This window comes from Pseudomonas sp. CFBP 8772 (genome assembly GCF_014841665.1).
GTDB classification, from domain to species: domain Bacteria; phylum Pseudomonadota; class Gammaproteobacteria; order Pseudomonadales; family Pseudomonadaceae; genus Aquipseudomonas; species Aquipseudomonas graminis_B.
Genome location: NZ_JACYUI010000007.1, coordinates 225,981 through 283,651 on the forward strand (window position 1 = coordinate 225,981; position 57,671 = coordinate 283,651).

A 57,671-nucleotide genomic window follows, 5' to 3' on the forward strand; every position below is an offset into this window, starting at 1 on the left:
GCTGATGCCCGGCACGTCCTTGAGCACTTCAATGACGTGGTTCAGACCGGATTTCGTGCCCTTGGGCAAGTCGATCTGGGTCACGTCACCGGTGATCACGGCCGTGGAGCCGAAGCCGATACGGGTCAGGAACATTTTCATCTGCTCGACGGTGGTGTTCTGACTCTCGTCGAGAATGATGAAGCTGTTATTAAGGGTACGACCGCGCATGTACGCCAGCGGCGCGACTTCGATCACCTGCTTCTCGATCAGCTTGGCGACGTATTCGAAGCCGAGCATTTCGTACAGCGCGTCATACAGCGGGCGCAGGTACGGGTCGATTTTCTGGGACAGATCGCCGGGCAGGAAGCCGAGCTTTTCGCCCGCTTCTACGGCAGGACGCACCAGCAGAATGCGGCGGATGGTCTCGCGCTCAAGCGCATCCACCGCAGCGGCCACCGCCAGATAGGTCTTGCCGGTACCGGCCGGGCCGATGCCGAAGTTGATGTCGTTGGCGAGGATTTCCTTCACGTACCGCTGCTGATTCAAGCCACGGGGGCGAATCATGCCTTTCTTGGTACGCAAAGCGACGCCGACCTCGGCAGCAGGGTGGTTGTCCAGCTCTTCGACGCCGGATTCCTGCAGAAACAGATGGACCATGTCCGGTGACAGCTCGGTCGCTTTCGTTTCCCGATACAGCCGGCGCAGCAGGTTCTCTGCCGAGGTGGTTTGTTTGCGTTCGCCGATCATCTCGAACTGGCCTCCGCGATTGCGGATCTCGATGTCCAGGCGCTGTTCGATCAAGCGCAGATGCTCGTCGAATTGCCCGCACAGATTGGCGAAGCGGTGAGCCTCGATAGGTTCGAGGCTGAAGCGATGTGGTTCGATAGGTGCGTTCAAAGTGGTTTTGGGCCGCCCGACGGCAATGTGAAGTGACGTGAAGGATAACCCCTGCAGGCAGTGTCCGGAAGGGTTCGCGCACTAATGGGTAAATGAGGTCAGCAGACGCCCGGCAGGATGCCCTTTGGCAGACAGCCCGCCGGATCCGTGCGCCGAATCGCGGGCCGGTGCAGCCGACGTATGGCGGCTGTCCGGCACCTGATTCAACGCTTGGGCCTGCACGAAAAAATAGACGTGACGATTACATTGGGGCGCTTTTGGCTTATTGCAACAACGACCCGCGGAGCGAGTGGGGTTGGGCGCTGTCGATGTACACGTCGGTGAACTGGCCGATCAGCCGGGGGTTGTCGCAGCGGAAATTGACGATCCGGTTGTTCTCGGTACGGCCCTGCAATTCGCCCGGGTCCTTCTTCGAATAGTCGGTGACCAGAATGCGCTGCACGGTGCCGGCCATCTTGCGGCTGATGTCCAGGCCCTGACGGTTGATCAGGTCCTGCAGCTGCTTGAGGCGTTCTTTCTTCACTTCTTCCGACGTGTCATCGGCCAGATCAGCCGCGGGCGTGCCGGGGCGCGCGCTGTAAACGAAGGAGTAGGAGAAATCCATGCCGACGTCTTCAACCAGCTTCATGGTTTGCAGGTGATCCTTCTCGGTTTCGCCCGGGAAGCCGACGATGAAGTCGGAGCTGATGCAGATGTCCGGTACCGCCGCGCGCAGCTTGCGCAGGCGTGACTTGTATTCGAGCACGGTGTGATTGCGTTTCATCGCTGCAAGAATCCGGTCAGAACCTGATTGCACGGGCAAATGCAGATGCTTCACCAGTTCCGGCACTTCGGCGTGGGCTTGAATCAGGCTGTCGGAGAATTCCAGCGGGTGCGAGGTGGTGTAGCGAATGCGGTCGATGCCGTCGATGGCTGCAACCACGCGGATCAATTCGGCCAGATCAGCGAGGCGCCCGTCGTGGGTCGTGCCGCGATAGCCGTTGACGTTCTGGCCCAGCAGGGTCACTTCACGCACGCCGTTCTCGGCCAGATGAAGCACCTCGTTAATGACGTCGTCGAACGGCCGGCTGACTTCTTCGCCACGGGTGTAAGGCACCACGCAGAACGTGCAGTATTTGCTGCAGCCTTCCATGACCGACACATAAGCGCTCGGGCCATCGACACGGGGCTCGGGCAGGTGATCGAATTTTTCGATTTCGGGAAACGAGACGTCAACCTGGGGCAGGCGCGTGATGCGCGCCGCGTCGATCATTTCCGGCAGGCGGTGCAGGGTCTGCGGGCCGAAGACCACGTCGACGTACGGTGCGCGGTCGCGGATGGCCGCGCCTTCCTGACTCGCCACGCAGCCACCGACGGCGATGACCATTTCCGGGTTCGCCAGCTTCAGTTCACGCCAGCGGCCAAGCTGGGAGTACACCCGATCCTGCGCCCGCTCGCGGATTGAACAGGTGTTGAGCAGGATGACGTCGGCGTCTTCCGCCCGTGCGGTGACTTCCAGTGCTTGATGTTCGCCCAGCAGATCGACCATGCGCGAGCTGTCGTACTCGTTCATCTGGCAGCCGTGGGTTTCGATGTAAAGCTTCTTGGCCATGCGCGGGTTCATCAGGTGATTCAAAGAACCGCGCATTATAGGGATGCGGGCCCCGGCTTCCTAGCGTCGTCTAACCAGCGGCATGCTATAGTTCGCGCCCTTTTCAAAACGCTGACCACTGCCTGCCTGTTATGACCAAACGCGAAGCTCCAATCTACAAGGTGATTTTTCTCAACCAGGGACAGGTGTTCGAGATGTACGCCAAACAGATCTATCAGAGCGATCTGTGGGGTTTTCTGGAAGTGGAAGAATTCGTCTTCGGCGAGCGCACCACCGTGGTGGTCGACCCGAGTGAAGAGAAGCTGAAGGCGCAGTTCGATGGTGTTGTACGCAGCTTCGTGCCGATGCACTCGATCGTGCGGATCGATGAAGTCGAGCGGATGGGCACAGCGAAGATCACCGAGGCGCGTCACACCGGCAACGTCATGCCGTTTCCGATGCCCATGCCGGACAAGTAACCGACGGTCTACAAGTAGCCGATACCGGACAGGCGATCGGCAACAACAACGGGATCAGGGCTTGACGCTGTCGGCAGGGAAGGGCGCAAACGGTGTGCGTCCTTCAGCGGTTTGCAGCTCCAGCAGGTATTTGCGGAAGATCTGCCCGAGCACTTGCGTGGCCACTTCGAGATCCTCGCGCTTCATCTGTGCCGACACTTCATCCGCCTGGTCCAGTGCATCTTCCGAACCGTTGACCGCCGCCATCTTCAGCACGATATACGCCTGAATGTTATTGGCCTGCACCCCTTCGCCACGAAAGAACATCAAACCCAGCTGGTACTGCGCCTGGGCATGGCCCTGCAACGAAGCTTTTTCGAAATAGTTGAGTGCCTGGGGCAAGTCACGTGGCGCACTTTTGCCCTCGTAATAGAACTCCCCCAACTCGTATTGCGCCTGCGCATCCCCATCCTGAGCCGCCTGCTGACAAGCGGACAACGCTGCTGGCAGGTTGTCTGGCTGGGTATCGAGGGTGCAACGACCCACCGCCGGGATCAACAACGAGTTGCCACCTGCATTAGCCAGCAGGGGATGAAGAAGCAACAGGCAGCCCAATGCAAGGGTGCGGCCGGTGCGATTCATGGAAGTCGACTTACCTCTGAAAAAGGTGCGGGCATGCCCGTCCAGCGAAACGTGCTGGCTGCGCATTATGAAATAAGCGAGGGCAACCTTACAAAGTCTTTACTGATTTTCTGCTGCGCGGGCTTGATAGACCTGAATTCAGGGCGGTTGACCAGGCCGTAGACACTCGGGCGGCATCCGTTCCGCCCGGTCTGCCGGTCATTTCAGTTGAGCAAACGCCTTTTCTGCCGCGTCCAGCGTCTGCTGCAACTCCGCGTCACCGTGGGCGATGGAGGTGAAGCCGGCCTCGAAGGCGCTTGGCGCCAGGTAAACGCCGCCTTCCAGCATCAGGTGGAAGAATTGCTTGAAGCGATTGGCGTCGCTGGTCATCACGTCCTGGAAGGTGACGATTTCTTTGGCGTCGCTGAAGTACAGGCCGAACATGCCGCCCGCCTGGGTGGTCACGAACGGGATGCCGGCGGCGTCGGCGCGCTGTTGCAGGCCTTCCAGCAGGCGCGTGGTGAAGGCAGTCAGTTCGTCGTGGAAACCCGGGCGGCTGATCAGGCGCAGGGTGGTCAGACCCGCCGCCATCGCCAGCGGGTTACCCGACAGGGTACCGGCCTGATACACCGGGCCCAGCGGCGCGATGTGCGACATGATTTCGCGCTTGCCGCCGAAGCAGCCGACCGGCATGCCGCCGCCGATGATCTTGCCGAAGGTGCTCAGGTCCGGCTTCACGCCGTAGTACGCCTGCGCGCCGCCGAGGGCAACGCGGAAACCGGTCATCACTTCGTCGAAAATCAGCACCACGCCATGTTCGTCGCAGGCCTCGCGCAGGCCTTGCAGGAAACCCGGCGCGGGCGGCACGCAGTTCATGTTGCCCGCCACCGGCTCGACGATGATGCACGCCACTTCCTGGCCAACGTCAGCCAGCATCGTCTTGACCGCGTCGATGTCGTTGAACGGCAGGGTCAGCGTGTGCTTGGCGAACGCCGCCGGTACGCCGGGCGAACTCGGTACGCCCAGGGTCAGTGCCCCCGAACCGGCTTTCACCAGCAGGCTGTCGGAGTGGCCGTGGTAGCAGCCCTCGAATTTGATGATGCTGTCCCGACCGGTAAAACCACGGGCCAGACGGATCGCGCTCATGGTCGCTTCGGTGCCGGAGCTGACCATGCGCACCATTTCCATCGACGGCACGATCGAGCAGACCAGATCGGCCATCTCGGTTTCCATCGCGGTCGGCGCGCCGTACGACAGACCGTGTTCCAGCTGCTTGCGCACGGCGTCCAGCACGTCCGGGTGGCTGTGGCCCAGAATCATCGGGCCCCACGAGCCAACGTAATCGACGTAACGCTTGTCGTCTTCATCGGTGACGTAGGCGCCCACCGCGTGCTTGAAGAACAGCGGCGTGCCACCAACGCTTTTGAAGGCGCGGACCGGCGAGTTGACGCCGCCGGGGATGTGTTTCTGGGCGTTGGCGAACAGGGTTTCAGAACGGGACATGATGAGGTCTCTGTTTGAATCGGGAATGAATGAGTGCGTAACCGGCCTGATTCAGAATCAGGCGGGCTTGAACAAATCGTTGAAGGCGCGGGCGCGACGGGTGACTTCCTGGGTGGTTTCCGCGCCGAACAGCCCGTGCACGACGGCCAGCAAGTCGGCGCCATGGGCCACCAGCGGCGCGGCATTTTCCAGGGTAATCCCACCAATCACCGCGATGGGCAGATTGATGCGCTTGCGCGCCTGGCTGAGCAGGTCGAGGCTGCACGTCGGCGCGCCGGGTTTGGTCTGGGAATTGAAAAAGCGTCCGAAGGCGACATAGGTGGCGCCGTCGGCCTTGGCCTTGTCGGCCAGCTCAAGCTGCGCGTGGCAGGTCGCCCCGACAATGGCTTTGTGACCGAGCAGGGCGCGGGCGTCCGGCAGCGAGCCATCGGTTTGCCCCAGATGCACGCCGACACCCAGCCGCGCGGCCACTTCGGCGTCGTCGTTGATGATCAGGCGGGTCTTGTAGCGCTCGCACAGTTTGAGCAGCGCCGAGGCCTCACGCAGGCGGCGGGTCTCGTCACCGGATTTGTCGCGGTATTGCAGAAGGGTCACACCGCCATCGAGGGCGGCTTCGACGTAAGACAGGAATTTACCGGCCAACAGCTGGCTGTCGGTCACGGCATACAAGCCACGTAATCTCATCAAGGTGCCTCTTTTTCGTGGCGTTACGAGCAGAAATCCAGCGGCAGGCGGCGCGGAACAAATTGTCCCCGGCCCAGCTGTTCGGCATCGCGCAGCGTGCGCCAAGTGTAGTCCAGCGCCATTTGCACAGCGCCGATCAGGTCCTGACCCTGGGCCAGTCTTCCCGCCAGTGCGCTGGCCAGTGTGCAGCCGGAGCCGTGATAGCTGCCCGGCAGACGCTGACAGGTAAAGGTGCGTGACTGACCGCCGCGGATGTACAGGCGGTTGTGAACTTCGTGCTCATCGCCATGACCGCCGGTAATCAACAGGTGCTCACAGAACGGCAGCAGCTTCTCGGCGCACTCATCGGCCGTGCCTTCAGGCAGCTCAGCCAGAATGCGCGCTTCCGGCAGGTTCGGCGTGGCGATAGTCGCCAGAGGCAAAAGACGCTCGCGCATGGCGTAACCCACTTCGTCCTTGCCCAGCCGACCGCCGCCACCGGCACGCAACACCGGATCGCAGACCATGGGCAGGTGCGGATGCGCCGTCAGCAGTTCGACGACGGTGTCGACCATCTCCAGCGAACCCAGCATGCCCAGCTTCACTGCCGCGACGACGGAATCGTTGAGCACGGCATTGGCTTGCGCCAGCACCCACTCACGATCCAGCACGCGAAAGTCAGTGACGTTCACGGTGTCTTGAACAGTGAGGGCGGTGATGGCGGGAGCCGCGTGGCAACCCTGGGCGAGCAGGGCTTCGATATCTGCCTGCAAGCCGGCGCCGCCACTGGGGTCGTGACCGGAGAGACAGAGGACAACAGGGCGGGAGCTATAGATATTCATGGTGCGCGAGCTTACCACTAAAGTTTTTGCCGGTGGGACCGGCTTCAGCCGGGAAGGCGCCAGTACAAACACCATCAATTTTGCGGCAGGACGCATGCTGTTAGTAGGACTGGCTTCAGCCGGGAAAGCGCCAGTGCAAACACCATCAATTTTGCGGTGAGACATCCGACGCCTTCCCGGCTAAAGCCAGTCCTACAAGGGAACGCTGTGTTTCAGTAGGACCGGCTTCAGCCGGGAAGAGGCAGATGCGTTCACCATTGATTTTGCAGCGAGACATCCGACGCCTTCCCGGCTAAAGCCAGTCCTACAAGGGAACGCTGTGTTTCAGTAGGACCGGCTTCAGCCGGGAAGGGGCCGGTGCGTTCACCATTGATTTTGCAGCGAGACATCCGACGCCTTCCCGGCTAAAGCCAGTCCTACGGGGGAACGCGGTGTTTTAGTAGGACCGGCTTCAGCCGGGAAAGCGCCAGTGCAAACACCATCAATTTTGCGGTGAGACATCCGACGCCTTCCCGGCTAAAGCCAGTCCTACAAGGGACGCTGTGTTTCAGTAGGACCGGCTTCAGCCGGGAAGAGGCAGGTGCGTTCACCATTGATTTTGCAGCGAGACATCCGACGCCTTCCCGGCTAAAGCCAGTCCTACAGGGCCGCGCGGTGTTTTAGTAGGACCGGCTTCAGCCGGGAAGGGGCCAGTGTAAACGCCATCAATTTTGCGGTGAGACATCTGACGCCTTCCCGGCTAAAGCGAGTCCTACAAGGGAGCGCGGTGTTTTAGTAGGACCGGCTTCAGCCGGGAAGGGGCCGGTGCGTTCACCATTGATTCTGCAGCGAGACATCCGACGCCTTCCCGGCTAAAGCCGGTCCTACACGGGAACAAACCCGCCCCGCACAATGCGCAGATTTAGATGGTGTCATCGAGCTATCGGTCGCTATCCTGTGGCGCTTCATACATTCCGCCAGAAGAGTGAATGCAAGTGCGTTGCCCGCTGACCTATTCGACCGATACAGCGGTCGCTCGCAGAATTGCGAAGCCGTGCGATTTGCCCACGGCAGCTCGTGGACTCCATCAGTGCCAAGGCGGTGCCCCATGCGCCTGGTGCTGATTGTCCTGCTCTGCCTGTTGCCGATGTTCGCCAGCGCCGTCGATTTTGATGAAAAGACCCGCAGCCTGGCACTGGGGCGCGACACCCAAGTGTTCGAAGACCCCACCGGCGATGCGACCATCCAGCAAGTCTCGTCCCCCGAGGGCGCCTCACGCTTCCAACCGCTTGCCAGTCAGTCGCTCAACGCCGGGTACTCTCGCTCCGCTTTCTGGCTGAAGGTGCGTCTGACGTATCGCCCCGGCAACCCGCTGGCGTCCGCCGACTGGCTGCTGGAAATGGCCTACCCGCCGATGGACCACGTTGATCTCTACCTCGGCGACGGCGACGCGCGACCCCGTCTGGCCTGGCAGACCGGCGACATGCTGCCGTTTGCCAGCCGGCAGATTAAGCAGAACAACTACGTGTTCGATCTCAACCTGAACGCCCACGAAACCAAGACCGTTTACCTGCGAGTCGCCAGCCACGGCTCGGTGCAGGCGCCGCTCAATCTGTGGGCCAGTCACGCCTATATAGAAGAGCAGCCGTCGCGGCTGTACATCCTCGGCATGATTTACGGCGTGCTGGCGGTGATGCTCGTCTACAACCTGTTCATCTACCTCAGCGTGCGCGACACCGCGTACCTGTATTACATCCTCTACATCACCTTTTTCGGCCTGTATCAGGTGTCGGTCAACGGCGCGGCGATTGAGTATTTCTGGCCGGACAACCCGTGGTGGGCCAATACCTCAACCACCTTCCTCATCGCCGCCGCGATTCTGTTTGCCAGCCAGTTCACCCGTAAATTCCTGCAGACGCCGAGCCTCGGTCGCTGGCTGGACGTGCCGTTGCGGGTGATGATGGTCTGCGCCGCGGTGATCATGGCCCTCGCGTTGAGCATGGATTACGGCGTTGCGCTGCGCCTGGTGACCGGGCTGGTGTTGTTGTTCACGCCGGTCGTGCTGTTGATCGGGCTGGCGGCGTGGTTCAAGGGCCGGCGGGTCGCGCGGTACTTCATCATCGGCTGGTCGGCGTTCCTGATCGGCGGGGTGGTCAACGCGACCATGCTGCTGGGGCATCTGCCCAACACCTTCTGGACCATGTACGCCAGCCAGATCGGTTCGGTGATCGAGGTGGCATTGCTGTCGCTGGCGCTGGCCGACCGCATCAATGCCATGCGCGAGCGTGAGGCGCAGATCATGGCGGAATCGAAGCAGGGCCTTGAGACCCTGAATCAGCAATTGGCGGTGAGCAACCGATTGAAAGACGAGTTTCTGGCCACGCTGACCCATGAACTGCGCACGCCCATGAACGGTGTGATCGGCTCGCTGGAATTGATGCAGATGGACGTGGCCGAGAGCGAGATCGAGCTGTATCGCCAGACCGCCGCCGATTCGGCGCAAAACATGATGGGCATCGTCAACGGCATCCTCACGCTGACCGAACTGCAAGCCGGTCGGGTCACTGTGCGCAACGAGCCGTTCAGCCTGCGGCATGTGCTGTTCCAGCTGCGCAGTGGCTTCGAGCCGCTGGCCCGCAGCAAGGCGTTGCCGCTGAGTGTGGAGCTGGACGAAACGCTGCCGGACAGCCTTGAAGGTGACAGCGTCAAGTTGCGCCAGTGCCTGGAGTGCCTGCTGGACAACGCGATCAAGTTCACCAAAACCGGTTCGATCAGAGTCCGCGTCAACGGCCAGCGCCCAGACGCCGAGCACGTGCGGCTGGTGATCGACGTCATCGACACCGGCATCGGCTTCAGTCGACTGGATGAAGAGACGCTGTACGCCAACTTCTTCCAGGTGGATGGATCGACAACGCGGGAATACGGCGGGCTGGGCATCGGCCTGGCGATTTGCCGACAGTTGATTGAATTGCAGGGCGGGCGCCTGAGCCATCAGTCCGAACCGGGCAATGGCAGCCAGTTCCGCTTGAGCCTGGATGTGCAGATCGCACCGCAATCGGTGTAGGAGCGCCACCCCGGTCACTCCTACAGTTGATCTGTGTCTATTCAAGTAGATTTTGGGCGGTTGCAGCGTGTGATGGTCGCAACGCGTTGGGACTGTAAAGGCTGACCCTTGTAGGAGTGAGCTTGCTCGCGATTGCGGTGTGTCAGATGACTTTTCCGTAACAGACCCACCGCGTTCGCGAGCAAGCTCACTCCTACAGTCGATCCGCGTTCACTCAGGCGTAGCTCAGTCCCTACAGGGCTAATACAAGGCAAAACCGCCGTGATTTCGTCTTCTATGGCGCTGTCGCCGGGAAGGGGGGCGTGATTCACTAGTTCAGCAGCACAACCGCCCCGTGCTGCCCGGACCGGAGTCGCCTCATGGACCAGCCCATCAATCTGCATCAGTTCGCCGAGACCCACGAGGTCACCAATCAGCCGCCTTCTCTGGACGGCACCAACCTGTACCGCATCGACCTGCCGCTGCAAGAGTGGTCCCGGCGTTTCGGCGCAGGCTGGGCGCAAGACAGAATCGACGCCTACGGCGCGCTGGCCGGCGGCCCGTTGATGGAAGCGGGTTTTCTCGCCAACCAGAACAAGCCGGTGTTCGCCAGCCATGATCGCTACGGCCATCGCATCGATCTGGTGGAGTTTCATCCTGCGTACCACCAGTTGATGCAAACCGCCGTCGAGCACGGCATCCCGTCGCTGCCGTGGACCGATCCCAGGGAAGGTGCCCACGTCGCCCGCGCGGCGATGAGCTATCTGCACACCCAGGCCGAAGCCGGCAGCGGTTGTCCGCTGACCATGACCTTCGCCAGCGTCCCGGCCCTGCGCCTTCAACCGGACCTGGCCGAAACCTGGCTGCCGAAGGTCCTCGCCACCCACTACGACCCGCGCAATGTCGGCATCGCCCACAAGGCCGGCGCCACCATCGGCATGGCCATGACCGAGAAACAGGGCGGCACCGACGTGCGCGCCAACACCACGCGGGCGCATCCGGTTGGCCAGCCCGGACCCGGTCAGGCGTATGAGCTGGTCGGGCACAAATGGTTTTGTTCAGCGCCCATGTGCGACGCCTTTCTCACCCTGGCGCAGACCGACAAGGGCCTGACCTGTTTCCTGCTGCCGCGCCATCGCCCGGACGACACCCGCAACGCGTTCTACATACAGCGGCTGAAGAACAAACTGGGCAACTGGTCCAACGCCTCCAGCGAAGTGGAATTCCGCGGCGCCCTGGCGTGGATGGTGGGCGAGGAGGGGCGCGGCGTGCCGACCATCATCGAAATGGTGGCGATGACCCGCTTCGATTGCATGACCGGTTCCAGCGCGCTGATGCGTCAGGCCCTGACCCAGGCCGCGCATCATTGCGCCCACCGCAGCGTCAGTGGTCGCTTGCTCAGTGAGCAGCCGCTCATGCAAAACGTGCTCGCCGATCTGGCACTGGAAAGCGAAGCGGCCCTCGCACTGACCCTGCGCATGGGACGCTCGCTGGAGCGTCTGGACGACGGCCACGAAGCCCGTTTCGCACGACTGGTGACGGCGGTGGGCAAGTACTGGATCTGCAAACGCGCGCCGGCGATGATCAACGAAGCGGCGGAATGCATGGGCGGCGCAGGCTATGTGGAGGACACCATTCTGCCGCGCCTTTACCGTGAGGCGCCGGTCAATTCGACGTGGGAAGGTTCCGGCAATGTGCAGTGCCTGGACGTCCTGCGGGCGTTGTCCAAAGAGCCTGGCGTGCTGGATGCGCTGTTCGATGAGCTTGGCGACGGTCATGGCGACACGCGTCTGGCCGCGCATATTCATGGCTTGAAAAAGGCTTTTCAGGACCCCGGCGACATCCAGTACCGCGCCCGGCAACTGACCGAAGACATCGCCGTTGCGTTGCAGGCAAAGCTGCTGCTGGAAGCGGGCAATGCCGTGGTCAGCGACGGGTTTATTGCCGGACGCCTTGAGCGGCCGGGACGCGTCTACGGCGCCTTGCCGCGCGGGGTGGATGTTCAGGCGCTGGTCGCGCGGTCATCGCCGCAGCTATAACGCGTCCATTGCCGCGTCTGCCACAGGCAACTCGTGCCTTCGTCATCTGTTGCAGGCAAGATATGCGCTTGCAAGATAAGAAGGATATGCATCGTGACCGAAGCTTTCATTGTCGTAGAAACTGCCGAACACGCCGTGGACCGGCTCGCTGAGCTGCACGCACGGGCAACCACCGCCTTGAGCCAGGCGCTCAAGCGCTACCTGAAAGACCGCGTCGAACCGACTGCCGCCGAGCGTCTGACGTTTCGCTACCCCGAACTGCGTCTGACCTATCACTGCCAGGGCGAAGTGCCGCTGACCACCCGCGCCTACGCCAAGGTTCAGCTGCCGGGCACCTACAGCGTCACCGTCACCCACCCGGCGGCGTTCCGCAAATATTTGCTCGAACAGCTTGTGCCGTTGATGAACGACTTCACCGTGACGGTGGAAGTGGGCGTCAGCGAACAGAACATTCCGTACCCCTACGTGGTCGAGCAGGGCGATGAGCTGGCCGGTACCGGCGTCACCGCCGCGACCCTTGCGCGTGTCTTCCCGAGCACCGATTTGTCGGCGGCCACCGATGGCATCGCCGACGGTCTGTACGACTGGGCCAACACCGATCCGCTGCCGCTCGCGCTGTTCGACGCCGCCCGGGTGGATTTCTCGCTGCGCCGTCTGGTGCATTACACCGGCAGCGACTGGCGCCATGTTCAGCCGTGGATCCTGCTGACCAACTACCACCGCTACGTCGACCAGTTCATCGTGCATGGCCTGGAAAAACTGCGCGACGACCCGCGCTTCGTGAAGATGGTCCTGCCGGGCAACGTTGTTGTCGACAAGAGCATGGATTACGGCGAAGCCCAGGCCATCGTCTCCGGCGTGGTCTGGCACCGTTACCAGATGCCGGCGTACCACCTGATCGCCGAAGACGGCCATGGCGTGACATTGGTCAACATCGGCGTTGGCCCCTCCAACGCCAAGAACATCACCGATCACCTCGCGGTATTGCGTCCGCATTGCTGGCTGATGATTGGTCACTGCGGCGGCCTGCGTCAGTCGCAGACCATCGGTGACTACGTCCTCGCCCACGCCTACATGCGTCGCGACGGCATTCTTGACCGCGTGCTGCCGCCGAATATCCCGATCCCGGCCCTGGCCGAGGTGCAGTTGGCGTTGCAGGAATCAGCCGCGCAAGTTACCGGCGAACGCGGCGACGATTTGAAGAAGCGTCTGCGCACCGGCACCGTCCTGACTTACGACGATCGCAACTGGGAACTGCGCTGGGCTCAGGAGCGGCCGCTGATCAACCTGTCTCGCGCCGTGGCGGTGGACATGGAAAGCGGCACCATCGCTGCCCAGGGTTATCGCCTGCGGGTGCCTTACGGGACCTTGCTCTGTGTCTCGGACAAACCGCTGCACAGCGAGATCAAGCTGCCGGGTTCGGCCAACGCATTTTACGAGCGTGCGGTCACCCAGCATTTGAAGATCGGCATCGCCGCGCTGGACTTGATGCGCACGCAGCTCAACTCGCTGCATTCGCGCAAGCTGCGCAGCTTCGACGAACCGCCGTTCCGCTAAGGGCTCCGTTAAGGCGTTAGGCGTTCAACGAAAGGGCCACTAAAGTGGCCCTTTCTGTTTAGTGATCTTTTCTGTTCCCGTCATCTTTACCGGTTTCCCATGCCCCGCAATCAACGTCCTGATCCCCGCCGTCCTTCACCCGATCGTCCCGGTGCGCCTCGGCGTGTCGCCAAAGCACCGCCCGCCGAACCTCGGCTGATTCTGTTCAACAAACCCTTCGACGTGCTGACCCAGTTCAGTGATGGCGAAGGCCGGGCGACGCTCAAGGATTTCATCGAGATCCCTGGCATCTACCCGGCCGGTCGCCTGGACCGCGACAGCGAAGGCTTGCTGCTGCTGACCAACGACGGCCAGTTGCAAGCGCGCATCGCCGACCCCAAGCACAAGCTGGCGAAAACCTACTGGGTGCAAGTGGAAGGCGAGCCGACGGAAGAGCAACTGCAAAAGCTACGTGACGGCGTCGAGCTGAACGACGGCCCGACCTTGCCTGCCCAGGCCCGGCAACTGGACGAACCCGAACTGTGGCCGCGCAACCCGCCGGTGCGATTTCGCAAAAGCGTGCCGACGAGTTGGCTGGAGTTGGTGATCAAAGAAGGACGCAACCGCCAGGTGCGCAGGATGACCGCAGCGGTCGGCCTGCCGACGTTGCGACTGGTGCGCGTGCGGATTGGCGACTGGTGCCTTGATGGGCTGGATCAGGGGCAGTGGCGGGAAGTGCCGGCGAAGCTTTGAGTAAAAACGACAGGCCGTCGCGAAGCAAACGCAACCCCTGTGGGAGTCGAGCTTGCTCGCGAAGACTGCGTTACAGCCGCTGAAGACTTAGCGGCTGTACCCGCCTCTTCGCGAGCAAGGTGGATCGCCACCCCGGTCGCTCCCACAAAAACCCTGTACCTGCGCGGACGCGCTTCACCCACGCAAATGCACCAGTGGCAATTCGGTGCTTGCCAGTACCTGATTGAGCACGAAGCTGGAGCGCACGCTGGTCACGCCGTCGATGCGGGTCAGGTGGCCGAGCAGAAATTTCTGGTAGTGATCCATGTCCGGGACGACCACCTTCAACTGGTAGTCGGCGTCGATACCGGTGACCAGGCTGCATTCCAGCACCTGCGGCAGGTTGCGGATGTGGTGCTCGAAATTCTCGAAGCGGTCGGGCGTATGGCGGTCCATGCCGATCAGCACGTAGGCCGTCAGGCTAAGGCCCAGCTTCTTGCGGTCCAGCAGCGCGACCTGCCCCACGATATAACCATCGTCTTCCAGCTGCTTGACGCGACGCGAGCAGGGTGAAGGCGACAGGCCAATGCGCTCGGCCAGCTCCTGATTGGAAATGCGCGCGTCCTTTTGCAGTTCGGCCAAAATACTCAAGTCATACCTATCGAGCTTGCTCACCATAAGCGCCTTTATTGAATGGATTGCGCAGGATTATTAATCTGAAGTGAATTATTGCGCAAGTGGTGTTTTCATTAGCAATATTCGCAATCCTGTGTCGTCCCCCAAAGCCTATTCTTTTAACCAGAATCACTGCCCGGACACAGCGTCCAGCGCGGCCCGCCGAATCAGGCCAGCCGCGGTCTCCAACCCGACAGGGTTGAGCAGGCCACCGGGCTACGCACTGTCCAGAAGACGATGCGAGGTGAGCCGGCGTCAAAAGCGTCGAGCCAGGACGAAGTATTCCAGAGAGGGCCATTGAGCCCTCTTTTTTTGTGCCTGCCTTTTCAGCTCAGGCCGCAGTGGTGCTTCTACAGTTTCATCCGCCACGCTGATAGAGTGCGGCGAACGGCGCACCCGACTAGCAGTCCTATCAACAGGTATCCGCGCCGCAGTGAGGAAAGCATGAACACGCGCATCTGGCGTTTGGCAGGTGTCAGTCTCTTGGCCTTGAGCATCGGTGCTCAGGTGTGGGCCGACGACAATAATCAGCAGCAACAGCAGCAACAGCAACAACAGCAGCAGCAGCGCCAACAGCAACAGCGCGGGTTTGAGATGCAGCGTCAGCAGCAGGAGAAGCAGCGCGGTTTTGCCGAGGATCAGCAGCGTCAGCAGCAACGCCAACAGCAGGCGCAGCAGCAGCAACAACAGCAGCGGCAGCAGGAGCAGCTGCAGCAAAACCGCCAGATTCAGCAGAACCAGCAAGAGCGCGCCAATCAGCAGCGCCAGCAGCAGGAACGCGAGCGCGACCTTCGCGACGATCAACGCCAACAGCAGCAACAGCAACAGCAGCAACAGCGCCAGCAACAGCAGGATCAGCAACGACGCCAGCAAGAGCAGCAGCAACAACAGCGTCAGTTGCAGGATCGCCAAGGCGGCCTGCCGATTCAGGGTCGGCCGGACACAGTGGTTCAGACTCAAGAGCCGCGGCAGGGCTTCTACCGCGACCAGCCCCGAGACAACCGCTGGCGCGACGGCGACCGTCGTCCTGATAACGGTAACTGGCAGCCCGGCCGTCCCGGTGGTCATGGCGATGGTTGGGGTTCGGGCCCGCGCTATCGCCCGGGTTACGAAATTGATCGCATGCCGGGCGGGTATTCCCGCGTGCCGTATCGCGGCGGGGACTACTTCTACTCAGGCGGCTACTGGTATCGCCCACAGGGACCGCGTTATGTGGTCGTCCAGCCCCCACGGGGTGTCCGCGTGCGCTATCTGCCTGACTACGCTCAACAGGTCTGGCTTGGCAGCGCGCTGTTCTTCGTCGCCGCCGGCACCTATTACACCTACGAGCAGAACACCCAGGAATATGTGGTCGCCGAGCCTCCCCAGAATGTCGAACCGGTGTACTCGCCGCAGCAGCCGCAGCCCGTTCAGCAGGCCGCGAATCCCTATGACGTTGTCGCCTATCCCCCCGAAGGCAAGCCGCAACAGGAAATCGAACAGGACCGCTACGACTGCTACCGCTACGCCGTGCAGCAGAGCAATTTCGACCCGGCAGGCGCGGCCTTTCAGCCGGCACCGGAAGTGCTGGGTGTCTACCGTCAGGCGATGGCCAGTTGTTATGCAGGGCGGGGGTATAGCATTCAGCAGTGAGTGCGGGATGTAGCCTGGGATGCACAATGCGCAGCGCACTGTTTTTGTAGGACCGGCTTCAGCCGGGAAGAGGCCGGATTGAGCACCATCAGATTTACAGTGTGACAACCGACGCCTTCCCGGCTAAAGCCAGTCCCACTAAAGTACACACCGATAGTAGGACCGGCTTCAGCCGGGAAGATGCCAGTGCGAGCGCCATCAGATTTGCGGTATGACACCAGACGCCTTCCCGGCTAAAGCCGGTCCTACCACCGTCTCAATTCAAAACCGGTCCATCCTCACGCCCCACCACTTCCTGCGGATCCGCGTGCACCAGCACTTCGGCCTTGGGGAATTCGTGCTGAATTGCCGCTTCCACCCGCTCGCACAAATCGTGCGCCACTGAAAGCGTCAGCGTGCCCGGCAACTCCAGGTGCAGCTGCACAAACCAGTGATTGCCCGAAATCCGCGTGCGCAGGTCGTGGGCACCCAGCACACCCGGCACGCCCTGGGCCAGCTCGAGCATTTTTGCGCTGACATCGACAGGCAGCTCAGCGTCCATCAGCACTGACACCGTTTCCCGGGCAATGGAAATCGCGCTCCACAAAATGTAGAACGCGATGGCCAGACCGAAATAAGCGTCCAGCTGGGAGTAGCCGAAATAGGCCAAGCCCAGCGCCAGCATGATGCTGAAATTGAGCAGCAGGTCAGAGCGATAATGCAGGGAATCGGCGCGGATCGCCGCCGAACCGGTTGCCTTCACCACGCGGTGCTGCAACATCAGCAAGGCAATCGTCAGACCAATCGACAACACCATCACCAGCAAACCCAACCCGGGAGCGCCGAGGGGCTGCGGGTGCTGGATACGGTCCACCGCCTGAAAGCCGATCAAAAACGCACTTACTGCGATGAACAGCGCCTGGGCCATGCCCGACAACGCCTCGGCCTTGCCGTGGCCATAGCGATGATCATCGTCGGCGGGACGCAATGCGTAATGCACGGCCAGCAGATTGAGGAAAGACGCCGCGCCGTCGAGCATCGAGTCCGTAAGGCCGGCCAGCAGACTCACTGAGCCGCTGAGCCACCACGCAACCGCTTTGGCAACGATCAGAATGCTCGCCACGGCAAGCGAGGCGCGGGTTGCCAGACGCAATAAGCGGGCGTGTTCGGGACTGGTGCTCATGGCGCTTCCTTTAAATCACAGACTCAAGCGGACGGTACAAGGCCAAGGGAGGCAAGCTGCTGGGTGCTGCCTTTGTGCTGGATCAGACGAGGATCATCCAGCGGCAGGGTACGGCCGAGCTCTGTTTGAATGATGGCTTGCAGCTTGGCGTTGTCGACGGTGCCGTCAGTGCGCACCGCCGGTTCAAGCTTTTGCGGATCGATCTGAGCGTGAGTGCCGCCTGGCAGATAGATCGCGCCAGTGGCGAAGTCCACGCCGAACGCGATCACGCCGGGAATGATGTAGAACAACAGGCCGATGGCGTCGAGTATCACGATCGCCGGGTCCATTCGCCCACTGCCCTGAATCTGGCCGCGACGATCCGGGTAGAAAATACTGCCGCAGGCAGTCAGTTGAGTCAGCAGGGTGGCGACCAGAACACCGCCAATCAAACGGGATGGAATGCGCATGGGGATCTCCTCAGAAGAAGGCGCAACTATACAAGGCAAATGCCTAATCAATAAGAGTATCCGTGGGGGAAGACAGTTCGTTGAAGGCAGATGAGCGAAAGCTGATTTCGAGCTGGATTCCGCGCCTGTTCAGGATCCATTAAGCAGGTCATGGGCGAGGGCATCGATTTCGAGAATTCGCCGGCGAAGGTTCTGTGATAAATTTGCGTCGCTGCCCTAGCACCTCCACTCCCGGGCTTTTGAAACGGTGATGAGACTAGGTTAAGTTGTGGCCCCGCTTGCGGGGCTTCCTTGTTTCTGGCGTTTGAGAATCGGCAGCACGCTGTTCTCTGGCGCCCTTCGCAAACGCATCCCCACACAGGCTGGGGGCCTGCGATGCTCGTGGGTATACTCCCCGGCTGATCTGGGAGCCACCATGAATTCTTTGCCCATCGATGCCGTTCTCCCTGCCCTGCGCCAGGCCCTTGCCGACCGGGATGAGGCCGTGCTCGAAGCGCCGCCTGGCGCGGGCAAGACCACCCGGGTGCCGCTCGCGCTTTTGCATGAGTCGTGGCTGGGTGGACAAACGATCCTGATGCTTGAGCCCCGGCGTCTGGCTGCTCGTGCTGCTGCTGAAAGACTGGCGAGCGAGCTGGGGGAGGGCGTCGGCGAGACGGTGGGTTATCGGATTCGTCTGGACAGCAAAGTCGGCCCCAATACCCGCATTGAAGTGGTCACCGAAGGCATTCTCACCCGGCGCTTGCAGGAGGACCCTTCGCTGGAAGGTGTCGGCCTCCTTATTTTCGACGAATTTCATGAAAGAAGCCTCGACGCTGATCTCGCGCTCGCCCTGAGCCTCAACGGTCGCGCGCTGTTTCGTGACGAGCAGCCGCTGAAGATTCTGCTGATGTCGGCGACGCTCGAAGGCGCGCGGCTGTCGAGCTTGCTCAACGATGCGCCGGTGATCAGCAGCGAAGGGCGCATGTTCCCGGTGTCGATGCAGTGGGGGCGGCCGTTTCAGCCGGGGGAGTTCATCGAGCCGCGGGTGGTGCAGACCGTGCTCGATGCGCTGGGCAGCGAGTCCGGCAGCGTGCTGGTTTTCCTGCCGGGGCAGGCCGAAATCCGTCGGGTCAATCAGCAGCTGATTGAAGCGGTGGGCGATCGCAGCGACGTGCTGCTGTGTCCGCTGCATGGCGAGCTCGACCTGAGCGCTCAGCGCGCGGCAATCGAACCCGCGCCCAAGGGCAAACGCAAAGTCGTGCTGGCCACCAACATTGCCGAGACCAGCCTGACCATCGATGGCGTGCGGGTGGTCATCGACGCGGGGCTGGCGCGGGTGCCGCGTTTCGATCCCGGCAGCGGCATGACGCGCCTCGACACCCAGCGGATTTCCCGGGCCAGCGCCACTCAGCGGGCGGGTCGGGCAGGGCGGCTTGAGCCGGGCGTCTGTTATCGGCTGTGGTCCGAGGCTCAGCACGATCAATTGGCGGCCTACGGCGCGGCGGAAATCCTTCAGGCCGACCTCGCCGGCCTGGCGTTGCAACTGGCGCGGTGGGGCGTCGAACCGGCGCAGCTGACGTGGCTGGACCTGCCGCCTGCCGGCGCGTACGCCCAGGCGCAAGACCTGCTGGCTCGGCTGGGCGCTCTGACGCGCAAGCCGGGCGAAGACTGGAAACTCGTGCCTCACGGCCAGTCGATGGCGGAGGTGCCCGCGCATCCACGCATCGCCCATTTGCTGCTGCGCGGTCATGAATTGGGCCTGGGCCCGCTGGCGTGCGATGTCGCTGCATTGCTGGGCGAGCGCGACATTCTGCGCGGCGCCGGTGCCGATCTGCACAGTCGGCTCACGTTGCTGGCGGGCGCAGAACGCGCAGCGAAAGGTGCGCAAGGCGGCGTGCAGCGAGCGCGGCAGTTGTCCCGCCAATATCGGGGTTATCTGAGGGGCGCGGCCCGGAAACCGTTCGTCGATCCTGATCACCCGCGCTGGCTCGGCGCGTTGCTGGCGCTCGCCTATCCCGATCGCGTTGCACAGCAACGCCGTGCTGGCGGCGCGGAGTATCGACTCGCCAACGGCCGTGCCGCCTTGTTCGCCGAGCCAGACGCACTGATGAAACAGCCGTGGCTGGTGGTGGCCGACCTGGGCAGCCGCCAGGGCCAGCGCGAGGAGCGTATTTATCTGGCCGCCGAGTTCGATCCCGACCTGTTCAACACAGTGCTCGCCGAACAGGTGACGCAGTTCGATCAACTGGATTGGGACGAGCGCGAGGGCGTATTCCGCGCCGAACGTCAGCGCAAGGCCGGTGAACTGATCATCAGCCGCGAGCCGCTCACCGGGCTGGACGATTCAGCACGGGGGCAGGCGTTGCTGGCGCTGGTGCGGCGCAAAGGGCTGGAGCTGCTGCCATGGACACCGGAGCTGCGCCAGTGGCAGGCGCGAGTCGGTCTGTTGCGTCAGATGGATCTCCAAAAGCTGAGCGAAAGCGAGTGGCCGGACGTGAGCAACGATGGCTTGCTGGCGACGCTGGAGCACTGGTTGCTGCCGTACCTGGGTAAGGTCACGCGGCTGAGCCACTTTGGCAATCTGGACCTGTCATCGATCCTCCACAACCTGCTGCCATGGCCCTTGCCCCAGCGGCTCGACGAACTGGCGCCGCATCACCTGACCGTGCCGTCGGGTTCATCGGTGCGCCTGGATTACAGCGAGTCCCCGCCCATTCTGGCGGTGCGCCTGCAGGAACTCTTCGGCCTGGCCGACACCCCGCGCATCGCCAACGGCCGGCAGATCGTCAAGCTGCACCTGCTGTCCCCCGCACGCCGCCCAGTGCAAGTCACCCAAGACCTCGCCAACTTCTGGCGCAGTACCTATGCCGAGGTGAAGAAGGATTTGAAAGGCCGTTACCCGAAGCACTATTGGCCGGACGATCCATTGATTGCAGAACCGACCGCGCGGGTGAAGCCGAGGAAGTGATCGGCTGTACAAAGGCATGACCCCGAGCGAATGAAAAAAAACTTCATCAGCCATGTGAGGTAAATACGCGTTCAACCCGTGTAATAGTAACGAATCGCATTAGCGTTCTTTTCATTACGGAGTCAGCTCGTGGTCAAGCTCTTTAACCGGACTCATGCATCGGTCCTGCTGTGTTCTGCCCTACCTGGTCTTGCAATGGCCGCTCAGACGGTTGCCGAGCTGGCGCCCAGTGTCATCCAGTCCACACGCGATGCAGCTGACGGCTCGGGGAGCTATACGCTTTCTGAAGGGAGTACGGCCAGCAAGACCTCCACCCAGAATCGGGATGAAGCACAGACCGTCAACACGGTCACTGCGCAAACCCTGGATGACTATCAGGTCAAAGATCTCAACGACGCCATGCGCTTTGTCAGTGGTGTGAGCCAGACGAATACGTTGGGGGGCACGAAGGATGCTGTGATCAAGCGCGGATTTGGCAGCAACGACGACAACTCCATTTTGCGGGACGGGGTGCGCTCGGCGATCGGCCGCAATCTCGGCGCCACCACCGATCACGTAGAAGTGCTGAAAGGCCCGGCATCGCTCATGTACGGCGCGCTGGAGCCGGGCGGGCTGATCAATGTGATCAGCAAGCAGCCGCAATTCACCCAAAGCACGACTCTGACCGGATCTGGTTACAGTGAAGGCGGCGGGACGTTTGGTCTGGACACCACTGGGCCGCTGGGCGATACCAACCTGGCTTATCGGCTGGTTGCCGAGCGCTCCCACGAGGACTACTGGCGTAATTATGGTGTTGATGAGCACACGCTGATTGCGCCCTCGATCGCCTGGGTGGGCGACCGCGCCAGTTTCTCGCTGGCCTACACCTACAACGATTACGCGAGCCCCTTTGACCGCGGCACCGTGTTCGCCAATGGCCACCCGGCCGACATCAGTTACCGCGACCGTCTGGATGAGCGCTGGGCCAAGACCGTCGGCATCAGCCAAAGCACCACCGCGAAGTTCGAGTACCAGCTCAATGACGCCTGGCGAAGCCGGTTGACCTACGGATGGACCGAGGATCGTTACAGCCTGGCGATTGCACAGCCGAGCACCTTGAAAGGCGACACCCTGCGCCGGATTGCCAACGGCGGGCACTATGATTATGAGAGCCGCTATACCGCTCTGGACTTCATAGGCGATCAGCAGTTGTTCGGCCAGAGGCATGAGATCGTCGTCGGGGTGGACAACGAGTCGCTGGATAAATACCGCGGTAAAACCTATCGCAATGCCAGCAGCACCGCCGGCAACCTCAACATCCAAGACCCCACCTACGGCAATCTGGCTGAGCCTTCGACGGTCAGCGCGGCGCAGAGCAACGCCGAAAATAACCTGGTCACCACGTCGGCATACTTCAAGGACAACTGGCACCTCAATGATCGCTGGATTCTGGTATTCGGTGGTCGTCAGGAACACTGGGATCAATACAGCGATCAGGGGCTTGGCAGTTCGTACGCACCGGGCGCCGACTCCAACGGCGACAAGTTTCTCCCTTTTGGCGGGATTGTTTACCAGCCGACCGACAACGTTGCGCTCTACGCCAACTACAGCCGTTCCTTCGTGCCTAACGATGCTGACGATGCAGGCAACAGCTTCAAGCCTACCGAGGGGCGCAGCTACGAAGTCGGCATCAAATACAGCCCGGTCCAGGCGCTCAATGTGAACCTGGCCGTGTATGACATCGTCAAGAAGAACCTTGTGAACAGCGTGCTGCAGAGCAACGGCGACAGCATCGACGAAGCGGTGGGGAAGGCCCGCTCACGAGGGGTTGAGTTGGATGTGACCGGAGAGATAGCGCGTAACTGGAGCATCATCGGCACCTACGCTTATGACCACACGGAAGTGCTGAAAAACCAGGAATCACCCGAGCAGGAAGGCAACCGCTTGCCCAATGCGCCGATGCATACTGCGAGCCTGTACCTCAGCCATCAACTCGCACTGCCTGCCGAAACCGGTAAGTGGCATGTCGGTGCAGGTGCCCGATACGTCGGAGAGCGGCCGGGGGACGACGCCAACAGCTTCTGGCTGGACAGCTACACAACGGCCGATGCCTTTGTGCGCTGGGATTTGCCCACCCATGACTACAAGACCAGCCTGCAGTTGAATATCGACAACCTGTTCAATAAGGAATACTACCCGGCCACCACGGGCAGCAGCACGCTTCAGGTGGAGGAGGGGGCGCTCCGAACCGCGCGGCTGACGGCCAGCGTCACGTTCTGATTGCAGCGACCGGTGCCGGGCAATCCGGCACTGGTCTGTTCAGATCAAGCGCCCCTGCCGTGCACCTGGGAAGCAGGCTTTAGAGGCGCTTTTCTACTCGACCTTCGCTGGTACCCTGAATCGCGCAATCACCGGCATGTGATCAGAGATCAACAGGGTATCCGCCTGCCTCACCCGCGCCTCCACCCGCTTCAGCTTCGGGCTGTAGAACAGAAAGTCCTGCGTCCGGTCCGGGCCGCTGATGCTCGGGTCGTTGGGGAAGCGGGTGTACCACGTGCGACGATCCTCACCGGCTACGTCTTCATTGCTCGGGATCATCGGGAAGCTTTCCCACAAGCTGCGCAGCTCGCTCTCCGCCGAATACGGCGTGCGCTGTCCGGCAGGTAGCCGCTGATATTGCCCCTGTGGCAGTAGATTGAAATCGCCACCACTTATCCACAGCGTGCCGTTTTTCTCGAAGGCGTGTTGCAACCCACTAACCGCCGCGACCTGTCGCTGTTGCACGTCGCCGCCCGATTCGGCATCGCTTAAATGCGTATTCGTCACTGCCAGGCGCCCGCCATCTTTGAGCGGCAGGTAGCTGACCAGTAGCGCAGGCTGGGGTTGAAACAGTCGGCTGATGAAATGGCCCGGCGGCGAGGGCAGTTGCAGGCGTTCGGCGCTGTCCATCTGGTAGCGGCTCAGCGTTGCCAGCTTGCGGCCGACACTGCCGAAGATGTGTTGATCCGGCACGAAGTCGGACCTCCAGTAAAACGCCTCGCTGCTGCACGGGTACAGGTCGGCGACCCGCGCCTGGAGCAGGGCGAGTTGATTGCCGTAGTCGGTGTTCTTCGCGCCGTCGTCGACTTCCTGCAGCAAGACAATGTCCGGCTGCTCGTCGCGGATGACTCGTGCGACTTCATCGAGGTTGTAGGCCAGGTCTTCTGGCGTTGGCCGTTCATCCGGGCCGCTGCCGTCGGGCAGGTCGTACCAGAAGACATAACGTTTGCCGGCCAGGTATTGAATGTTCCAGGTCATCACTGTGAGCGTCTGACCCGGCGCCAATACCGGTGGCTTTGCGTCCATCGCGTTGCAGGACACCGCCGCGTTTTCGTGTCGGGCAGGGTGCCAGGTCACGTCATACAGCAGTATCCCGAACAGCCCGGCACACACCGCGAGGTAAAGCAGATACCGCGTCGGGCGTGCCATCTTGTCAGGCCGACCGGGCAGGTGGGTCGATGAGCATGAACAACCGGAACATCACCACGCTGATAAACAACTGCAGGAAGCTGGAAATACTGTCCACTGCAATCGACAGCCCCGGGCTCTGTTGGTCCGGCAGCACGTAATAACTGAGCGCCTCAAGCAGCGACAGCGGGATGTAAACGCACAGCACGCAGACGAAAATCCGCACCACATGGCCCTGGGTCATCCTGAAGCTTTCGCGCATTGCCTCCAGCGGCCCCATCCCGCGCAACACCAGCAGGTATTCCGACAGCACCAGTTTGATCATCACCCACACGCCCGGCAGGATGAACAGCGACATGCCGGCCATGATCAGCAGCGTGCTCAGCGCCGTCAGCACCGCGAAGGTGGGCCACAGGCGCAAGGCAACGGCCCACAGGTTGGATTTGACCGGCTCTTCGCCTCGGGTTTTGGCGTCCATAAACAGGATCAGCGCGCCGGTATAGAGCGGGTAGAAAAGCAGCCCGACCAACAGTGGCGCGGCCCCGGTGCTCGCCCCGAAGCCGACGAGCTGTTTGGTCAGGGCCTCCAGTACCACCAGCGGCAGGCACAGCGTAAGAATGCTGCCGAAGTTGCGTCGGAAGAAGTAAAACGAGTCTTGCAGAAGGGTCAGCGGATTCATGAACGGATCACAAGGATAAGCAGGCCAACACTGTAACGTAGCGCCGCAGAACCGGCCAACCGGCCGCGACCTGCGAGCGTTCTTAACTTTTTTTACATGCTATTGAAACGCCCTTGAACAGCCCCATTACTGGCTATGCCTGAGCAATGGCTCAGAACAGAATTCCTACGGCAATCTAACGAGGTCGCCATGAACAGCGAAGAACAAACCCTGATCGACGGCTTGTTTGGCAAGCTCAAGCAAGCAGAAACCGAATCGGCCCCCCGTGATGCGCAGGCCGAAGCGCTGATCAAGGAGCACCTGACTCGCCAGCCCGCTGCGCCTTATTACATGGCGCAGTCGATTCTGGTGCAGGAAGTCGCGATCAAGCAGCTGGAGGCCCAGAACCGTCAGCGCGACGAGCAGATTCAACAACTGCGGGCTGAACTGGAGCGGTCAAAATCTGCGGCGCCTGCCCCGTCCGGCAGTGGCGGCGGGTTTCTGTCGAGCATCTTTGGCGGCGGTTCGCGGGAGCCTCAGGCTCAGCAACCGGCTTCGTCGTTCTCGCGTCCATCGAATCCGCAGCCTTCGTCGGGCGGCTGGCGCGAAAGTGGCCCTGCAAGCGCGCCGCCTTACAACGCGCCGCAGCAGAACTATGCTCAGCCACCGCAAAACTATGCCCAACCGCAACAGGCACCGGCGGCGCCCGTCGGCAGTGGTTTCCTCGGTGGCGCACTGAAAACCGCCGCGGGTGTGGCCGGTGGCGTGATGCTGGCGGAAGGCATCAGCAGCCTGTTCCACCACAACAGCCAACCGCAGGAAGTCGTCGAGATCATCCAGGAGCAGCCGGCCCAGCCTGCCGCTGAACATGATCAGGGCGGCAGCGGTGGTTGGGGTGACGACCAGCAGCGCGTCACTGGCAACGACAACACCGGGAATGACGCCTGGGGCAGTGATTCGAATGGCTTCGCCGATACCGATTACGGCAGCGACACCGGTGGCGGCATGTTTGACGACGACGATTCGTTCGTCTGATAGCCGCAGCTAACGCCCTCCCTGTGGGGGTGAGCTTGCTCACGAAGGCGGCATTTCAGTCGCTGAAGATTCGGCGGATGGCCAAGCCATTTCGCGAGCAAGCTTGCTCCCACAGGATTGTTTCTATAGGGATCAGGTCTGCGCAGCACAACCGCGCCCTCCACCCAATCCTTCTATCCCTTCCCCAAACTGGCATACTGAGCGCCGGTCCGGTTTTCGGATCCCTGTCGCTTGTCAGCGCATCGAGGAATTTGGGTGAGAAGAATCGCGGTCTTCGCCGACGTACAGAATCTGTATTACACAGTGCGTCAGGCTCACGGTTGTCACTTCAATTACGCCGCCCTGTGGGCTGACATCAGCCAGCGCGGGCAGATCGTCGAGGCGTATGCGTATGCCATCGACCGTGGCGACAGCAAGCAGCAGCAATTTCAGCAGATCCTGCGCAACCTCGGCTTTACCGTCAAACTCAAGCCCTACATCCAGCGCAGCGACGGCTCGGCCAAAGGCGACTGGGACGTGGGCATCACCATCGACATCATGGACGTCGCGCCGAATGTCGATGAGGTTGTGCTGGCGTCCGGCGATGGCGATTTCGACCTGTTGCTGGAACGCATCATCAGCAAGCACGGCGTCGAAGCGATTGCCTACGGTGTGCCGGGGTTGACCGCCAACTCGCTGATCCGCGCGGCCAGTCGTTATGTGCCCATCGAGGGCGGGTTGCTGCTCAAGAATTGATGCCAGCAGCGCGCTGATCAGGCCGCCCGATACTTCTCACGTCCACGCACCACCCCGCTATTTGAAGGCCACGCCATGCAAGAACGTATCGCCGTCATCGACTTCGAAACCACCGGCATTTCCCCCAGCAGCTACTGCCGCGCCACGGAAATCGCTGTGGTGATCGTGGAGCAGGGCGTGATCGTCGAGCGCTATCAAAGCCTGATGAACGCTGGCGTGCGCATCCCGTCTTTTATCGAGTCCCTGACCGGCATCAGCAACAGCATGCTGCGCACGGCGCCGCCGGCTGACCGGGTCATGAACGAGGTCGCCGAGTTCGTCGGCCTGACGCCACTGGTGGCGCACAACGCCTCGTTTGACCAGAAGTTCTGGGACTTCGAGCTGTCGCGCATCAAGCGCAATCGCGTGCAAAGCTTTGCCTGCTCGATGCTGCTGGCGCGGCGTCTCCTGCCACACGCGCCGAACCACAAACTCGGCACCCTCACCAGCTGGGCCGGGTTGCCCCACACCGGCAAGGCTCACCGGGCCATGGCCGACGCGGAAATGGCCGCCAACCTTACGCTGCACCTGGGCCACCAGCTGCGCGACACCCACGGTCTGGCCGGCGTTTCCCACCAGTTACTCTGCACGCTGCAAAAAGTCCCGGCGAAGAAGATTGCGGATGCCATCAGCAAGCATCGGGGGCTCTAGCCAGACTGTGGCGCAGGTGGCTCAAACCCAATCAGCATGCCCTATCAGGTGAATGAAGCCGGCATCGCCTTGAGTCAGTGCAGCAGACTCCGGGGAGTTGGCGATATTGAATGCGACCTGCCCACGGCTCGTGCCGCCGTCCAGCGATTGCACCCAATAGGCAACCCCGGCAGCGTCGTTGCCTCGGCCCAAGACGTTGTGATACAGATTTTCGACAAAGGCTGCGTTGCTGCCATCGGGCAGGCGTTGGGAAAACTCGGCAGATTGCACAAAACCATCCGCAATCTGGGCACCGGTTTCGCCTGCGGCGCCGTGAGACAGCCAGAACTTCAGGCCTTCGATATCGGGAGCACGATCCAGGATGGAATACAGACGACCAATACTTGCCTGCGCCGAGTCGAGAACGAACAGTTCGCGATCTGCGAAATCCAGCACATTGAAGCCACTCAGGTCGAACGTCGCCGCAGCTCCCGTGGAACGACTAACGGATAGCGTATCGGTATCGAGCGCGCTGATCGTGTAGGCGGATGCAGCGTCGTTGAAAATAAAGGTGTCGATACCGGCATTGCCCGCCAGATGCGAAGCCCCATTGCCGTCAAGCCTGACTTCCTGCTCGCTGATCTGATCGTCGCCAGCCGTGCCGGTGGCCACGCCCTTGCCCACCACCATATCCAGATTGTTCCAGGCGTTATGAGCCACGATCCTGATGTAGCCTGCCTCGCCCTCCGAGAAGTCATGGCTCTCGCGCGAATTCAGGAAGCCATCAGCAACCGCTGTTCGACTCAAACCCTGCTGCAGCAGCGTGTTCCAGTACGACACACCTGAATCATCGCCTGTGCGATGCAGTACGTTCTGATAGAGCTCAAGCACAAAGTCCCGACTACCAAGCATGCTGAAGCGCTGTATCCCTTCAGCGGAATTCAGAAAGCCATCGCGAATCTCTGCATCCGAACTGCCCATCGCCTGATGCGTCAGCCAATAATTCAAGCCCTGATAATCGGGCGTCCGACCGAACAATGAGTAGAGCCTGGCAACGTAAGCCTGATCCTCGGTGAGCGCTGTGTGATGTAGGTCCATGCCAAAACTCAATGAAACAGCGGCGTCACTCTCGGCGTTGAAGGCGCCATACCGGCTGTGAAAAGCCATCAGCAGTTCGTCGACACTGGCATTGCGGTCCATGAAAGCCAGCTTTTCGACGCTTGAAAGCGAGTCCACATCGGACGTTTGCGCGTCATGAACGCTGAGGCTGGCACCACTCACAAGCGCGGCATCGTAGTGTGCAAAGTAGCGAGCACCTGCCTCGGTATACAAGGCGGTGTCTAAGCCGTTGCCACCATTGAGCATGTCCGAACCCGCCCCTCCCATCAGCCGATCATTGCCATCGCCGCCAAACAACTGGTCATTGCCCGCGTTGCCATTGAGGAAGTTGTCACTGGCGTTGCCGATCAGCGTATCCGCGCCTGCACCCGTTATGGCGTTCTCGATAACCGTACCGCGCGCGATGGCGATGTTCGATACACCGCCGTACAGGCTGGAAAAAGCTTCACTTCTCAGATCGACTGTTTGAGCGCCGGCATAGGTGCCGACGTTGATCGTGTCATTGCCGCCCGCATCATAAATTGTGCCCACCAGACCTGGCATGAAGTCGGTTCCGGCGTTGTTGTTGAAACCGTAGGTATTGTCACCTGTGCGGGTAACGGCGGTGCCGTACAGTGACTGGATGGCTACGATGTCCGCCAGCATAGGCGTAGCGACATAGCCGAAAGAGGCATTGGAATAGGTATTCTCGTCCTGACTGAAGTAGGACATTACCGAGTATTTCCAGCTGTCCTCTTGATAGAAAACATTGTTGGGGAAGGTCGCGCTCCCGTTGTAATTGCCCGCATGGCCCAACCCCAGCGCGTGGCCGATTTCATGAATGTAGGTTTGCTGATAATACAAACCGTATTTCACCCAATCGGAAGCGATGTTGACGCTGCTGTTCGAGATGATGCTGCCTGCATAGTTGGAGCTGCTATACGCACCGCTTTTGTTTTCGCTGAAATTGATCGCAGCGGCAGCGGTGGTTTCCACAAATTTCAGGCCGCTGACATTGGTCCAGCTTTGCAGCGCATATCGAGCAACAACCTGAGCATTCGCGCTCAAGCTGGCCAGGTTGACGGTGAGCGACCCACCGGCGTGCACGTCAAAGTGGTGTTGGGAACCGCCATAGGCGTCGTGCCAATAGCCATCAGTCAGGTAGTTGGCTTGCTGATCAAGCGTCAGGTGCCCAAGCGTCGCCTGGCTGGTGGCTGTCTGTTGGCTCACACCCTGGCTGTTCGCTCCGTCCGTCCAGAGTTGGGTGAGCGCATCGCACATCGAACACATGTAGAAACTCCGGGGCAAGGCAGGCCTGGCCAGGTCAATGACGCAATAATCGGGTAGGGATCGGTGATGAGTTCAATCCGCTGAGCCAGCTTTGAAAACGGGCTACATGACCTTCACGCGCGTTGACCCGCCTTGGTCTTGACGAGGGTGTGGCTCTTCGAGAAGGTACGGCAGGGCACGGTCGAAGACGCTAGTGCCCATTCCTGATGAGGTTGTCGGCATGCTTTCTGGCGACTAAAGGCGGTTTTTTCCAGGGCCGACGAAATACCGCTGGGAGAGGCTGGAGGAGGGCGATGGCCGGGCAGGCGTTGTCGGCAGGCTGCCCGCCGGGCTGTCATGGCGCCTATCGCTTACTGCGTACTTTCAATTCCCGATCATCTTGCCGCGCCCTCGTGAGCGGCTGCGAACACCTCGCCAGCAAAAGTGTATGGGTCGAATAAACCACATTTGTAACTGACGCCGGCGGCCCTGAGATTTCTAGAATCAGTCCCACAATAAACGACTGTACTAGAGCCTTTCATGCCTGCCGCCCGCCGTTTTCCCCTGCTGCTCATCGGGGCCTTTTTCGCGCTTTATGTGATCTGGGGCTCAACTTATCTCGCCATCCGCATCGGTATCGAAACCTGGCCTCCGCTCATGATGGCCGGGGTGCGCTTTACCATCGCCGGTTCCATCCTGTTCGCCTTCATGCGCTTTCGTGGCGCGCCGATGCCCACCTGGAAACAGTGGAAATCCGCCGGCATGATCGGCTTTCTGTTGCTCGCCTGCGGCAATGGCGGCGTCACGTTGGCCGAGCACGCAGGCGTTGCTTCTGGTGTCGCAGCGTTGGCAGTAGCCGTGGTGCCATTGTTCACCTTGCTGTTCGGCCTGTTCTGGGGCCATCGCAACACGGGGCTGGAATGGGCGGGCATCCTGCTCGGCCTTGTCGGCATCTCCTTGCTCAACCTCGGCTCGAACCTGCAGGCCAGCCCCATGGGCGCTGCGCTGGTGATCTTCGCCGCCGCGACCTGGGCGTTCGGTTCGGTGTGGAGCCGCTACCTGCCATTGCCCGCCGGACCCATGGCCAGCGCCTGCGAAATGCTGGTGGCCGGCGCCGTGCTGTTGCTTGGCAGCTTCATCAGCGGCGAACGCATGACCCAATCCCCCGGCCTGTCCGGCTGGCTGGTGATGGCGTATCTGGTGGTGTTCGGATCCATCGTCGCGTTCAGCTCCTACATGTACCTGCTGAAGAACGTGCGACCCGCCGCTGCGACCAGCTATTGCTACGTCAACCCGGCGGTGGCGGTGTTGCTCGGCGTGTTGTTCGCTGGCGAACACATTGGCTGGGCGGAAGGCGCAGCGATGGCGGTGATCATCAGCGCCGTCGTGCTCATCGGCCTGCCGCAGTGGCGCAAGCAGAAACCGTTGCAGAAAGGGTAAACTGCGCGCCATTGTCTTCTACAGACTCTTGTGCGCTGACCTTTTTCCAACGGTACTGAAATGACATTCGCCTCCCTCGGCCTGATCGAACCCCTGCTGCGTGCCCTCGAAACACTGGGCTACCAGACTCCCACCCCCGTTCAGGCCCAGGCGATTCCGCCCGTGCTCGAAGGCCGCGACCTCATGGCCGCTGCCCAGACCGGTACCGGCAAGACCGCAGGTTTCGCGCTGCCGTTGCTGCAACGCCTGACCATGGAAGGCCCGAAGGTCGCTGCCAACTCCGTGCGTGCGCTGGTGCTGGTGCCAACCCGCGAACTGGCCGAGCAGGTTCACGAAGCCATTGCGCAATACGCCGAACACCTGCCGCTGACCACTTACGCGGCCTACGGCGGCGTCAGCATCAACCCGCAGATGATGAAACTGCGTCGAGGCGTTGACGTCCTGGTTGCTACCCCCGGCCGCCTGCTCGACCTGTATCGCCAGAACGCCGTGAAGTTCTCGCAGTTGCAGACCCTGATCCTCGACGAAGCCGATCGCATGCTCGATCTTGGCTTCTCCGAAGAACTGCGCGACATCTACGCCGCGCTGCCGAAACGCCGCCAGACGCTGCTGTTCTCCGCGACCTTCTCCGATGCGATCCGCGCGCTGGCCGGGCAGATGCTCGACAACCCGCTGACCATCGAAGTCAGCCCGCGCAACGTTGCGGCCTCGTCGGTCAAGCAGTGGATCGTCACCGTCGACAAGAAGCGCAAGAGCGAACTGTTCATCCATCTGCTCAAGAAGCATCGCTGGGGTCAGGTGCTGGTCTTCGCGAAAACCCGCGTCGGCGTCGACCAGTTGGTGGAGCGTCTGCAAGGCCTGAGCCTCAACGCCGACGGCATTCACGGTGACAAACCCCAGGCCACTCGCCAGCGCGCGCTGGATCGCTTCAAGAGCGGCGACGTGCAGATCCTGGTTGCCACCGATGTGGCGGCTCGCGGTCTGGACATCGACGACCTGCCGACCGTGGTCAACCTCGACCTGCCGATCGTTGCCGAAGACTACATCCACCGCATTGGTCGCACCGGCCGCGCGGGCCAGACCGGTGAAGCGATTTCCCTGGTGTGCGCCGACGAAGTCGACCTGCTCAGCGCCATCGAAATGCTGACCCGCCAGACCCTCCAGCGCCGCGAAGAACCCGACTTCATTCCAGAACACCGCGTGCCGGCCACCGACGCGACCGGGCAGATTCTGAAAAAGCCGAAAAAGCCGAAGAAACCCAAAACCAGCGGCGGAGGCGGCAAACGCAATCTGGGCAAGTGGGTCGACAGCGGCGAAGCGGCGGCAGAAGTGCCGTCCATCAAGCCTGTGCGCAAAGTGCCGGTGTTCAACACCGGACCGCGCAAGCGTAAGCCGTAAGAAGAGCGGCAGAGTCCGGGCCCTCTCACCAGTGCCCGGACTTCAGCGCGATCAATGGGGGACCGCGCTGTGTTAGTAGGACCGGCTTTAGCCGGGAAGAGGCCAGTGTGAGCTCCATGAGATTTGCGGCGTGACACCTGACGCCTTCCCGGCTAAAGCCAGTCCTACGGGTGTACGCGATCAATGCGGGACCGCGCTGTGTCAGTAGGACCGGCTTCAGCCGGGAAGAGGGCAGTGTGAGCGCCATTAATTGTGCGGCGTGACGACCGGCGTCTTCCCGGCTAAAGCCAATCCTGCTAATACCTATCGCCGGCGCAGCACATCCTGATAAAGATCCGCATACCCCTGCACCATCTTCTCCGCGGTAAACATCGACTCAAACCGCTGCGCCGCCTTCAACCCCATCTGCGTCGCCCGCTCTCTGTCATTCCACAGCGTATTCATCGCGGCCGCCAACGCATCCGAATCCCGTGGCGGAACCACCAGCCCGGTCTCGTCCGCGATGTTGATAAAGGTGGTGCCCGTGCCCATTTCGCACGAGATCATCGGCTTGCCATACATCGCCGCTTCCAGCAGCGAAATGCCGAACGATTCCGAGCGCTGGTGCGACGGGAACACAAACACTTCACAAAGCATCAGCAGCGCGTTCTTGTCCTCGTCCGGCAGGCTGCCCACAAACACGACGTTACTAAGCCCCAGCGCCTTGGCTTTCGCCTTGAGCTCCAGCTCCTGGTGCCCGCCGCCCATGATCACCACCGGCAGGCGGTTTTTGTGCGCCGCTTCAAGCAGGAAATCCAGGCCCTTGTAGTAACGCAGCGCACCGACGAACAGAAAGAAGCGTTCGCCCAATTGCAGCTTCCACTGCTCAAGTTTTGCCTGAGAAGGGGCAGGGTAGGTGGCTCGATCCAGCCCGAACGGAATGATCTCAACCTTATCCCTGAACCGGGTCAGCACCTCACTGCTGGCGGCATAGTTCGGCGACGATACGACGATCCGATCAACGCTTCCCAGAAAGCGGTTCATTAGCGGCGCATACAGCTTGAGCAGCGTCTTCTGCTTGATGATGTCCGAGTGGTAGCTCACCACCGTCGGCTTTTTGATCTGCGCGGCAAAGTGCGCGATGTCCATGTACGGCCACGGGAAGTGGTAATGCACGATATCCGCGTCGCGCGCGAGCTCTTTGAAATCCCGAATGCCCGACAACGAAAAGCCCGTCGACGCGACGTACAGATCCTGTTTTGAGCGGTGTGCGATGTGATTGCCCACGGTCTCGTTACGCGCCGCGCCTTGTTTGCTCAGCGACAGCACCTGGGACTCGATCCCGTGGGCCTGACAACCCTGTGCCAGCTGGAAGATGACTTGCTCGACCCCACCGCCCTTGCTTTCCGGGAAGTAGGTCTTGAAGAAGTGCAAAACTTTGGTCATCAGGATTCTCTGACGAAACGATAACGTCCGCTGTTCTCGCGATAGGTGCGTTGCGGGCAGAGCGGGGATGTGTGGAGCGGAGGATAAAGGAAAACCCGAAGCGCCACACAGCGCTTCGGGTTGGGTACTGCGGCGTTACGCGTCGGCCAGCATCCAGCCAAGCGTTTCGCTCAGCTCGGGTGTCTGCCAGCCCGGGACCAGCGACTTCAGCTTGCTGTTGTCGCCGCACAAGGTCTTCACCTCGTTGGCCCGCACGAAAGCAGGATTCACTTCGACGGTGAGGTCGTGGCCGGTGATGGCGCGACACATGTCGAGCACTTCACGCAGCGAGTGAGTCTTGCCTGAACTGACGTTGACGTACTGACCGAACGGCTTGGCTTCAAGCAGCCCGCGGTAAGCGGCCACCAGCGAACGGACGTCGCTGAAATCGCGCCAGACATCCAGGTTGCCCAGCTCAATTTTCTCGGCCTTCTCGCGGAAGTGTTTGACGATCTTCGGCAGCAGGAAGTTTTCCGCCTGGCCGACGCCGGTGTAGTTGAACGGGCGCGCGATGATGATCGGCAACCGCCCGAGCCACAGACTGGCCATGTATTCCATGGCCAGCTTGCTCACGGCGTAATCGTTGGCCGGCGCCGGCCTGGTGCTTTCGTCAAGCAACCCTTCCGACGCATTGCCATACACGTTGGCACTGCTGGCGATCAAAACGCTTTCGGGCGCCTTTCCGCAGTGGGCGATGGCTTCGAGCAGGTTGCGCGTACCAATCAGATTGACCTGGTAAAACGCATCTGCCGCGCCGTGCCCGACAAACGCCAGTGCCGCGAGATGAACGACGATGTCCGGCTGAAGGTCCGCCAGCAGCTTGCTCAGACCCACCAGATCGGTGAGGTCGGCCTGATAATAATTGGCTTCATCGGACGGATTGCTGCCGAGGCCAACCACCTCGCAGCCCTGGGCTGTGAGCTCGGCGGCCATGTAGCGCCCCGTAAATCCATGAATACCCGTTATCAGCGCTCGCTTGCCGGCGATACTCATCAGAACGAGAACCCTTTTTCGTTACGACGCAGGTCCGCTTCCACCATCATGCGGCACAGCTCTTCCAGGTTGGTCTTAGGCTCCCAGCCCAGAACTTCCTTGGCTTTGGCCGGGTTGCCGATCAACAGCTCAACTTCGGTTGGGCGATAGAACTTCGGATTGACCGAAACCAGAACCTTGCCAGTGGCGGCGCAAGTACCGATTTCTTCTTCGGCTTCGCCACTCCAGTTGATGGTGATGTCGACAGCCTTGAATGCCATCGCGACGAAGTCACGGACGGTTTCAGTGCGGTTGGTGGCCAGAACGAAGGTGTCCGGCTCATCAGCCTGCAGCATGCGCCACATGCCTTCGACGTACTCTTTGGCAAAGCCCCAGTCGCGCTTGGCGTCCATGTTGCCCAGTACCAGCGAGTCCTGCAGACCCAGCTTGATCTTGGCAACGGTGTCAGTGATTTTGCGTGTTACGAACTCACGGCCGCGCAGTGGCGACTCGTGGTTGAACAGAATACCGCTGGTCGCAAAAATGCCGTACGACTCGCGATAGTTGATGGTCATCCAGTGAGCGTACAGCTTGGCGACGCCGTAAGGGCTGCGCGGGTAGAACGGAGTGTCTTCCATCTGAGGAATGGCCTGAACCTTACCGAACATCTCGGAAGTCGACGCTTGGTAGAAGCGGACTTTCGGGTTAACGATACGGATGGCTTCCAGCAGATTCACAGCGCCCAGGCCGGTGATTTCGGCAGTGGTGATCGGCTGTTCGAAGGAAACGCCCACGAAGCTCTGCGCGGCGAGGTTGTACACCTCGGTGGCTTCGGTGGTCTGCAGCAGGCGGATGCTGGCCGACAGGTCGGTCAGGTCGTACTCGACCAGGTGCAGGTTTGGATTGTTCTGGATGCCCAGTTCTTCGATCCGCCAGAAATTGACAGAACTGGTACGACGATAGGTGCCGTAGACGGTGTAGCCCTTGCCAAGCAGCAGTTCAGCCAGATAGGCGCCGTCTTGACCAGTGATGCCGGTAACAATTGCTTTCATGCGAATCCTCTAAACCCCATAGCGCCGAAGACAAAGCCTGGCTGGGCGCCAAGCGTAAACAAGGGCGCCATCATACAGAAAATGAACGTGACGGACGACGATAGAGAACGATGAGTTACTAAGCTGCGTCGCGTATAGTCGCGTTTCAGACGGGCACTCATCACCGGTTAGACCATGTAGCCGTACTGCGTGAAGCCTGCACCGTCACGACTCGGCAGCGAAATCGACTTGCGTGGATGCTCAGGTATACCTCGTTGGTTTTGATGAAGTTAAAACTGTAACAAGGATGACCCAGTGCGCCTCGCGGTTTGCGCCGGGTTTTGAAGTGGGAGTTGGGGAAATAATGCAGAAAAACACGGACAGAGCCCTTTTTGCCAATCAGCTAAGAGGGTTGGCAGTTGTAGCTGTCATCATCGTGCATTGGTGTGGCGTCTACTGGTACGCCCGGGAGACAGTAGCGTCGTACATTCACGCGCCGCTGGTCGAGGGACCTTCATCCCGGATGATTCAGTGGCTGACCATTCCGACCTTCAACTACGGGCCTTTCGGTGTCTCAATATTCTTCTTGATCAGTGGCTTCGTGATTCCTTTCTCGCTGGCGAGACTGGCTCCCGGCAAGTTCTTGATTGCCCGCTTTTTACGAATCTACCCGACCTATATCGCAGCCAGCTTGATAATGCTGGGGCTGGTCTACCTGTCCAGCGTTTACTGGGGTAAAGAATTCAGCATGCCGCTAGATCGGTTCGTTGAGAATTTGCTGCTATTGCAGGGTAACTTTGGAAGCCCGACGATCGACCTGGTGAACTGGACGCTGTCGATCGAAATCAAGTTTTATATAGTTGCCACGCTTCTTTATCGCTCAGTCAGGACTGGCAACGCCTACCCAATATTTTTGTTTTCCGCTGCTGTCCTTGCTGCAACTCAAGCGTTTCCTAACTGGCTTGGCCAGATGAACGCCTCCGCCGAGTTGATGGATTCGCTAAAGACGGAACTGATGTGCGTCATTTTCATGTTCGTCGGGACCGGTTTTTATCACCATTACACCGGTACCTACACGACGCGGCAATTAGTCCAGTACGCGGCGATATTGGTCATCCTGTTCATGATGTGCTGGCAGCATACATCGTGGGTCAACCAGATCCCTGACGTGCCTCAGAACTACCTGTACGGGCTGATTCTGTTCAGTGTCAGCTATGCGTTTCGTCGCTATTTCAGACCGATCCCTCCGATCGACTTCCTGGCTAATATCAGCTACTCGGTCTACGTGCTGCATTCGATCATCGGTTATCTGTCGATTCGGATCTTGATGGATCAAGGCGTCATTTACCCGATTGCCGGGCTCATCACGCTAGTCTTCGTACTGGTGCTGGCGTACGCGCTGCATGTTTTGGTAGAGAAGCCAACCATGCACTTGGGCAAAAGGCTGTCGGGCAACAAGCCTTTGATTGATCGTAAGGTAACGGTGGGCGCGTCCTGATCCAACCCAAGGGATAGGGATGACGAGACACGGATATAAAAAAGGGGGCCATGATCATGGCCCCCTTTCTTTTGAACCTACGACCCTTGAATTGGGAGTCGCAGTGAGTGGTTACTGAAACCTGATCGATTTCACGAAGAAGCCTAGCGTACGGTCATCCTGTCCCACCCCAAGTTGCTTTGGAGACGTTGCGTCCGGCGTTTCGAAGGTAATAACCAGCTTACCCGAAGCATCCGGAGCCGGGAGTGGCACCCTGACAGGTTCATCCGAAACGTGATCAATGCTCGCGTCATAGACAGGCTGCCCATTGGCGAGAATTTTGATCCGTTGGCTTTTCAACGACGCGGTGAGAAGCGGGTGCATCTCGATATCGAGCGCTTCAGGCGCTCTTTTCGGAACATCGCAGGTATAAGTCCCCAGCTTGCTGTTGATCCAGCGCCCATCAGATTCGGCGGCACCAAATCCAGTGACACGGTTTGAATCCACAAGGCCTGCGCTTGAGAAGTCAATTGTGTTCCGACACGCATCTGTTTGCTTGAGCTGCTCGGCGATACAGCCGGCATTGTTGATGGTGATACCCCCTTGCCGACTTACCTCGCACTCAATCATGTCGTATTTCGCTGAGCCCTCGCTGCTGACGATGTAGCCATAGTTGGAATAATCATCCAGCTTGTCCGCCAGTAGAATGTCGGGGATCGCCAGCGTTCGCGGCGTGTGCGCCATTGCCAGCGAAAACATATAGTTGAATGTCTTGTAATAGCCCGCCAGGCCGATTACCGCATTGGCCTTGCCGGGTATTCTCGGGATGTCGGTTGAGGTGATGTTGATGATCTTTTTCTCAGTCTGCAGAAGCTCAGAGAAATCGATCACCTGATACGGAATGATCACAGATTTGATAATGACCCACAGGCAGCCGCCAGCAATCAACGCTTCGGCGGCTGAGGGCATGCGAAGGGTTGTCAGTACCGTCGGACCCACCCGCAGCACAAACTCACCTGCAACGATGGCCATGGCCACGAAGAGGTAGCTGATGATCCCGAATCCATACTTCTTCACTGCATAGTTGGAGCCGAACCCGAACTTCACTAACACCATCTGAAGCAGGCAAAGTGCTGCGACTCCCGCACCATACAACGCAATGTATTTGACGGCGGGATGAGACAGCCTACTGCCGGGCTTCATGTGGGCGATGATCAATCCCGCTGAGATCACCAAAGCCAAAACGCAAAGTGTCCCCAGCCCCAATGGGTAGCTGACACGTTGAAGTTCGAGCCCGCCGTCGTTCTCGGCGATTTTTCGCATGGCGGAAAATGCCGGGTTCAATACCACGCCACACAGAGCAATCACCGGAACGACGAGGCCTGCGAGAGCGGTCGTCCGGCTTTTCTTCTGAATGATGTCCTGGAAGCCATTGAACAGTGTCATGGCCCCGAGCATTGCCAGCAGTTCGAGCGTAGGCAGCAGATGGACACCAGTGTTGAGCGCAATGACCCCGATCAGGAACACGTATGCGGCCCAACGTCCCTTCTTCGATTCCAGATACACCGCGCCCGCTATGGCAAGCACGATGATGGCTTGCGCCACTAACTGGGAATAGAAAAAGTTGCTGACGACTTCTGCGCCGTGCACCTCAAGTTTCAGCGTGAACCTGTTAAGCAAGAGCGCCGCCGCCAAGGCTGCGGTGGATAGCCACCCAAGCGGTTTCGGCAGCGTGTTCAACAGGTAGACGAATCCACCCCATATGGCACTCAGAGACAGCAGGGTGACTACTTGGATACCCAGCAAGTTCGAGTTGAGTGGCCACCCGACGATGGCCGCAAATACATGGCTCAGCCTCGGGTAGTAATTCATCTCCCCCAGAGTAGGATCATTCGAGTCCATCAAATGAAATTGCTCTGAGATGCGATAGGTCAGCGCATAGTGATGCGCCAGGTCCACCGATTGACTCCACAGCGAGTCAAGGTTGATGAGCACCATCAGCCCTGCTACCAACAGCAGTACCAAGCACAGAAAACGCGATGGCAGCAGCCACATTCGATCCACGTCCAGACTTCCTTATCCGTTGCTTAGCTTTTTGGCGATCAGACGACCCTCACGGATGGCGTAGTTCGTGCCACGGTCTTCCGGATAAATCTGGGCCATGGTCGAGATCAGAGCATTGTCATAAGGCGTGGAAGCATCAGGTACATATTGCGAGTAGTTACGCTCGGTCACTGGCTGCGCATACTCCGAACGCCAGACCTTGAAGTCGATGATCCAGTCTTTTTCAAAATGCGGAAACATGCGCTTCAGGTGAGTGAGGGCGAAATCGAGATACTCCGCGTCCGAGAACTGCCATACCGGGTCTTCAGTCGCCAAATAGCGGGAAAGATAGGCGATGTGGCTGCCTTTGTAGTTTTCCGGGGTGTCAAAGTTGGTGTGCTCAATGACGCCTACGAAAGGGAATCCAGGGTCGTTGACGTTCAGCCAGTAGGTGTCGGACAGGCTCTGCTTGAGCCTCAATACCAGGCACATGTTGCCCAGATATTTGACGCGACGCAGCTTGGCCAGCCAGGCGTCATCTGCCGAGTTCTGGAACATGTCAGCGATGAGCGGGAAGGACGGCGTGAACAGGAACTTGCTGCCCTCGACCGGACCGCTTTCAGTCATCACGGCTGAAATCTGTTTGCCTGCCGTTACAAGGCCGGTCACTTTGCTGCCAAACGATACTTCCCCGCCATTGGCGTGGATGGCGGACACCATTGCTTCAGCCAGGCGACCGAACCCGCCTTTGAAGTAAGCCAGCTCTTCGCCGCCTTTGTCGTTGCGAGTGCTGCCGCGCAGCACGAGTTTCTTCCACATCCAGACGGCGTTGACAGCCTCTGCATAAACGGAAAACTTCGAGTTGATCAGCGGTTCCCAGACTACTTTGTAAACCGACTTGCCGCACATCCCTTCCAGCCACTCACGAATGCTCAAGTGCTCGATGGTTTTCCAGTCCTTGATGCGACGGACTTGAAACACCAGTAGGCCGAGACGGATACGATCCACCAGCGAAAGGGCTTTGAAACGCAGAAGATCCAATGGCGTCGACAGCTTCCACATCCGGCCATTGAAGTACATGCCTGTGCGGGTTGGCAGCAGGATAACGTCGCCCTCAAGGCCCAGTTCTTTAACGAGCTCCGGGACGAATACGTCGTTGTTGAACCAGTGGTGGTAAAACTTCTCGACCCGCACCCCGTCTTCGAATTCGAAGATGCCGGCCAGACCGCCGGGAGTGGAATCTGCTTCAAGAACCCGTACCCGCTTGCCCTGCTTCGACAGCACATAGGCTGCCGTGAGGCCTGTAAATCCGCCCCCGACAATCACAACATCATAGTTATTCATTTGTTATTCCAATGTAAGTTTTCGCAGTCACTGAGTGGCTGCTTTGAACAGGGCAGGGCGGGACCATATTGCCAAGGCGCCGACGATCGTCGTCGGCAGCCAGAGCGCCAAATGGACGATTACTGCATAACTACCCGCTTGCGCAGAAGTACCGCCTATTAGTGTCACTGCGGTAAACGCCGCCAGATGAAATGGGCCTACGTAACCCGGCGATGACGGCGCCAGTGTCGACAGCGTGGCAATCGCCATGACCAACAGCGCCATGAGCGGGCTGGCATCCAGACCCAGTCCCAGCAGCGCAAAATAGAACAGGCCGGATTCCCCCAGCCAGACAAGCATCGAGAGCAGCAACATAAGACCCAGAACGCGCGGCCTCGACATCACCTCAAAACTCTCGAAAAGACCGCCTACCGTGCGGAAAACGGTTTGTAATTTAGGCGGAATCTTACTGGTCGGCTGGTCATTTCCCAGCTTTGTGAACAGCCGCGCGAAAACGCCCGAAAAGAAGAAACCGAGAGCCAATGCAATGCCACCCAGTGCCGCAAGGATGACAGCCGTCTGCCTGATGGCCGGCGGGATATCAAGCGTGCTCACTGCCAGAATGCCCAGTGCCAGGCACGCGATCAGTGTGACCAGATCGATCAGGCGCTCGACGACCAGACTTGTGGTGGCGACGGTTTTGGTGACGCCCATCGCGCCGGGAAAGACCAGCGCCCGGATCACATCGCCCAGGCGAAGCGGCAGAACGTTGTTGAGTGCAATTGCACCCAGAAACGGTGCGGCGCAGTTCCGGAAACCGACGGCGTGTGAAGCGGCGGAGAGCATCACCGACCACCTGAAGATACGCACGGCATATCCAAAGGCCAGTGATGCGATTCCGAGCACCAAGTAGTGCCAGCGGAAGTGCTCAAGCGCGTCCATGACTTCCGAGAAGTTCACGAGTCGCGCAATGGCCAGCAGGCAGACGAGGGTTACAGCGGCCCCGATAACATGCTTGATCCAGCGCTTTTGCTTGGGTTGCGTTGCTGCTGTCATCGTTTTTCTCAAATGCGCCAAGGAGCTTTGTCTGCGGCCCAGAGAGCCTCGAGCTCGCGCTTGTCGCGCAGCGTGTCGCACGGCTGCCAGAAACCGGTGTGATGGAACGCGCTCAGCTGCCCGTCTTTAGCCAACTGCATCAGGGGCTCGCGCTCCCAGGAAATCGCGTCGCCGTCGATGTACTTGATCGCCTCAGGTTCCAGCACGAAGAAACCGCCGTTGATCCAGCCAATCTCGTCGCTTGGTTTCTCTTCGAAACTGGACACGCTGTTGTGCTCGTTGATATTCAACACACCGAAACGGCCTGGCGGCTGAACAGCTGCAACGGTAGCCAGCTTGCCGTGCTGACGGTGGAAAGCCACCTCGGCGCTGATGTCGATATCAGACAAGCCGTCGCCGTAAGTCAGGCAGAAAGTCTCATTGTTCAGGTAAGGGGCAACGCGCTTGAGACGTCCGCCGGTCATGGTTTCAGCGCCGGTATCTACCAGCGTGATGCGCCAGTCTTCGGCCTGACTGTTGAGAATCTGGGTATCGCCAGTTGTCAGGTCGATAGTCATATCTGACATGTGACGGTAGTAGTTGAAGAAGAACTCTTTGATGACGTAGCCCTTGTAGCCCAGGCAAATAACGAAATCCTTGATCCCGTGATTGGCGTAGGTACGCATGATGTGCCACAGCAATGGCTTGCCGCCGATTTCTACCATCGGCTTTGGTTTAGTGTCGGACTCTTCCGCAATGCGGGTTCCCAGACCACCGGCTAAAATTACAGCTTTCATGCTAACAATCCTTATAGTTTCAGGTCTGCGGGTTCAAAGTTGAGGCTTTGCTGAATAACGGCAACAGGGTCTGCGCGCAGGACCAGATAGATGCGCAACAAATACTCACCGATGATGCCGAGCAGGAAAGAGTTAAGCCCTATTCCGAACAACACCAGTATGTGGATGCTCGCCAGGCCTTGGGGAAGATCGGGATGAGCAAAACGCAACAGCAGGTAATAAGCGGCGCCCACTAAACTGGCCGCCAGTATCAAAATGCCGACGAAAGAGGCCGCACGAAGGGGAACCGTCGAGTGGTTGAGAACCGCAGTCAACCCCAGACGGATCAGCCTGTTTACGTTGAACTTGCTCTCGCCAGCGATGCGCGCATCGCGGTCGTAGGCAATCCCGGTCTGATTGAAACCGATGCCAGCGATCATCCCGCGCAGATACGGGTTGGCGGTTTTGCTCTTCAACAGCACTTCGATGACCTTGCGGTCCATCAAGCGGAAGTCGCCCACATCCCGTGGAATCGGGTGTTCGCTAACCTTGTCGATGGCCCAATAGCCCAGACGCCTGAAGTTGTTTAGCAGCCAACCTTCCGGTCGTTTGCGTCGCACGCCATAGACGACTTCGTGGCCTTCCTGCCAACGTGCGAAAAACTCTTCAAGAAGCTCGGGTGGATCCTGCAGATCGGCATCAATTTGCATCACCGCGTCGCCGCGTGTGTGCATGTAGTTGGCGAGAATTGAACGCTGGAAGCCGTAGTTGCGCGAGAACCGGATCGCTCTCACGCGGGGGTCTTTGCTCGCGAGGTCAGCGAGCATGGCCCACGTGTTGTCGTCTGAATGATTGTCCGAAAAGACAAACTCAAGATCACACCGGTCGCTCATCTTCAAGGCCAGGGCATCGAGGCGCTTGTAGAGGTTGTCCAGATTGCCTGACTCGTTGAGGACCGGGATCGATATCGAAATCAGAGGCCGCTTTTCTGACATTGTTATTTCCTTATCAAATCCGTGCATTCAAGCATTCATCCTGGACTTCAAGTATTCGATGACCGCTGGTATGGCCTCTCGAAACGTTGAGTCCTTCAGCGCCTGTGGCCGCTCGAACACAAGATCGAAATTGTCTTGAGTGGGTTCTGGCAAGGCGCCCAGTTGCAGCAAGTGAGTCTTGCCAAATGCGCCAAATATGGCTTCCGCCAGGCTTCTGAGGGTGATCGGGTTTCCGTGGGCGAGGTCAACGAGGCCGATAAGTTCTGCGTCGACCAGCGACTTGACCGCGCGCGCATCGTCATCCACGTGATGATACTCACGCAGCTGTCGACCCTGGGTCATGGCGAATGGCGATTCCGTGCGGATGGCCGTCAGGATCTGCCCAAGAAACATGAACGGGCTTGGCTCGCCGCCTCCGTACAGCGTGTGGATACGCACGTGGGTGGCCAGTGCCCCGTCAGCGTTGGCGTCCTCGACATACTCGCTCAGCTTGAGCTTGCTCTGAACGTAGCTATTGCTGGTCAGGGTGTGCTCCATGGCCGTGCCAAAAGTCACGACCCGGATGCCCCACCGCGCAAGGCTGCCGATCACATTGCGAGGCAAATGATAGTTGACCGCCAGTAACTCTTCGGCGCTGAGTCGGGGGTCCAGAAGGCCGGAGCAAATGTAAACGACCGAACGTTCAGGCGGGCACTGGGCGAAGTATTCGCTTATCCCGGCGTGCTCGCCTGCCATCGACCACGGCTCGTATACGCTTCGATCTACGCAGCTGACTTCGCTTGGCGCGTATTGAGCAGCTATCGCCTGCCCCAAGCGACCTCGGCTACCCAGGATGAAGATCATTCCTGGATGCCTGCACGCCACTCATTAATCTGCGACAAAGTAATTTCCCGTGTTTTTTCGGGCGCTGCATAGAAGTCGCGGTACCAGACAGCAGTCTGCCGCACGACCTCGTCAGTGTCCCAGACGGGAATCCAGTTCAGCTGGTTTCGCGCGATGGAACTGTCCAGTGCCAGTGAGCCGGCTTCTGGCAGAGGATTGTCCATATATTGAAGCTCCGGACGCTGCCAGTGCGCGCTCATCAGCTCAAGTACGTTTCTTACGGAATACTGTTTCAGCTCTTGAGGCCCCAGGTTCCAGGCCTTCGCCACCCGCTCCGGCTGATCGGATAACAGGCCAGCCAGAATCACCAGATACCCATGAACCAGCGCCAGAACGTGCTGCCATGGTCGAGTCGCGTCTGGATAGCGCAATGTCATTGCACCACCGTCTATAGCCGCTCGAACAAAGTCAGGGATCAAACGGTCTTCTGACCAGTCGCCGCCGCCAATGATGTTGCCGCCGCGAGCGGTCGCAATCGCCGGACCCTTGCCTTCCGAGGCCGGGTACGAGGCTGCGTAACTCTGGATGATCATTTCAGCTGCTGCTTTGGAGGCGCTGTAAGGATCTTTGCCGCCCAATGGGTCATTTTCTCGATACGGCCAGGCCCACTCGTTGTTTTTGTAGACCTTGTCAGTCGTGATGCACAGCACACCCTTCACACTCTTCACCAAGCGGGCGGCTTCCAGCACATGCGCCGTGCCCTGGGCATTGACCAGAAAGGTGTTTACAGGCTCGCGATAGGATTTACGAACGAGGGGCTGAGCAGCGAGATGGAGTATCAGATCAGGCTGGAAGGCTTCAACTGCATTCAACAGGGCGTCGAAATCACAGATATCCCCCAACGTACTCGTCATTTCCGGTTCGAGATTGAGCTGGGTGAACAAGGAAGGGGTGGTATCAGGTGCCAGCGCATAACCCGCCACTTCTGCACCGATAGACTTCAGCCAAAGACAGGCCCAGCCTCCGGTGAAGCCGGTGTGGCCGGTCACCAGGATCTTTTTACCAACGAGTCGGTCTTCAAACTGCAATCTGGATGTCATTTAACTCGCACCGTCATTGGTATGTATCGGTCCCAACCCTTGCACGGGCGACCTTTAAAGTGGCGCGAATAATACCTTGAATGCTGCAGCTTGTGCAGACGCGAGGGCCGCTTGATCGGAGGGGATCGACGAGGGGCCGCGATGATCGTATGCACGCGAGGTATTATTCGTTTGAAATGCAGGCTTGGTCGTTAGCTTCAGTGCTCATGCCCGGCCTCCTCCGGGCCGGAGGAGGGCCAAGGCTAGAGCCCTATTCGGCCAGCATCTGAAAAGCGAGAAACAGCTGTTTCGCACTTTGATCCCACGTGAGCCAAGGCATGGATTCAGACTTCGGATGCTCCGCATTGCGGTGCAGACCAAGCCAGGCAGTCAGGCTGTCACACAGCGTTTGAGGCTGCTCTCCCTGGAAATAGAAGGCGTGCTCGCCTGCCACTTCGCGAAACACAGGGATGTCCCGGGCGATCAAAGGCAACTTGTATTGCGCCGCCTCAATGAGTGGCAGGCCGAAACCTTCACCAAGCGATGCAGCAATCAACGCATCGGACTGTGCATAAAGGCTGGACAGATAATCATCGTCGATGCCCTCAAACCAGAACAGTCGCTTCCCGGATTCGGGGTGTTCTCTCAGCCTCTCGACAAGCGCCTCAACCATCCAGCCCTGCTTCCCGACGATCAGCAAATTGGCGTCCTGCTGGCTTGCCCAAAGCAGTTCGAAGGCATCCAGCACCTGAGCATGTCCCTTTCTTGGCTCTACAGTGCCCACCATCAGAAATGACGGACGCGCCTGAAGGCTGGAGAGGACATTTTTGGGAATGGCCGTCGTACCTTCAGCGCTGGTCGGCTTGGTGATGTCTGCCCCCAAGTGGAACCACGAGATATTGAAAGGCCGTTTGGACGGTTTGCGATGTTCTGCAACCCACTCAGCCATTTCATCCGCAACTGCTTGGGAGATGCAAATCACACCGTCCGACTCGACAACGACTTTCAACCATTCATCCAGGATGTCAGCCGCGCCGGCAGGGAAACATTGCGCCAGCTTTTTAAGCAGCAAGTCATAAACCACGAACTGCACGGTGACGCCACGGCGCCTCATGTCTGCAAGTGCCTGCCGCTGTCTTGGAACAACGACGGGCTGCAGGTCCAGACCGACGAAATGATCGCCGGAGTGGAAAACCACCGGCTCATCCTCAAGAAGATGAGTCGGGCAATTCAGGAAGCCCAGGGTGAAGTGTCTTGCATACCGGTAGCCATCCGCGTCTTCGGTGGCATAAACAGGTTCAACACGATAATTGCCGGGAGGCGTCGACAGCCATACCTCAAGAATGCTTCGAACAACGCGTTGGATTCCGCTCTTGGCATCGCGATTAACCAGTTCGGAAATGTCCACGAGCAACTGCGGTTTCAAAATTGTCGGCTTCAGGCTCTGGTCAATGGATTCAGCAACGGCCATCGAACTTTCGTAGCTGAAGCCTTGTTTTTCGAGTCCTGCAATCGACGTCACAACCTCCGATACGGAGTGGTACGAATCTTCGTGAAATTTCTCGATGGCTTGCCGGTATAGGAAGGCACAGGCCCGAGGTGAGTGCCGGGTGTGAATCAGTTGCTGACCCTGCGCGCCGATACGCTCGCGCGTAGCAGAGTCCTGACGCAGAAGGTTCAACGAGTCCGAGAGCTCGGCGTCGTCGAAATCGTCCGGCAGCTTGACCAGGCTGGAGGTCGGGATGTCCGACATGCTGCCGTTGGCGTTTACGATCGTGGCAATGCCGTAATTCAGGCAATCGAGCACGGCGGCGGAGGTTTCCCCGCGTGACAGCGTCCGCAACTGGACCGCCGCATCGGCGACCTCCAGGTACGCCTTGAACATGTCGGCATCTGCCCAGCCGGTGATTTTGATACGGTCGCGGCAGGGGCTGGCGTTGATCTTCTTGAGCAGGTTTTCGCCGAACTCACCTTCACTGTTCTGCCCGACGTAGACCAAGTGACAGTTCTCGTCCTGCGCCAGCTCGGATTCAAGCCAGGCATCCAGCAGGCGATCATTCAGCTTGGACGGGCCCAGCAGACCAAAACTGCAGACAACGAAGTCGCTTTCAGAGAAACCCAGTTTCGCTTTCGTCTCTGCGTGGGTGCGCGCGTTGGGGAAGCGAGGTGTGCGCAGCAAGGGGATCTCGGCCCACTTCAGGCCAGAGTTTTCTCCATACCACTGTTGTGCCAGTCGGATCGAGTAATGGGAATGAACAATGATCCCCTCGGCTTGCTGAAGGACTCGCAGGTTGCACGAGTATTTCCACACCGCATCGGCCGTGTCAGCACCATTGACACGCTGGCTGACTGCCTTGTAGCCGTGTCCAAGGTAAAGCGCACGCGTCCAGAAACCCTGATGCCCTAAATGAACCTCCATGTGTGCCGCAATGCCCGACAGAAAAAAATCGTGTAGGACGACGGTCCCCGGGATCTTTTCGATCAGGTGGAACATGTGTTCATGAAAGCTGGAGTTGCCGAAGTGATAGATAACGCGATCAAACACGTGTGCGTTTTCTTCAAACCACGCGACCGAGCGCAGCTTGTAATTGATTCCTGCGTCTGCGGGCGAGACCGACTCCTGAGCCACGATCACATCAATCTGGTAGTGGGCGGCGAGTTCAGGCAGCAGTTCGGCGCTGTAGTCGCTGATCCCGCTACGGGCAGGCGGGAGCGGGGACACATAAGCCAGGCGAGGTCGCTTCGGCGCACGCACCGGATTCGGGATCGAACGGCGGCCTGCGATCAGTTCCTTGATCGCCTGCACGGCGCGAATGGCAGTCTCGTCCCAACTGAATCTGCGCGCCTGCTCGATGGCCAACTCTGCCAGCCCAGCCCTGAGCGCATCATCGACCAGTACCTGTTCCATCTTCGCCGTGATGGAGTCGATCTGGTACGGGTCGAACAGCGCATCCGGGTTGCCGAGCACTTCCGGCAGGCTGGATGTATTGGACGCAATGACGGGTTTGCCGCAGGACATGGCTTCCAGCGCAGGCAACCCAAACCCTTCGTGCAGCGACGGGAAGATAAACAACTTGCACGCGTTGTAGAGCGCAATCAGGTCGTCTTCGCTGACGTACCCGGTGAAACATACATCCGCTTTCTTCAGGCCGCTGCTGACAACCAGGTCCTGAAGACGGGTGCGTTCATCGGGCTGAATGTTGCAGACGATGACCAACTGATGAGCACGACGCACCGGTTTCGACAGTTTGCCGAATGCGCTGATCAGGCCCTCGATATTTTTGCGCGGGTCGATGCCGCCCGTGTACATGACGAATGGCCGGTCAATTCCCAGCCGCGTCTTGTGAGCGGCATCCCGTTGATCGTCAGGGAGGGGGCGGTAATGATCTGTGTCGATGGCGGTGGAAATATTGACGACTTCCTCGGGTGCGAACCCAAGGTGGTCAATGACTTCCGATCGTGACGAGCTTGAAATCGCCAGCACCAGATCGGCACGGCGCAAGTGCTGAAGCTTGGTCTCGTACCAGCTGCGAACCGGCGGTGAGCCCAGGTAGGCGTCAGGATTGATGTAAGGGATAAGGTCGTAGACGATCGTGGCTGTAGGAATCGATGAGTTCAGCATCTTGATGCTGGTCACGGCGTCGTCTACCAGGCCTTCAAACAGGCTGGAAACCAAGACAAGATCCGGGTCCAGGTTGGCGATGAACGCCTCCCGCACCAATTCGGAGGCATGCCGATTCCATGTGTTATCCGGGTTGAGCGCGCTGACCTTGCTGTTCGGCACCCACGTCTGGATATGACTGGCAGGCAGAAGGCCGTAAAGCTCGTCCCTGATGTGATCGACAGCATCGCCGAACAGCCCATTCAGGACGACGAAGACTTCAACGTCGCTACGGTTTTTGATGAAGGCCTTGGTGAACGACAGCGCGTACCGCCCGATGCCCCGATTCCTGTTTTCCGCTTGGGCGCCCTGAAGGTCAATAACGACGCGCATCAATTCGAATCCTTACGTTGTTCGTTGCTGTTGAGGCGGTTGTAGATAGCTTTCGCATTTTCCGTGAGGTGAGCCGGAGCAGCAGGGACATCACTCGGATCAGGCGTGAAGGTCGGCGTAGGCTCCGGGTACTGGACCGTCTGCGGCGTCACCACTGTTTCCGCCCGGAGACGAGCGGCGAGGGCTTGCAATCTGGTTTGCAGGCCGGGGATGCGAAACAGTACGCGCTTGACGTTCTTGCGCAGGCCGGGTCGGTTCAGGACGCCTTTCAGGACTTTCTTGATTGCCCGCTTAAGTGTCCGCGACGGCGATGAAGTCACCGATCTGCCGAGCATTGCGCCACCACGCAACGGCCCGGTGACGCGCCACGATGTGCTGTTTTTCAGCTGGCTGACGTACTCGTTTAGCTGGTGATGCTCGGCGCTTAACGCTCTGATTCTTTCATCCTTGTGAGCGACATCGTCTCTCAACGCATTGATCTGGCTGAGGCGGTTTTCCGCCTCGGTGTACCACATGTGCGCGTTTCGGGAGGACTCATCGAGCATTTTCACCATTGAGGCGTTCGCGAACTCGAGCGAAGTATTAGCACTTTCCAGGGAGGCATTGGCAGCCTTGAGCTTGTCCACCTTGAAATCGAGGACCGCAGCTTTGACGTCTTGCACCTGGTTAGTCATCGCCGAGTACTCTAGCTCAACGTGATCGACACGATGATTCAGCAGCGCGGCTGTACTGCTGACGATCTCCCGCTGCTCCTCCAGCTTCGCTACCTGATTGGCTTCGAGGCGGGATTGCAGCTCACCAAGCGTCACCGTTTGGTTTGTTGCCAGCCGCTGTTCCATTTCACCGAGCTTTGCCGCTTGGCCTTCTTCAAAACGACGTGCCAGCTCATCAAGGCTCAATCCGTAAGCCGCGTCAAACGCTGGATCGAATGTCGAAATATCCAGGGTCCCTGCCGCTTTTTGAGCAATGATCGCGTAATCCGGACTCGTCCCGCCGATCACGTCCATCAGCCCGACGGCAGGACTGTCCACCAGCGCCGGGTTTTCCTGCAGGCGCAGCAGCTTCGAACGAGTAAAGCCACTGAAGGACACGAGGAATTCCAGCAGCATGTGTGGAATCGGCTTTTCGTGAGTGGGATCGAGATAGAAATTCTGCGTCCCCACAATCAGGTTTTCTGCGTTGGGCGTTTCGAGAATCAGCAGGCCACCAGGCTTAAGGACTCGGTTCGCTTCGGCGACCAGTTGTTTCAGGTCGTCGAAGGGGATGTGCTCGACGATGTGAAAACCGGTTAACACACAGAGTGAGTCGCTTGGCATCGCCTTCAGATAGAGCAGGGCGTCGGCTTTCTCAGCAGGCAAGTGGCGGGCCTGGCAGGCTTCCAGCATGCCTTCGTCCAGATCCACACCCGTGGCGTTAAAGCCGTTTTCTACCAACGTTTCCAGCCACTCGCCGCGCCCACAGCCTACGTCGAGCGCGCGGCAGTCGTCATACAGACCTTGCAGCGGAAGGATGAACGGAAGGTAAACCTGCAATCGCTGCTTGATGGTTTCGTGAGAACCGCGATGCTTGTCTTCAAAGGCGCGATAGAACTGCTGGGTCACTGAATGCACTCCACAGTGGGTTGTATCCAGGCTGAGCCCACGAAAGGAATTTTGTCCGCGTTGATCACGTTAAACACCAGTGCCAGATCTCGCCATTCGTAATTTGCGTTGAGGTGAGTGTCCGCCGTATGCAGGGCGACAGCGATGGAGTATGAGCCAACGCCAATATTGGCGTCGAACCTGAAGACATACTCCAACTGGGTACCCCCTTCGAGCGCGCCCATCTTCTTGTCCAGATGATGGGTGTTGGTGCCGTAAATAGGCTGGCCCAGGCGGTCCTTGATCATGTAGCCCACGACCAGCTCGGGAATGGGGCTGTTGACGCTGACTTTTATCTTCAGGCTGAGCGATTGCCCGACGGATACGAATTCGATTGGGGCGTCCTGCTCGTTGTAGAGCGCAAGACTCTCAATGGTCGCTTCGCCGGAGCCTGAACGCGTTTGCACGCTCCCGTCGGCAAGCTTGTGCACTTGAACGGTGGCGTTCTCTTTCTCGGAAATAATGGCGTTGTAAAAATCCATCACTTCTTCCGGTGCACCGTCCTTGATAACCGTGCCCCCTTCAATCAGGAGCACACGGTCGCACAGCGCCTGGATCGAGCTTCGATCATGGGAAACGATCAGCAACGTGGTGCCTTGATCCTGGAACTCACGGATCCTGTCGAAACTTTTGTGCTGAAAGTAGCTGTCCCCTACCGACAGCGCCTCATCCACGATCAGGATTTCCGGGCGCTTGGCAGTCGCAACAGCGAACGCGACCCTCATCTGCATGCCGCTGGAATAGGTGCGAACTGCCTGATCGAAGTATTCGCCTACTTCGGCAAACGCCTCGATCTCAGCCATCACTTCATCAATCTGCTGAGTGGTAAAACCCATCAAACCCGCAGCGTGATAGACATTCTGGCGACCCGTCAGCTCCGGGTTGAAACCCATGCCCAGTTCCAGAATCGCAGCGATACGGCCGTGCACCTCAACGGAGCCCGTTGTCGGCTGCAGGGTGCCGGTAAGCATCTTCAGCAGCGTCGACTTGCCCGCACCATTCTGGCCGACAATGCCAATGGCTTCGCCTGCATTAATCTCGAAATTGATGTGCTGAAGCACCCAATGCTCTTCGCGGGGAGCGCTCTTGATGCCCAGCCAGCGGCCAATACGTTGCCACTCGCTGCGGTAGGTTCGGTAGGCTTTGCCGAGGTCTTTCGCGCGCAACAGGCTCATAGGGCGTCCACCATTTCAGGCGCTGCTCGGCGGAAGATGTAAAGGCCGAAGCCCAGCAGCAGACATGTGATCAGAACAGTGATACCTATCTGCGAGAAGTCAGGCGCCACGTTGTAAACGAAGACATCGTGGTACGCCGTCACGATCGGGTACATCGGGTTCCAGGCGATCAGCGACTTGAGGTCTTCGGGGATGATGTTGATCGGGTAGACGATCGGCGTGAACCAGAAAAGGATCTGCAGCACGATAGGGATGACCTGACCGATATCACGCACAAATACGTTGAGCACACCGAGGATCAAGCCCAGCCCGACTGCCAGCGCCGCGACGATGAGAATCAAGGGGATGGCCCACAGCATCTCCCAGGTCGGCCATTGACCGAGACAAATAAAGACAGCAAGCACGGAGAGCAGCAGCAGCAGATTATTCAGCAACGCCGAGCCCAAAACGATGAAGGGGAGGGTGATCCGCGGGAATCTCATCTTCTTCATGAGATTGCCGTTCTCGATGAAGAGCGTCAGGCATCGGTTGATGATCTCCGAGAAGAGGCTCCACGCAAGCGTCCCTGCCATCAAGTACAGCGCGTAGGCGTATTTGTTTTCGATGCCGGGCAGTTTCGCGGCAAGAACGTTGGACAAGATCAGCGCGTAGATCAGCACGTTCGCCAGCGGGTTGATGATCATCCACAACCCACCCAGGCTGCTGCGGGAGAACCGAGATACGAATTCGTTGCGGATCGAGGTGCCGATAAAGCTCCTGTAGCTGTACAGCCCTCTCAACAATCCAAACATGTGTTCACCTTTAAATCCTGAAGCTTCAAATGGGGCTCTCTCTTCTGGCAATGGCTTCCCTGCGGCGGGCGTCGAATGCTAACGCTCCTTACCAATCAGAGGGAAGGCAGTGGCCGGGCAATGTGGGAATACTGGTAATCCCGTCTTGAGGGATCGCCCCTGGCAGAAAGGCAGGTGTCGCGGAGGTCGAGCGCATGCCAGAGCGCCCGGCAATCGCCGGGCGCCTTGTTCATAACGTTCGCGGAGGGTGATGATTTACTGACCAGCGCGGCCGTAGACATCCTCGAAACGCACGATATCGTCTTCGCCCAGATAGTCGCCGCTCTGCACCTCGATCAACACCAGGTCTATGACACCCGGATTGGTCAGTCGGTGCGTGTGACCAGCACGAATAAAGGTCGACTCGTTGGTATTGAGCATGAGCTCTTGATCATCGTTGACCACAACGGCCATACCGCTGACGACAATCCAGTGTTCACTGCGGTGATGGTGCATCTGCAACGACAGCGACGCTTTAGGCTTGACCACGATGCGCTTGATCTTGAAGCGCTCACCGTTTTCCAGCGTGGTGTATGTCCCCCACGGGCGGTGGACGGTCTGGTGCAACTGGTGAAGCGTGTGCCCTGAGCTTTTCAGCTGCGTGACGATATGTTTGACGTCCTGCGCGTGATTCTTGTGCGCAATCATCAGTGCGTCAGCCGTATCAATGATCAGCAGATCCTCGACACCCACCAGTGCCGTCAGTCGCTCTTCGCTGTTCACATAGTTGTTACGTGAGCCATGGGACAGCACTTCGCCTTCGAACCGGTTGCCGTCATCGTCCTGAGCGGTCAGTTCGCTCACAGCGTTCCACGAACCGATGTCACTCCAGCCAATGTCACAGGGAACAGTGGCAACCTTGTTGGAGCGCTCCATCAAGGCATAGTCGATGGAGATGTCCGGTACCTTGGCGAAGGAGTCGGCGTCGAGCGACAGGCATTGGTAATCAGTGCCTTCGGTCAGACGGGAGCATGCGATCGACGCCGCAGCGGCTTCAAGCACGTCGGGGGCATGGGTGGCGAACTCTTCCAGCACGGTGCCGACCTGGAAGCAGAACATGCCCGAGTTCCAGTAATAGTTACCAGCCGCCACGTAGGATTCAGCGGTCTTGAGATCGGGCTTCTCGACGAACCGCGCGACCTTCAAGCCGCCCTCTTGACCCGTGGATTCACCGGCCTCGATATACCCAAAGCCTGTTTCCGGGTACTGCGGCTGGATGCCAAACGTAACGAGCCAGCCTTTTTCGGAAAGCCGCACAGCGTTATCAACCGCGGCAGCAAAGGCTTTCTCGTCTTGAATCAGGTGATCGGCGGCCAAGACCAGCATGTGAGCGTCTGGACCTTGCAATTCCTTGATCTGCAGCGCGGCCATCGCGACCGCTGCAGCGGTGTTACGCCCGAAAGGCTCAAGAATGAAGGCTTGAGCCAGGCCTTTTTTGTTTACAGCGCGATACTCATCCTCGGTCTTGAAGAGCAGATCGCGGTTGGTCACTGTCAGGACTTGGGAGACACCCGCCAGCGCAGAAGCGCGCAGGAAGGTTTTCTGAATCAGGTTCTGACCGTCTGGCAGCATCATGAACGGCTTGGGATGGGCCTCGCGAGAAACGGGCCACAACCGGCTGCCGACGCCGCCTGACAAAATTACGGGTATCAAATCCATCTTGGTAAACCTCATGCAAACTGACAGCTAACTGATGATAAGGCGGAGAGACTGGACATCTCCGCTTTGCGCTATGGCAGGTAGGCATGCCAAGGGTGAAAACCATGCCAGGGAGAGCGACCTATCTGGAATCCGGGATGTTCGTGCGCGCAAGGGTACCAGAGAACGGTTCGCACTCTAAGCTGCCAATGCAACGGTACGCAGATTTGGTTCGCCGAGGGAAACGCGTTGTTCGCTCACGAAGGGCAGGTTGGTCATGGAAAGCAGAAGGTTGCCCGGAATGGCAGGTGTTCGCTAATAAAGTGATTTGGGGTGCTGAGCGCGGGCCTCAGGCAAACGCTGCAGCAACACGTGATGAACCTTGCCCGATACAAACATGGTCGAACCTTACATCCGAAGCAATGGAGCCTTAAAGGAACAATCAGAATAGCGCTTATCACATATGAAGATGCCCCGCGAAGGGGCTGGTCAACGTCAATGAGAAGTTTCCAGCCTATATGTCGGACTACTTTAGTTTATTGTCTAGGCACTACAGTCAGAAACCTTTCAATTGTTTGGCATATAACGATATCTGGCGATAGGCTATCTACAATCTCAGATAGACAATCTGGCCCCCAATAGAAATGGAATTCAGCGAAAAGCCGTGAGCACCACCAAGAAAGAGTGGTTGAGACCTCTCCACGCTCAAACGAAGACCCCCCGAAGCAAATGACACGTTTCTGGATGGGTGCATTACTGCATCGCCAGATGCGTCGTAGTCCAATATTGCCTTCTGATGGGTCAAACTCGTCTATTGCCTCAGGTGTCAGAATGTCGCCGTTTTGATCCAGCAAACTCTCGTACAGTGGAGGGCGTTCGACGATGTAACCATCTTCGGAAAATCGAATGCCAAGATCACCAGGAGCATCGCCGTGCATAACAGGCCCCAACCGATATACAGAGTAGGATTGAGGTGCTAGGCGGTCGAGCAAAGCATCTATTAGAAGCTTGCTGCCATACGTCGACATATGAGTATCAAATGCCCTGAAAGTAGATTCAGCGTGGACTTCATCCGGAATATAGTCGGCGCTATAAATTAGGCTTCTACGAATATCCGGTAGATTTTGTACGCCATCCACTATTGATTGTAAGCCTTGAGATCCCTTTGTTGCATGGAATGGAGCATTCCAATACATTACGGAGGATTTTTCAGGGATGATAATTTGGATATAGTCATAGCCGCTGCTGATAGAGCGGGCGTGTCTTGACTGAAAGATTTGCAACCACCCTCTGCTGTCGATAAAGGTTTCGCCATTGTAAAGTCCTTCAACATTGTTAGTGCCTTCTCTAAGAAAAATCTTACCTCCTGCACCTATAATAGCGGCGCCGTCAGACGAGATTCGGCCAAACGAGAGTCCCTCTTTAAGGCTATCCGCAACCGCAACAGACTGCGACACTAAATGAGGAGTTACCAAGAGCGGGTAGCTGACATCTGAACACGAAAGCTTAAAATTTATTGAACAGGTAGAGGCCCCCTGATGAAAATCTTCCGTGCTCAGATCGAACTCGAACAGAAAGGCATTGGCGTATGTTGCTAAGTCCGGCCTGTCAGCTGGTTTAATGATTATTTTTTTAATCCATCTTAGCTCGCCGGAAAAGTAAATATGAAGGGCTTTGTGCTTTACAAGCAACTCGTCGCTGCAGGAAAACCAGCCAAAAAATATGCTGCCTTCATTTCTCTCTATCCAGCCAGTTATCATGGAACTCTCCGTTATCAGATATCATTACTGTCAGAATCTTAACACCAATCCTCTCGGGCTGAATTTTCAATTACCAGCAGTGATCAACTTCCCAGCTCCAAGCGTCAGAAATAATCGTGTTCAGATCAGATCTGCCGGGCTGCCATCGTAATATTTGTGAGGCTTTAGAAGCGTCAGCGACCAAACGCGCCGGATCACCCAACCTACGCGCCAGGGTGACTACGGGGATCTCGCGCCCCGTTAGCTCCCTGGCGCTGTTTATCACCTGCTTTACGGAAAAGCCCGAGCCATTTCCCAAGTTGAATTGGTCGCTTTTTCCACCGTCGAGCAGATATTGCATTGCCAGCAGATGAGCGCTGCATATATCTAGCACGTGAATGTAATCTCGAACACAGGTGCCGTCTGGCGTTTCGTAGTCGTCACCAAAGATAGAGATTGCTTTCTTTCTACCCGACGCGGTTTGCAGGACCAGCGGAATCAGGTGAGTTTCTGGGTCATGGCGCTCCCCTAATCCAGTGTCGGGTGCACAGCCAGAAGCGTTAAAATAACGCAACGACACTGACCTGAACTGGTAGGCAGTATCGTAGTCCTCAAGTAACTGCTCTACCATCCATTTGCTGCGCCCGTAAGGGTTAATGGGATGTTTCGGGTGATCTTCTTGGATGATGGCGGATATGGGATTTCCATAAACCGCCGCAGTTGACGAAAATACAAAGTTACTAACCCCTGCTGATATCATCGTATTGAGCAAGTTGGCCGTTTTGCAGAAGTTATTAGCATAGTATTTTGCCGGATCTATTGAAGACTCCCCAACTTGAATGAATGACGCAAAATGCATGACGGCACAGAAGTCGTGGTCTTTAAATAATTGCTCAAGCAATGCTTTATCTGAACAGCACCCGACGAAGAGTTTAGCGCCTATTACAGCATCTGCATGGCCCCCGCTGAGGTCGTCCAGTACGATAGCCTCGTATCCGGATCGTATAAGGGTATGCACCATGTGGGAGCCGATATACCCCGCCCCACCTACAATCAGTACTTGCATCAGATTTCAACCCGTGAAAGCGTGGTCTTAGTGGTTTGTTGCTTTAAATTGCCGCACAGGAACTTAGTTTTCAATTCACATTGAGCAGTGGTGTAGCGTTTCAAAACTGTCAAC

The 57,671-nt window shown here is 58.8% G+C and carries 43 protein-coding genes and 2 pseudogenes (2 of these 45 cut by a window edge); 14 read left to right on the plus strand and 31 right to left on the minus strand.

The genetic code is table 11. The features are described from left to right. Both IFT99_RS16350 and miaB read right to left on the minus strand, forming a co-directional pair. Positions 1-879, minus strand: the 5' portion of a protein-coding gene (locus IFT99_RS16350) for a PhoH family protein (protein WP_065988359.1). Its footprint begins 138 nt before the window's first position; 879 of the gene's 1,017 nt are visible here — the first part of the coding sequence; its start codon is at positions 877-879; the stop codon falls past the left edge of the window. Between the two features lie 262 nt (positions 880-1,141). After that, positions 1,142-2,470: a tRNA (N6-isopentenyl adenosine(37)-C2)-methylthiotransferase MiaB gene (miaB, locus tag IFT99_RS16355; protein WP_172609812.1), complete on the minus strand. Its 1,329-nt coding sequence runs from the start codon at positions 2,468-2,470 to the stop codon at positions 1,142-1,144. 131 nt (positions 2,471-2,601) lie between these two features. On the opposite strand from miaB, the gene IFT99_RS16360 reads away from it, so the two are divergent. Then, complete coding sequence (locus IFT99_RS16360) at positions 2,602-2,928, plus strand: DUF1820 family protein (RefSeq protein ID WP_065988358.1); 327 nt, start codon at positions 2,602-2,604, stop codon at positions 2,926-2,928. 54 nt (positions 2,929-2,982) lie between these two features. On the opposite strand, the gene IFT99_RS16365 is transcribed toward IFT99_RS16360, so the two are convergent. The 4 genes from IFT99_RS16365 to IFT99_RS16380 form a co-directional block, all read right to left on the minus strand. Continuing rightward, positions 2,983-3,549 carry a tetratricopeptide repeat protein gene (locus tag IFT99_RS16365; protein ID WP_065988476.1) on the minus strand — a complete coding sequence of 189 codons (567 nt, stop codon included), beginning with the start codon at positions 3,547-3,549 and terminating at the stop codon, positions 2,983-2,985. Positions 3,550-3,747: 198 nt separating this feature from the next. Then, positions 3,748-5,031: a glutamate-1-semialdehyde 2,1-aminomutase gene (gene hemL, locus IFT99_RS16370; protein ID WP_065988357.1), complete on the minus strand. Its 1,284-nt coding sequence runs from the start codon at positions 5,029-5,031 to the stop codon at positions 3,748-3,750. A 57-nt stretch (positions 5,032-5,088) separates the two neighbouring features. After that, complete coding sequence (gene thiE / locus IFT99_RS16375; RefSeq protein WP_192133541.1) at positions 5,089-5,715, minus strand: thiamine phosphate synthase; 627 nt, start codon at positions 5,713-5,715, stop codon at positions 5,089-5,091. 23 nt (positions 5,716-5,738) lie between these two features. Then, positions 5,739-6,536: a hydroxymethylpyrimidine/phosphomethylpyrimidine kinase gene (locus tag IFT99_RS16380; protein ID WP_065988475.1), complete on the minus strand. Its 798-nt coding sequence runs from the start codon at positions 6,534-6,536 to the stop codon at positions 5,739-5,741. A 1,087-nt stretch (positions 6,537-7,623) separates the two neighbouring features. Here IFT99_RS16380 and IFT99_RS16385 point away from each other — a divergent pair. The 4 genes and pseudogenes from IFT99_RS16385 to IFT99_RS16400 all read left to right on the plus strand — a co-directional run. Continuing rightward, positions 7,624-9,561, plus strand: a pseudogene (locus IFT99_RS16385) (sensor histidine kinase); the annotation flags it as partial. Between the two features lie 389 nt (positions 9,562-9,950). Beyond that, the gene (locus tag IFT99_RS16390) at positions 9,951-11,597 is read left to right on the plus strand and encodes an acyl-CoA dehydrogenase family protein (RefSeq protein WP_192133655.1); all 1,647 of its coding nucleotides are present in this window, start codon (positions 9,951-9,953) and stop codon (positions 11,595-11,597) included. Between the two features lie 93 nt (positions 11,598-11,690). After that, positions 11,691-13,154, plus strand: a complete 1,464-nt coding sequence (amn, locus tag IFT99_RS16395; protein ID WP_065988354.1) for an AMP nucleosidase — start codon at positions 11,691-11,693, stop codon at positions 13,152-13,154. Between the two features lie 99 nt (positions 13,155-13,253). Further along, positions 13,254-13,886: a pseudouridine synthase gene (locus IFT99_RS16400; protein WP_244656996.1), complete on the plus strand. Its 633-nt coding sequence runs from the start codon at positions 13,254-13,256 to the stop codon at positions 13,884-13,886. A 174-nt stretch (positions 13,887-14,060) separates the two neighbouring features. On the opposite strand, the gene IFT99_RS16405 is transcribed toward IFT99_RS16400, so the two are convergent. Together IFT99_RS16405 and IFT99_RS26580 are read right to left on the minus strand one after the other, a co-directional pair. Next, positions 14,061-14,540 carry an Lrp/AsnC family transcriptional regulator gene (locus IFT99_RS16405; protein ID WP_065988473.1) on the minus strand — a complete coding sequence of 160 codons (480 nt, stop codon included), beginning with the start codon at positions 14,538-14,540 and terminating at the stop codon, positions 14,061-14,063. A gap of 255 nt (positions 14,541-14,795) precedes the next feature. Further along, a complete protein-coding gene (locus tag IFT99_RS26580) occupies positions 14,796-15,452 on the minus strand; it encodes a hypothetical protein (RefSeq protein WP_446731134.1) in 657 nt (218 codons plus the stop codon). Between the two features lie 33 nt (positions 15,453-15,485). On the opposite strand from IFT99_RS26580, the gene IFT99_RS26585 reads away from it, so the two are divergent. Continuing rightward, positions 15,486-16,172, plus strand: coding sequence for a DUF6515 family protein (locus IFT99_RS26585; RefSeq protein ID WP_192133546.1), 687 nt, complete (start codon positions 15,486-15,488; stop codon positions 16,170-16,172). A 256-nt stretch (positions 16,173-16,428) separates the two neighbouring features. Here IFT99_RS26585 and IFT99_RS16420 read toward each other — a convergent pair whose 3' ends face one another. Together IFT99_RS16420 and IFT99_RS16425 are read right to left on the minus strand one after the other, a co-directional pair. Further along, positions 16,429-17,334 carry a cation diffusion facilitator family transporter gene (locus IFT99_RS16420; RefSeq protein ID WP_065988350.1) on the minus strand — a complete coding sequence of 302 codons (906 nt, stop codon included), beginning with the start codon at positions 17,332-17,334 and terminating at the stop codon, positions 16,429-16,431. A gap of 23 nt (positions 17,335-17,357) precedes the next feature. Next, positions 17,358-17,783: a polyribonucleotide nucleotidyltransferase gene (locus tag IFT99_RS16425; RefSeq protein WP_065988349.1), complete on the minus strand. Its 426-nt coding sequence runs from the start codon at positions 17,781-17,783 to the stop codon at positions 17,358-17,360. Between the two features lie 415 nt (positions 17,784-18,198). On the opposite strand from IFT99_RS16425, the gene hrpB reads away from it, so the two are divergent. Continuing rightward, positions 18,199-20,730 carry an ATP-dependent helicase HrpB gene (gene hrpB, locus IFT99_RS16430; RefSeq protein ID WP_192133548.1) on the plus strand — a complete coding sequence of 844 codons (2,532 nt, stop codon included), beginning with the start codon at positions 18,199-18,201 and terminating at the stop codon, positions 20,728-20,730. Between the two features lie 195 nt (positions 20,731-20,925). Further along, positions 20,926-22,989: a TonB-dependent siderophore receptor gene (locus IFT99_RS16435; RefSeq protein WP_192133550.1), complete on the plus strand. Its 2,064-nt coding sequence runs from the start codon at positions 20,926-20,928 to the stop codon at positions 22,987-22,989. A gap of 93 nt (positions 22,990-23,082) precedes the next feature. On the opposite strand, the gene IFT99_RS16440 is transcribed toward IFT99_RS16435, so the two are convergent. Both IFT99_RS16440 and IFT99_RS16445 read right to left on the minus strand, forming a co-directional pair. Then, the gene (locus tag IFT99_RS16440; RefSeq protein WP_192133552.1) at positions 23,083-24,177 is read right to left on the minus strand and encodes an endonuclease/exonuclease/phosphatase family protein; all 1,095 of its coding nucleotides are present in this window, start codon (positions 24,175-24,177) and stop codon (positions 23,083-23,085) included. 4 nt (positions 24,178-24,181) lie between these two features. After that, positions 24,182-24,835 carry a YciC family protein gene (locus tag IFT99_RS16445; RefSeq protein ID WP_192133554.1) on the minus strand — a complete coding sequence of 218 codons (654 nt, stop codon included), beginning with the start codon at positions 24,833-24,835 and terminating at the stop codon, positions 24,182-24,184. 189 nt (positions 24,836-25,024) lie between these two features. Here IFT99_RS16445 and IFT99_RS16450 point away from each other — a divergent pair, with 189 nt between their 5' ends. From IFT99_RS16450 to IFT99_RS16460, 3 genes are all read left to right on the plus strand, one after another. After that, a complete protein-coding gene (locus IFT99_RS16450; RefSeq protein ID WP_065988344.1) occupies positions 25,025-25,849 on the plus strand; it encodes a DUF2076 domain-containing protein in 825 nt (274 codons plus the stop codon). A gap of 255 nt (positions 25,850-26,104) precedes the next feature. Beyond that, positions 26,105-26,584, plus strand: coding sequence for an NYN domain-containing protein (locus tag IFT99_RS16455; protein WP_192133557.1), 480 nt, complete (start codon positions 26,105-26,107; stop codon positions 26,582-26,584). 75 nt (positions 26,585-26,659) lie between these two features. Beyond that, a complete protein-coding gene (locus IFT99_RS16460) occupies positions 26,660-27,274 on the plus strand; it encodes a 3'-5' exonuclease (RefSeq protein WP_065988342.1) in 615 nt (204 codons plus the stop codon). 21 nt (positions 27,275-27,295) lie between these two features. Here IFT99_RS16460 and IFT99_RS16465 read toward each other — a convergent pair whose 3' ends face one another. Beyond that, positions 27,296-29,641 (minus strand): DUF4214 domain-containing protein, encoded by a 2,346-nt coding sequence (locus tag IFT99_RS16465; RefSeq protein ID WP_192133559.1) that lies wholly within the window; start codon positions 29,639-29,641, stop codon positions 27,296-27,298. Between the two features lie 519 nt (positions 29,642-30,160). Between IFT99_RS16465 and yedA the strand changes: the two genes are divergently transcribed. Both yedA and IFT99_RS16475 read left to right on the plus strand, forming a co-directional pair. Next, a complete protein-coding gene (yedA, locus tag IFT99_RS16470) occupies positions 30,161-31,060 on the plus strand; it encodes a drug/metabolite exporter YedA (protein WP_065988340.1) in 900 nt (299 codons plus the stop codon). Between the two features lie 60 nt (positions 31,061-31,120). Further along, a complete protein-coding gene (locus IFT99_RS16475) occupies positions 31,121-32,458 on the plus strand; it encodes a DEAD/DEAH box helicase (protein ID WP_192133561.1) in 1,338 nt (445 codons plus the stop codon). Positions 32,459-32,761: 303 nt separating this feature from the next. On the opposite strand, the gene IFT99_RS16480 is transcribed toward IFT99_RS16475, so the two are convergent. The 3 genes from IFT99_RS16480 to gmd all read right to left on the minus strand — a co-directional run bounded on the left by IFT99_RS16480 (position 32,762) and on the right by gmd (position 35,946). Continuing rightward, positions 32,762-33,883 (minus strand): glycosyltransferase family 4 protein, encoded by a 1,122-nt coding sequence (locus IFT99_RS16480; protein ID WP_192133563.1) that lies wholly within the window; start codon positions 33,881-33,883, stop codon positions 32,762-32,764. Between the two features lie 135 nt (positions 33,884-34,018). Beyond that, a complete protein-coding gene (locus IFT99_RS16485) occupies positions 34,019-34,915 on the minus strand; it encodes a GDP-mannose 4,6-dehydratase (RefSeq protein ID WP_192133565.1) in 897 nt (298 codons plus the stop codon). Beyond that, the gene (gene gmd, locus IFT99_RS16490) at positions 34,915-35,946 is read right to left on the minus strand and encodes a GDP-mannose 4,6-dehydratase (protein WP_192133567.1); all 1,032 of its coding nucleotides are present in this window, start codon (positions 35,944-35,946) and stop codon (positions 34,915-34,917) included. Before gmd ends, IFT99_RS16485 begins: the two co-directional genes overlap by 1 nt. A 232-nt stretch (positions 35,947-36,178) precedes the next feature. On the opposite strand from gmd, the gene IFT99_RS16495 reads away from it, so the two are divergent. Next, the gene (locus IFT99_RS16495; RefSeq protein ID WP_192133569.1) at positions 36,179-37,423 is read left to right on the plus strand and encodes an acyltransferase family protein; all 1,245 of its coding nucleotides are present in this window, start codon (positions 36,179-36,181) and stop codon (positions 37,421-37,423) included. A 111-nt stretch (positions 37,424-37,534) separates the two neighbouring features. On the opposite strand, the gene IFT99_RS16500 is transcribed toward IFT99_RS16495, so the two are convergent. The 15 genes and pseudogenes from IFT99_RS16500 to IFT99_RS16570 form a co-directional block, all read right to left on the minus strand. Further along, positions 37,535-39,466, minus strand: coding sequence for a hypothetical protein (locus IFT99_RS16500; protein WP_192133572.1), 1,932 nt, complete (start codon positions 39,464-39,466; stop codon positions 37,535-37,537). 12 nt (positions 39,467-39,478) lie between these two features. Beyond that, positions 39,479-40,789 (minus strand): NAD(P)/FAD-dependent oxidoreductase, encoded by a 1,311-nt coding sequence (locus tag IFT99_RS16505; RefSeq protein WP_192133574.1) that lies wholly within the window; start codon positions 40,787-40,789, stop codon positions 39,479-39,481. 27 nt (positions 40,790-40,816) lie between these two features. Then, positions 40,817-41,846, minus strand: a pseudogene (locus IFT99_RS16510) (lysylphosphatidylglycerol synthase transmembrane domain-containing protein); the annotation flags it as partial. Beyond that, positions 41,833-42,600, minus strand: a complete 768-nt coding sequence (gene rfbF / locus IFT99_RS16515) for a glucose-1-phosphate cytidylyltransferase (RefSeq protein ID WP_192133578.1) — start codon at positions 42,598-42,600, stop codon at positions 41,833-41,835. The pseudogene IFT99_RS16510 and the gene rfbF, both read right to left, overlap by 14 nt. 11 nt (positions 42,601-42,611) lie before the next feature. After that, entirely contained in the window at positions 42,612-43,574 is a 963-nt protein-coding gene (locus tag IFT99_RS16520; RefSeq protein ID WP_192133580.1) for a glycosyltransferase family 2 protein, read from the minus strand. Between the two features lie 27 nt (positions 43,575-43,601). Then, a complete protein-coding gene (locus tag IFT99_RS16525; protein WP_192133582.1) occupies positions 43,602-44,417 on the minus strand; it encodes an NAD-dependent epimerase/dehydratase family protein in 816 nt (271 codons plus the stop codon). Then, entirely contained in the window at positions 44,414-45,496 is a 1,083-nt protein-coding gene (gene rfbG / locus IFT99_RS16530; RefSeq protein ID WP_192133584.1) for a CDP-glucose 4,6-dehydratase, read from the minus strand. The genes IFT99_RS16525 and rfbG overlap by 4 nt, the downstream gene beginning before the upstream one ends. Positions 45,497-45,746: 250 nt before the next feature. Then, entirely contained in the window at positions 45,747-49,469 is a 3,723-nt protein-coding gene (locus IFT99_RS16535) for a glycosyltransferase (RefSeq protein WP_192133586.1), read from the minus strand. Further along, positions 49,469-51,070, minus strand: coding sequence for a methyltransferase domain-containing protein (locus IFT99_RS16540; RefSeq protein WP_192133588.1), 1,602 nt, complete (start codon positions 51,068-51,070; stop codon positions 49,469-49,471). The genes IFT99_RS16535 and IFT99_RS16540 overlap by 1 nt, the downstream gene beginning before the upstream one ends. Next, positions 51,067-52,284 (minus strand): ABC transporter ATP-binding protein, encoded by a 1,218-nt coding sequence (locus tag IFT99_RS16545; protein WP_192133590.1) that lies wholly within the window; start codon positions 52,282-52,284, stop codon positions 51,067-51,069. The genes IFT99_RS16540 and IFT99_RS16545 overlap by 4 nt, the downstream gene beginning before the upstream one ends. Continuing rightward, positions 52,281-53,075 carry an ABC transporter permease gene (locus IFT99_RS16550; protein WP_133776109.1) on the minus strand — a complete coding sequence of 265 codons (795 nt, stop codon included), beginning with the start codon at positions 53,073-53,075 and terminating at the stop codon, positions 52,281-52,283. The genes IFT99_RS16545 and IFT99_RS16550 overlap by 4 nt, the downstream gene beginning before the upstream one ends. A gap of 255 nt (positions 53,076-53,330) precedes the next feature. Further along, positions 53,331-54,773: a mannose-1-phosphate guanylyltransferase/mannose-6-phosphate isomerase gene (locus tag IFT99_RS16555; protein WP_192133592.1), complete on the minus strand. Its 1,443-nt coding sequence runs from the start codon at positions 54,771-54,773 to the stop codon at positions 53,331-53,333. Between the two features lie 515 nt (positions 54,774-55,288). Then, positions 55,289-56,512 carry a hypothetical protein gene (locus IFT99_RS16560; RefSeq protein WP_192133594.1) on the minus strand — a complete coding sequence of 408 codons (1,224 nt, stop codon included), beginning with the start codon at positions 56,510-56,512 and terminating at the stop codon, positions 55,289-55,291. Positions 56,513-56,582: 70 nt separating this feature from the next. Then, positions 56,583-57,557, minus strand: a complete 975-nt coding sequence (gene galE, locus IFT99_RS16565) for a UDP-glucose 4-epimerase GalE (RefSeq protein WP_192133595.1) — start codon at positions 57,555-57,557, stop codon at positions 56,583-56,585. After that, positions 57,557-57,671, minus strand: partial view of a glycosyltransferase gene (locus IFT99_RS16570; protein ID WP_192133597.1) — the end only. The gene runs 4,514 nt beyond the window's last position; 115 of the gene's 4,629 nt are visible here — the last part of the coding sequence; the start codon falls outside the window, past its right edge — the gene reads right to left on this strand; the stop codon is at positions 57,557-57,559. Before IFT99_RS16570 ends, galE begins: the two co-directional genes overlap by 1 nt.

What these genes read in the sequence shown, in the direction of transcription:
- miaB (WP_172609812.1), bottom strand. Translation starts at nt 2,470, where the DNA reads ATGGCCAAGAAGCTTTACATCGAAACCCACGGCTGCCAGATGAACGAG.
- IFT99_RS16360 (WP_065988358.1), top strand. Translation starts at nt 2,602, where the DNA reads ATGACCAAACGCGAAGCTCCAATCTACAAGGTGATTTTTCTCAACCAG.
- IFT99_RS16365 (WP_065988476.1), bottom strand. Translation starts at nt 3,549, where the DNA reads ATGAATCGCACCGGCCGCACCCTTGCATTGGGCTGCCTGTTGCTTCTT.
- hemL (WP_065988357.1), bottom strand. Translation starts at nt 5,031, where the DNA reads ATGTCCCGTTCTGAAACCCTGTTCGCCAACGCCCAGAAACACATCCCC.
- thiE (WP_192133541.1), bottom strand. Translation starts at nt 5,715, where the DNA reads ATGAGATTACGTGGCTTGTATGCCGTGACCGACAGCCAGCTGTTGGCC.
- IFT99_RS16380 (WP_065988475.1), bottom strand. Translation starts at nt 6,536, where the DNA reads ATGAATATCTATAGCTCCCGCCCTGTTGTCCTCTGTCTCTCCGGTCAC.
- IFT99_RS16400 (WP_244656996.1), top strand. Translation starts at nt 13,254, where the DNA reads ATGCCCCGCAATCAACGTCCTGATCCCCGCCGTCCTTCACCCGATCGT.
- IFT99_RS16420 (WP_065988350.1), bottom strand. Translation starts at nt 17,334, where the DNA reads ATGAGCACCAGTCCCGAACACGCCCGCTTATTGCGTCTGGCAACCCGC.
- IFT99_RS16425 (WP_065988349.1), bottom strand. Translation starts at nt 17,783, where the DNA reads ATGCGCATTCCATCCCGTTTGATTGGCGGTGTTCTGGTCGCCACCCTG.
- hrpB (WP_192133548.1), top strand. Translation starts at nt 18,199, where the DNA reads ATGAATTCTTTGCCCATCGATGCCGTTCTCCCTGCCCTGCGCCAGGCC.
- IFT99_RS16435 (WP_192133550.1), top strand. Translation starts at nt 20,926, where the DNA reads ATGGCCGCTCAGACGGTTGCCGAGCTGGCGCCCAGTGTCATCCAGTCC.
- IFT99_RS16440 (WP_192133552.1), bottom strand. Translation starts at nt 24,177, where the DNA reads ATGGCACGCCCGACGCGGTATCTGCTTTACCTCGCGGTGTGTGCCGGG.
- IFT99_RS16445 (WP_192133554.1), bottom strand. Translation starts at nt 24,835, where the DNA reads ATGAATCCGCTGACCCTTCTGCAAGACTCGTTTTACTTCTTCCGACGC.
- IFT99_RS16450 (WP_065988344.1), top strand. Translation starts at nt 25,025, where the DNA reads ATGAACAGCGAAGAACAAACCCTGATCGACGGCTTGTTTGGCAAGCTC.
- IFT99_RS16460 (WP_065988342.1), top strand. Translation starts at nt 26,660, where the DNA reads ATGCAAGAACGTATCGCCGTCATCGACTTCGAAACCACCGGCATTTCC.
- IFT99_RS16465 (WP_192133559.1), bottom strand. Translation starts at nt 29,641, where the DNA reads ATGTGTTCGATGTGCGATGCGCTCACCCAACTCTGGACGGACGGAGCG.
- yedA (WP_065988340.1), top strand. Translation starts at nt 30,161, where the DNA reads ATGCCTGCCGCCCGCCGTTTTCCCCTGCTGCTCATCGGGGCCTTTTTC.
- IFT99_RS16475 (WP_192133561.1), top strand. Translation starts at nt 31,121, where the DNA reads ATGACATTCGCCTCCCTCGGCCTGATCGAACCCCTGCTGCGTGCCCTC.
- IFT99_RS16480 (WP_192133563.1), bottom strand. Translation starts at nt 33,883, where the DNA reads ATGACCAAAGTTTTGCACTTCTTCAAGACCTACTTCCCGGAAAGCAAG.
- IFT99_RS16485 (WP_192133565.1), bottom strand. Translation starts at nt 34,915, where the DNA reads ATGAGTATCGCCGGCAAGCGAGCGCTGATAACGGGTATTCATGGATTT.
- gmd (WP_192133567.1), bottom strand. Translation starts at nt 35,946, where the DNA reads ATGAAAGCAATTGTTACCGGCATCACTGGTCAAGACGGCGCCTATCTG.
- IFT99_RS16505 (WP_192133574.1), bottom strand. Translation starts at nt 40,789, where the DNA reads ATGAATAACTATGATGTTGTGATTGTCGGGGGCGGATTTACAGGCCTC.
- rfbF (WP_192133578.1), bottom strand. Translation starts at nt 42,600, where the DNA reads ATGAAAGCTGTAATTTTAGCCGGTGGTCTGGGAACCCGCATTGCGGAA.
- IFT99_RS16520 (WP_192133580.1), bottom strand. Translation starts at nt 43,574, where the DNA reads ATGTCAGAAAAGCGGCCTCTGATTTCGATATCGATCCCGGTCCTCAAC.
- IFT99_RS16525 (WP_192133582.1), bottom strand. Translation starts at nt 44,417, where the DNA reads ATGATCTTCATCCTGGGTAGCCGAGGTCGCTTGGGGCAGGCGATAGCT.
- rfbG (WP_192133584.1), bottom strand. Translation starts at nt 45,496, where the DNA reads ATGACATCCAGATTGCAGTTTGAAGACCGACTCGTTGGTAAAAAGATC.
- IFT99_RS16535 (WP_192133586.1), bottom strand. Translation starts at nt 49,469, where the DNA reads ATGCGCGTCGTTATTGACCTTCAGGGCGCCCAAGCGGAAAACAGGAAT.
- IFT99_RS16545 (WP_192133590.1), bottom strand. Translation starts at nt 52,284, where the DNA reads ATGAGCCTGTTGCGCGCGAAAGACCTCGGCAAAGCCTACCGAACCTAC.
- IFT99_RS16550 (WP_133776109.1), bottom strand. Translation starts at nt 53,075, where the DNA reads ATGTTTGGATTGTTGAGAGGGCTGTACAGCTACAGGAGCTTTATCGGC.
- IFT99_RS16555 (WP_192133592.1), bottom strand. Translation starts at nt 54,773, where the DNA reads ATGGATTTGATACCCGTAATTTTGTCAGGCGGCGTCGGCAGCCGGTTG.
- IFT99_RS16560 (WP_192133594.1), bottom strand. Translation starts at nt 56,512, where the DNA reads ATGATAACTGGCTGGATAGAGAGAAATGAAGGCAGCATATTTTTTGGC.
- galE (WP_192133595.1), bottom strand. Translation starts at nt 57,557, where the DNA reads ATGCAAGTACTGATTGTAGGTGGGGCGGGGTATATCGGCTCCCACATG.